The organism is Planotetraspora mira (assembly GCF_016863275.1).
Classification (GTDB): domain Bacteria; phylum Actinomycetota; class Actinomycetes; order Streptosporangiales; family Streptosporangiaceae; genus Planotetraspora; species Planotetraspora mira.
The window spans coordinates 227,340-283,793 of sequence record NZ_BOOO01000001.1 but is presented as its reverse complement, the minus strand read 5'-3'; the positions used below and the strand labels follow the sequence as shown (position 1 = coordinate 283,793).

Annotated in this window: 55 protein-coding genes and 1 riboswitch (2 of these 56 running past the window's edge); of the genes, 41 read left to right on the top strand and 14 right to left on the bottom strand. The window is 70.9% G+C overall.

All coding sequences use genetic code 11. The annotated features are described in order from the left end of the window. The 4 genes from Pmi06nite_RS01295 to thiI form a co-directional block, all read left to right on the top strand. A protein-coding gene (locus tag Pmi06nite_RS01295; RefSeq protein ID WP_203950894.1) for a 6-phosphofructokinase crosses the window boundary here: on the top strand, window positions 1-593 show its 3' portion. Its footprint begins 433 nt before the window's first position; only the last 593 of its 1,026 coding nucleotides appear in the window; the start codon falls outside the window, past its left edge; its stop codon occupies window positions 591-593. Window positions 594-985: 392 nt separating this feature from the next. Further along, window positions 986-2,269: a MacS family sensor histidine kinase gene (macS, locus tag Pmi06nite_RS01290; RefSeq protein WP_239113447.1), complete on the top strand. Its 1,284-nt coding sequence runs from the start codon at window positions 986-988 to the stop codon at window positions 2,267-2,269. Window positions 2,270-2,301: 32 nt separating this feature from the next. Further along, complete coding sequence (locus Pmi06nite_RS01285) at window positions 2,302-2,943, top strand: response regulator (protein ID WP_239113445.1); 642 nt, start codon at window positions 2,302-2,304, stop codon at window positions 2,941-2,943. Window positions 2,944-3,055: 112 nt separating this feature from the next. Then, window positions 3,056-4,258, top strand: a complete 1,203-nt coding sequence (gene thiI / locus Pmi06nite_RS01280; RefSeq protein WP_203950892.1) for a tRNA uracil 4-sulfurtransferase ThiI — start codon at window positions 3,056-3,058, stop codon at window positions 4,256-4,258. 586 nt (window positions 4,259-4,844) lie between these two features. Here thiI and aroF read toward each other — a convergent pair. Further along, window positions 4,845-5,879: a 3-deoxy-7-phosphoheptulonate synthase gene (gene aroF, locus Pmi06nite_RS01275; RefSeq protein WP_203950891.1), complete on the bottom strand. Its 1,035-nt coding sequence runs from the start codon at window positions 5,877-5,879 to the stop codon at window positions 4,845-4,847. A gap of 316 nt (window positions 5,880-6,195) precedes the next feature. Between aroF and Pmi06nite_RS01270 the strand changes: the two genes are divergently transcribed. From Pmi06nite_RS01270 to Pmi06nite_RS01260, 3 genes are all read left to right on the top strand, one after another. Next, on the top strand, window positions 6,196-6,798 hold the full coding sequence (locus Pmi06nite_RS01270; RefSeq protein ID WP_203951017.1) for a sulfite oxidase-like oxidoreductase: 603 nt from the start codon (window positions 6,196-6,198) through the stop codon (window positions 6,796-6,798). A 27-nt stretch (window positions 6,799-6,825) separates the two neighbouring features. Then, complete coding sequence (locus Pmi06nite_RS01265; protein ID WP_203950890.1) at window positions 6,826-7,944, top strand: sensor histidine kinase; 1,119 nt, start codon at window positions 6,826-6,828, stop codon at window positions 7,942-7,944. A 66-nt stretch (window positions 7,945-8,010) separates the two neighbouring features. Then, on the top strand, window positions 8,011-8,766 hold the full coding sequence (locus Pmi06nite_RS01260) for a LytR/AlgR family response regulator transcription factor (protein ID WP_203950889.1): 756 nt from the start codon (window positions 8,011-8,013) through the stop codon (window positions 8,764-8,766). 611 nt (window positions 8,767-9,377) lie between these two features. Here the strand turns inward: Pmi06nite_RS01260 and Pmi06nite_RS01255 are convergent. Continuing rightward, window positions 9,378-10,217, bottom strand: a complete 840-nt coding sequence (locus tag Pmi06nite_RS01255) for a deoxyribonuclease IV (protein ID WP_203950888.1) — start codon at window positions 10,215-10,217, stop codon at window positions 9,378-9,380. A 137-nt stretch (window positions 10,218-10,354) separates the two neighbouring features. Here Pmi06nite_RS01255 and uraD point away from each other — a divergent pair, with 137 nt between their 5' ends. From uraD to alc, 8 genes are all read left to right on the top strand, one after another. Continuing rightward, a complete protein-coding gene (gene uraD / locus Pmi06nite_RS01250; protein ID WP_203950887.1) occupies window positions 10,355-10,828 on the top strand; it encodes a 2-oxo-4-hydroxy-4-carboxy-5-ureidoimidazoline decarboxylase in 474 nt (157 codons plus the stop codon). Then, window positions 10,825-11,172, top strand: coding sequence for a hydroxyisourate hydrolase (gene uraH, locus Pmi06nite_RS01245; RefSeq protein WP_203950886.1), 348 nt, complete (start codon window positions 10,825-10,827; stop codon window positions 11,170-11,172). Before uraD ends, uraH begins: the two co-directional genes overlap by 4 nt. Window positions 11,173-11,176: 4 nt before the next feature. After that, window positions 11,177-12,037 (top strand): factor-independent urate hydroxylase, encoded by an 861-nt coding sequence (gene pucL, locus Pmi06nite_RS01240; RefSeq protein ID WP_239113478.1) that lies wholly within the window; start codon window positions 11,177-11,179, stop codon window positions 12,035-12,037. Window positions 12,038-12,041: 4 nt separating this feature from the next. Next, on the top strand, window positions 12,042-12,905 hold the full coding sequence (locus Pmi06nite_RS01235; RefSeq protein ID WP_203950885.1) for an FAD binding domain-containing protein: 864 nt from the start codon (window positions 12,042-12,044) through the stop codon (window positions 12,903-12,905). Next, window positions 12,902-13,375 carry a (2Fe-2S)-binding protein gene (locus tag Pmi06nite_RS01230; RefSeq protein ID WP_203950884.1) on the top strand — a complete coding sequence of 158 codons (474 nt, stop codon included), beginning with the start codon at window positions 12,902-12,904 and terminating at the stop codon, window positions 13,373-13,375. The genes Pmi06nite_RS01235 and Pmi06nite_RS01230 overlap by 4 nt, the downstream gene beginning before the upstream one ends. Before the next feature lie 151 nt (window positions 13,376-13,526). Next, on the top strand, window positions 13,527-14,891 hold the full coding sequence (locus Pmi06nite_RS01225) for an 8-oxoguanine deaminase (protein WP_239113444.1): 1,365 nt from the start codon (window positions 13,527-13,529) through the stop codon (window positions 14,889-14,891). Continuing rightward, complete coding sequence (allB, locus tag Pmi06nite_RS01220) at window positions 14,888-16,255, top strand: allantoinase AllB (RefSeq protein ID WP_203950883.1); 1,368 nt, start codon at window positions 14,888-14,890, stop codon at window positions 16,253-16,255. Before Pmi06nite_RS01225 ends, allB begins: the two co-directional genes overlap by 4 nt. Window position 16,256: 1 nt before the next feature. Next, window positions 16,257-17,231 (top strand): allantoicase, encoded by a 975-nt coding sequence (alc, locus tag Pmi06nite_RS01215; RefSeq protein WP_203950882.1) that lies wholly within the window; start codon window positions 16,257-16,259, stop codon window positions 17,229-17,231. A 96-nt stretch (window positions 17,232-17,327) separates the two neighbouring features. Here alc and pknB read toward each other — a convergent pair whose 3' ends face one another. The 4 genes from pknB to thiO all read right to left on the bottom strand — a co-directional run bounded on the left by pknB (window position 17,328) and on the right by thiO (window position 21,663). After that, window positions 17,328-19,271, bottom strand: coding sequence for a Stk1 family PASTA domain-containing Ser/Thr kinase (gene pknB, locus Pmi06nite_RS01210; RefSeq protein ID WP_203950881.1), 1,944 nt, complete (start codon window positions 19,269-19,271; stop codon window positions 17,328-17,330). Window positions 19,272-19,436: 165 nt separating this feature from the next. After that, window positions 19,437-20,198 carry a thiazole synthase gene (locus Pmi06nite_RS01205; protein ID WP_203951014.1) on the bottom strand — a complete coding sequence of 254 codons (762 nt, stop codon included), beginning with the start codon at window positions 20,196-20,198 and terminating at the stop codon, window positions 19,437-19,439. A gap of 20 nt (window positions 20,199-20,218) precedes the next feature. Then, complete coding sequence (gene thiS, locus Pmi06nite_RS01200) at window positions 20,219-20,419, bottom strand: sulfur carrier protein ThiS (RefSeq protein WP_203950880.1); 201 nt, start codon at window positions 20,417-20,419, stop codon at window positions 20,219-20,221. Continuing rightward, complete coding sequence (thiO, locus tag Pmi06nite_RS01195; RefSeq protein ID WP_308442476.1) at window positions 20,416-21,663, bottom strand: glycine oxidase ThiO; 1,248 nt, start codon at window positions 21,661-21,663, stop codon at window positions 20,416-20,418. The genes thiS and thiO overlap by 4 nt, the downstream gene beginning before the upstream one ends. After that, a riboswitch (TPP riboswitch) is annotated at window positions 21,652-21,763 on the bottom strand. (Overlaps the previous gene by 12 nt.) Window positions 21,764-21,891: 128 nt before the next feature. Between thiO and Pmi06nite_RS01190 the strand changes: the two genes are divergently transcribed. From Pmi06nite_RS01190 to thiE, 3 genes are read left to right on the top strand one after another with little or no spacing between them, the layout of a single operon-like run. After that, the gene (locus Pmi06nite_RS01190) at window positions 21,892-23,070 is read left to right on the top strand and encodes an NAD(P)/FAD-dependent oxidoreductase (protein WP_203950879.1); all 1,179 of its coding nucleotides are present in this window, start codon (window positions 21,892-21,894) and stop codon (window positions 23,068-23,070) included. Between the two features lie 43 nt (window positions 23,071-23,113). Next, window positions 23,114-23,488 carry an Rv2175c family DNA-binding protein gene (locus Pmi06nite_RS01185; protein ID WP_203950878.1) on the top strand — a complete coding sequence of 125 codons (375 nt, stop codon included), beginning with the start codon at window positions 23,114-23,116 and terminating at the stop codon, window positions 23,486-23,488. A gap of 28 nt (window positions 23,489-23,516) precedes the next feature. Continuing rightward, window positions 23,517-24,170 (top strand): thiamine phosphate synthase, encoded by a 654-nt coding sequence (gene thiE / locus Pmi06nite_RS01180; RefSeq protein ID WP_203950877.1) that lies wholly within the window; start codon window positions 23,517-23,519, stop codon window positions 24,168-24,170. A 35-nt stretch (window positions 24,171-24,205) separates the two neighbouring features. Here the strand turns inward: thiE and Pmi06nite_RS01175 are convergent, their stop codons facing one another. Further along, a complete protein-coding gene (locus tag Pmi06nite_RS01175) occupies window positions 24,206-25,273 on the bottom strand; it encodes a polyprenyl synthetase family protein (protein WP_203950876.1) in 1,068 nt (355 codons plus the stop codon). A 146-nt stretch (window positions 25,274-25,419) separates the two neighbouring features. Here Pmi06nite_RS01175 and metF point away from each other — a divergent pair, with 146 nt between their 5' ends. Next, window positions 25,420-26,349: a methylenetetrahydrofolate reductase [NAD(P)H] gene (gene metF, locus Pmi06nite_RS01170; protein ID WP_203950875.1), complete on the top strand. Its 930-nt coding sequence runs from the start codon at window positions 25,420-25,422 to the stop codon at window positions 26,347-26,349. 9 nt (window positions 26,350-26,358) lie between these two features. Here the strand turns inward: metF and Pmi06nite_RS01165 are convergent, their stop codons facing one another. Both Pmi06nite_RS01165 and Pmi06nite_RS01160 read right to left on the bottom strand, forming a co-directional pair. Next, window positions 26,359-26,910, bottom strand: coding sequence for a GNAT family N-acetyltransferase (locus Pmi06nite_RS01165; RefSeq protein ID WP_239113443.1), 552 nt, complete (start codon window positions 26,908-26,910; stop codon window positions 26,359-26,361). A gap of 103 nt (window positions 26,911-27,013) precedes the next feature. Beyond that, complete coding sequence (locus Pmi06nite_RS01160; RefSeq protein WP_239113440.1) at window positions 27,014-27,490, bottom strand: YbaK/EbsC family protein; 477 nt, start codon at window positions 27,488-27,490, stop codon at window positions 27,014-27,016. 129 nt (window positions 27,491-27,619) lie between these two features. Between Pmi06nite_RS01160 and Pmi06nite_RS01155 the strand changes: the two genes are divergently transcribed. Both Pmi06nite_RS01155 and Pmi06nite_RS01150 read left to right on the top strand, forming a co-directional pair. After that, a complete protein-coding gene (locus Pmi06nite_RS01155; RefSeq protein WP_203950874.1) occupies window positions 27,620-28,471 on the top strand; it encodes a L,D-transpeptidase family protein in 852 nt (283 codons plus the stop codon). A gap of 461 nt (window positions 28,472-28,932) precedes the next feature. Continuing rightward, complete coding sequence (locus tag Pmi06nite_RS01150) at window positions 28,933-29,367, top strand: SAV_6107 family HEPN domain-containing protein (protein WP_203950873.1); 435 nt, start codon at window positions 28,933-28,935, stop codon at window positions 29,365-29,367. 113 nt (window positions 29,368-29,480) lie between these two features. Here Pmi06nite_RS01150 and Pmi06nite_RS01145 read toward each other — a convergent pair whose 3' ends face one another. Both Pmi06nite_RS01145 and bldD read right to left on the bottom strand, forming a co-directional pair. Further along, window positions 29,481-30,725 carry an arginine deiminase gene (locus Pmi06nite_RS01145; RefSeq protein WP_203950872.1) on the bottom strand — a complete coding sequence of 415 codons (1,245 nt, stop codon included), beginning with the start codon at window positions 30,723-30,725 and terminating at the stop codon, window positions 29,481-29,483. A 201-nt stretch (window positions 30,726-30,926) separates the two neighbouring features. Then, the gene (bldD, locus tag Pmi06nite_RS01140) at window positions 30,927-31,421 is read right to left on the bottom strand and encodes a transcriptional regulator BldD (protein ID WP_203880615.1); all 495 of its coding nucleotides are present in this window, start codon (window positions 31,419-31,421) and stop codon (window positions 30,927-30,929) included. Window positions 31,422-31,823: 402 nt separating this feature from the next. Here bldD and pyrR point away from each other — a divergent pair, with 402 nt between their 5' ends. The 14 genes from pyrR to metK all read left to right on the top strand — a co-directional run bounded on the left by pyrR (window position 31,824) and on the right by metK (window position 46,444). Next, window positions 31,824-32,381, top strand: coding sequence for a bifunctional pyr operon transcriptional regulator/uracil phosphoribosyltransferase PyrR (gene pyrR / locus Pmi06nite_RS01135; RefSeq protein ID WP_203950871.1), 558 nt, complete (start codon window positions 31,824-31,826; stop codon window positions 32,379-32,381). After that, a complete protein-coding gene (locus Pmi06nite_RS01130; RefSeq protein WP_203950870.1) occupies window positions 32,378-33,310 on the top strand; it encodes an aspartate carbamoyltransferase catalytic subunit in 933 nt (310 codons plus the stop codon). The genes pyrR and Pmi06nite_RS01130 overlap by 4 nt, the downstream gene beginning before the upstream one ends. Before the next feature lie 37 nt (window positions 33,311-33,347). Continuing rightward, a complete protein-coding gene (locus Pmi06nite_RS01125; RefSeq protein ID WP_203950869.1) occupies window positions 33,348-34,649 on the top strand; it encodes a dihydroorotase in 1,302 nt (433 codons plus the stop codon). Beyond that, window positions 34,646-35,851 (top strand): glutamine-hydrolyzing carbamoyl-phosphate synthase small subunit, encoded by a 1,206-nt coding sequence (gene carA, locus Pmi06nite_RS01120; protein ID WP_203950868.1) that lies wholly within the window; start codon window positions 34,646-34,648, stop codon window positions 35,849-35,851. Before Pmi06nite_RS01125 ends, carA begins: the two co-directional genes overlap by 4 nt. Beyond that, a complete protein-coding gene (gene carB / locus Pmi06nite_RS01115) occupies window positions 35,844-39,122 on the top strand; it encodes a carbamoyl-phosphate synthase large subunit (protein WP_203950867.1) in 3,279 nt (1,092 codons plus the stop codon). Before carA ends, carB begins: the two co-directional genes overlap by 8 nt. Before the next feature lie 14 nt (window positions 39,123-39,136). Then, window positions 39,137-39,994 (top strand): dihydroorotate dehydrogenase electron transfer subunit, encoded by an 858-nt coding sequence (locus Pmi06nite_RS01110; RefSeq protein ID WP_239113438.1) that lies wholly within the window; start codon window positions 39,137-39,139, stop codon window positions 39,992-39,994. 21 nt (window positions 39,995-40,015) lie between these two features. After that, window positions 40,016-40,990, top strand: coding sequence for a dihydroorotate dehydrogenase (locus tag Pmi06nite_RS01105; protein WP_203951009.1), 975 nt, complete (start codon window positions 40,016-40,018; stop codon window positions 40,988-40,990). Continuing rightward, window positions 40,987-41,685 carry an orotidine-5'-phosphate decarboxylase gene (gene pyrF, locus Pmi06nite_RS01100; RefSeq protein WP_203950866.1) on the top strand — a complete coding sequence of 233 codons (699 nt, stop codon included), beginning with the start codon at window positions 40,987-40,989 and terminating at the stop codon, window positions 41,683-41,685. The genes Pmi06nite_RS01105 and pyrF overlap by 4 nt, the downstream gene beginning before the upstream one ends. Before the next feature lie 363 nt (window positions 41,686-42,048). Continuing rightward, a complete protein-coding gene (gene mihF / locus Pmi06nite_RS01095; RefSeq protein ID WP_203880608.1) occupies window positions 42,049-42,372 on the top strand; it encodes an integration host factor, actinobacterial type in 324 nt (107 codons plus the stop codon). Window positions 42,373-42,493: 121 nt separating this feature from the next. Next, window positions 42,494-43,057, top strand: coding sequence for a guanylate kinase (gmk, locus tag Pmi06nite_RS01090; protein ID WP_203950865.1), 564 nt, complete (start codon window positions 42,494-42,496; stop codon window positions 43,055-43,057). An 11-nt stretch (window positions 43,058-43,068) separates the two neighbouring features. Then, window positions 43,069-43,332 carry a DNA-directed RNA polymerase subunit omega gene (gene rpoZ, locus Pmi06nite_RS01085; RefSeq protein ID WP_203880606.1) on the top strand — a complete coding sequence of 88 codons (264 nt, stop codon included), beginning with the start codon at window positions 43,069-43,071 and terminating at the stop codon, window positions 43,330-43,332. Window positions 43,333-43,404: 72 nt separating this feature from the next. Further along, window positions 43,405-44,598 carry a bifunctional phosphopantothenoylcysteine decarboxylase/phosphopantothenate--cysteine ligase CoaBC gene (gene coaBC, locus Pmi06nite_RS01080; RefSeq protein WP_203950864.1) on the top strand — a complete coding sequence of 398 codons (1,194 nt, stop codon included), beginning with the start codon at window positions 43,405-43,407 and terminating at the stop codon, window positions 44,596-44,598. A gap of 117 nt (window positions 44,599-44,715) precedes the next feature. Continuing rightward, window positions 44,716-45,084 carry a hypothetical protein gene (locus Pmi06nite_RS01075; protein WP_203950863.1) on the top strand — a complete coding sequence of 123 codons (369 nt, stop codon included), beginning with the start codon at window positions 44,716-44,718 and terminating at the stop codon, window positions 45,082-45,084. Between the two features lie 172 nt (window positions 45,085-45,256). Next, window positions 45,257-46,444: a methionine adenosyltransferase gene (metK, locus tag Pmi06nite_RS01070; protein ID WP_203950862.1), complete on the top strand. Its 1,188-nt coding sequence runs from the start codon at window positions 45,257-45,259 to the stop codon at window positions 46,442-46,444. A gap of 109 nt (window positions 46,445-46,553) precedes the next feature. On the opposite strand, the gene Pmi06nite_RS01065 is transcribed toward metK, so the two are convergent. Next, window positions 46,554-47,225, bottom strand: coding sequence for a DUF1345 domain-containing protein (locus Pmi06nite_RS01065; protein ID WP_203950861.1), 672 nt, complete (start codon window positions 47,223-47,225; stop codon window positions 46,554-46,556). A 58-nt stretch (window positions 47,226-47,283) separates the two neighbouring features. On the opposite strand from Pmi06nite_RS01065, the gene Pmi06nite_RS01060 reads away from it, so the two are divergent. The 6 genes from Pmi06nite_RS01060 to Pmi06nite_RS01035 are packed head-to-tail and all read left to right on the top strand — an operon-like array spanning window position 47,284 to window position 55,352. Then, window positions 47,284-49,365, top strand: a complete 2,082-nt coding sequence (locus Pmi06nite_RS01060; RefSeq protein WP_203950860.1) for a primosomal protein N' — start codon at window positions 47,284-47,286, stop codon at window positions 49,363-49,365. 40 nt (window positions 49,366-49,405) lie between these two features. Further along, complete coding sequence (locus Pmi06nite_RS01055) at window positions 49,406-51,082, top strand: hypothetical protein (RefSeq protein WP_239113436.1); 1,677 nt, start codon at window positions 49,406-49,408, stop codon at window positions 51,080-51,082. 23 nt (window positions 51,083-51,105) lie between these two features. Next, window positions 51,106-52,320: a hypothetical protein gene (locus Pmi06nite_RS01050; RefSeq protein ID WP_203950859.1), complete on the top strand. Its 1,215-nt coding sequence runs from the start codon at window positions 51,106-51,108 to the stop codon at window positions 52,318-52,320. Window positions 52,321-52,361: 41 nt separating this feature from the next. Next, on the top strand, window positions 52,362-52,910 hold the full coding sequence (gene def / locus Pmi06nite_RS01045) for a peptide deformylase (RefSeq protein WP_203950858.1): 549 nt from the start codon (window positions 52,362-52,364) through the stop codon (window positions 52,908-52,910). Beyond that, on the top strand, window positions 52,910-53,839 hold the full coding sequence (fmt, locus tag Pmi06nite_RS01040; RefSeq protein WP_203950857.1) for a methionyl-tRNA formyltransferase: 930 nt from the start codon (window positions 52,910-52,912) through the stop codon (window positions 53,837-53,839). The genes def and fmt overlap by 1 nt, the downstream gene beginning before the upstream one ends. Before the next feature lie 4 nt (window positions 53,840-53,843). Then, window positions 53,844-55,352 carry an RsmB/NOP family class I SAM-dependent RNA methyltransferase gene (locus Pmi06nite_RS01035; protein ID WP_203950856.1) on the top strand — a complete coding sequence of 503 codons (1,509 nt, stop codon included), beginning with the start codon at window positions 53,844-53,846 and terminating at the stop codon, window positions 55,350-55,352. Here Pmi06nite_RS01035 and Pmi06nite_RS01030 read toward each other — a convergent pair. Further along, a complete protein-coding gene (locus Pmi06nite_RS01030) occupies window positions 55,338-56,309 on the bottom strand; it encodes a hypothetical protein (RefSeq protein ID WP_203950855.1) in 972 nt (323 codons plus the stop codon). The two genes, Pmi06nite_RS01035 and Pmi06nite_RS01030, sit on opposite strands and share 15 nt — an antisense overlap. Then, a protein-coding gene (locus tag Pmi06nite_RS01025) for a PadR family transcriptional regulator (protein WP_203950854.1) crosses the window boundary here: on the bottom strand, window positions 56,306-56,454 show its 3' portion. 229 nt of this gene lie beyond the right edge of the window; 149 of the gene's 378 nt are visible here — the last part of the coding sequence; its start codon lies beyond the right edge, outside the window; it ends in the stop codon at window positions 56,306-56,308. The genes Pmi06nite_RS01030 and Pmi06nite_RS01025 overlap by 4 nt, the downstream gene beginning before the upstream one ends.

Genomic DNA, 56,454 nt, shown 5'->3' with positions numbered 1-56,454 from the left:
TCGCGATGGAGGCCATCGACCGGCTTCACACCACGGCGGAGTCCCACCACCGCGCGCTCATCTGCGAGGTCATGGGCCGCCACGCGGGCTGGATCGCACTCCACGCCGGCATGGCCGCCGGGGCCAACGTCATCCTGATCCCGGAGAAGCCGTTCGACATCGACAAGGTCTGCTCCTACGTCGAGTCGCGCTTCAAGACCCGCTACGCGCCGATCATCGTCGTCGCCGAGGGCGCACACCCGATCGAGGGCCAGATGGCCTTGCAGGCCGGCGAGCTCGACGCCTTCGGCCACGTACGGCTCGGCGGGATCGGCGAACTGCTCGCCCAGGAGATCGAGAAGCGCACGGGCAAGGAGGCCCGCACGACCGTCCTCGGTCACATCCAGCGCGGCGGCACCCCGACGGCGTACGACCGCGTCCTGGCCACCCGCTTCGGCCTCGGCGCGATCGACGCCGTCCACGAGGGTGACTTCGGCAAGATGATCGGCCTCAAGGCCACCGACATCGTCCGGGTGAGCCTCGATGAGGCCACCTCCGCGCTGAAGACCGTACCCGCCTCCCGCTACGAGGAGGCCGAGGTCTTCTTCGGCTGATCGACCGGTTCCTTACTGACGGGCCCGTCTGGACGTGATGTCCAGGTGGGCCCGTTTCGTCATGTACCCGACGCCACCGATTCCATTGGGGGTCATCGCCCTTCTGGCCTCCGGCCGCCATTCGTCTTGTGGACGAATTCGGATATGTCATGCCGTGCTTGCTGGCGTGTCCGCCACATGGCGCGGCGGGAGAAAATCGCTCAAGCGGGAGAAACGGAAATCGGCGACGGCCGCCGTGCCGTACGGAATGGCCGTCGACCTGTGCACCACTGGAGATGCGGGCCGAATCGCCTCGCACCGGCCCTTTGCCTTCTGATACGGCTGACGCCATCGTTGGGCGACGGCCGTGCGCGCTCGGGCCTGGAGTGATTCGCCGGCGGTGAGGGAGGGACATGGGGATCGAGGGGCCGTTCTGGCGGGCGATCGCGGTCTTCAGGATCGCGTCCGTCGCGTACGCGGCCGTCCTGCTGCTCCGGGCCGGCGGTTACGAGCATCCCGTGGCCGGATGGTTCGTCGTCGCGGTGATGGCCGCCTGGACCGCCGTCACCACCGCGGCGTATCCCTCCGCCCGGGCGTGGCCGCTGCTCCTCGCCGATCTGGCCGTGACCGTCGCGTGCCTGCTCTCGACACCGTTCGTGCAGGACGAGCCCGCCGTCCTCGCCGGGGCGATGCCGATCACCGCGACGTGGGTCGCCGGTCCCGTCCTGGCCTGGGGCGTCTCCCGCGGGCGGCGGGCGGCCGCCGTCGCCGCCGCGATCATGTCCGCCGCCGACCTGTGGCTGCGCGGCGCGCACGGCATGGACCTGGCCTCCCTGCCGGTGAACGGCGCGGTCCTGCTCTTCCTGGCCGGAGTCGTCGTCGGCCACGTCGCGCAACTCGCGCGAGAGGCCGGGGAGCTCATGCGGCGGGCCGCCCAGCTCGAGGCGGCCGGCCGTGAACGCGAGCGGCTGGCCCGCGGCATTCACGACTCCGTGCTCCAGGTGCTCGCGCTCGTGCAGAAGAAGGGCGCCGAGATCGGCGGCGAGGCGGCGGAGCTCGGCAGGCTGGCCGGCGAGCAGGAGTCCGCCCTGCGAGCTCTCGTCCAGGCCCCCGCGGCCTCCGGCGGTTCTGCGGCTTCTGACAATTCTGTGGTCTTCGGCGGTCCCGTGGTCTCCGGCGATCCCGCCGGAGACGGCTCCGCCGTTCGGGACCGGCCGGCGCGCACCCGGTGGGGGCTCTTCAGAGGCGGCCCCGATGGTTCCGGGGAGGGCGGGCCGCCTGATCGGGTGGATCTTCGGGACCTCCTCCGGCCGTACGGCGACGCGCGGGTGACGGTGTCGGCCCCCGCGACTCCGCTGTTCCTGCCGGCAGGGACGGCGCGAGAGGTGGGCGCGGCCGTCGGCGCGGCGCTCGACAACGTGTCGCGTCACTGCGCGGAGGGCACGCGCGCGTGGGTGTTCGCTGAACAGGACGGAGAGGCGGTGACGGTGTCCGTACGGGACGAGGGCCCCGGCATCCCGGACGGACGCCTGGAGCAGGCGGCGGCCGACGGCCGGATGGGCGTCGCCCGGTCCATCCGCGGTCGCATCGCGGACCTCGGCGGGACGGTGACGATCACCTCCTCTCGGACGGGTACCGAGGTCGAGTTGTCGGTCCCCGCCACGCCGGCGGGCGCCGGTCGCCGGAGGCGTGTATGAATGTCCGAGATCCAGAGGAGGGGCGGCCGGTCATGCGGGTCATGGTGGTGGACGATCACCCGATGTGGCGGGACGCCGTCGCGCGCGACCTGGACGAGGCCGGCTGCGAGGTGGTGGCCACCACGGGGGAGGGCCGGCAGGCCCTCCGCATCGCGGCCGCCGTACGGCCCGATGTGGTGGTGCTGGACCTCCAATTGCCGGATCTGCCCGGAGTGGAGGTCGCCAGAGGGCTCGGCGCCTCCGCTGATCCGCCGCGCGTTCTGGTCCTGTCGGCGAGCGCCGAGCCGGAGGACGTCCTCGAAGCCGTCAAGGCCGGCGCTTCCGGATATATCGTGAAATCGGCTAGCAAGGAGGACTTCCTGGACGCGGTCCGGCGGACCGCGGAGGGTGACGCCGTCTTCACACCAGGGCTGGCAGGGCTCGTGCTGGGGGAGTACCGGAGGCTCGCCGCGCAGCCCGCGGCCCCGGCGGGGCCCGTGCTGACCGAACGGGAGACCGAGGTTCTGCGCCTGGTGGCCAAGGGTTTGTCCTACCGGCAGATCGCGGCCAGGCTCGTGTTGTCCCACCGTACGGTCCAGAACCACGTGCAGAACACGCTCAGCAAGCTTCAGCTCCACAACCGGGTCGAGCTGGTCCGCTACGCCATCGAGAAGGGCCTGACGGAACGGGACTGACACCTGGAGGCGCGGACGAGCCCCCGCCGCACGGCACTACAGTGGGGAAGTTCCCGCTGGGCCGGCGCGTTGTCGCCCGTGGCATGAAATGTCCGTCCGGAGGTTCCCACCTATGTCGATGACCACATTCGGAGAGCCCTGCGTCCTGCTCAAGTTAGGCGAGGTCGTCCTCAAGGGCAGGAACCGCGAGCTGTTCGAGATGCGGTTGCGGGCGAACATCAAGGCCGCCCTCAAGGACTACTCGGTGGACATCCGCCAGCGGCACGGCGTCATCGCGCTGTTCCTCCCCGAGGGGACCGCCTACGAGGTCGCGGCGGCGGTGGCGCAGCGGGTGTCCGAGGTGCCCGGACTGGTCCTCATCCACCTCGCGTGGCGTGTCCCCAAGGACCCCGAGATCGTCACGAAGGCGGCCATCGAGCTCGTCAGGGACACCGACGAGGTGGCCCGCAAGGCGCACTTCGCCGTCCGATCGCGGCGCCGGGACAAGCGGTTCCCGCTGCGCTCCAACGAGCTGGACCGGCTCGTCGGCGGTGCGATCAACGACACCTACGGCCTGCCGGTGAGCCTGAAGAACCCCGAGCTGACCGTGCACATCGAGGTCGACAGGGACGAGGTGTTCCTGTTCACCGGCGGCATCCCCGGCCAGGGCGGCCTTCCGGTCGGCTCCAGCGGTCGTGGCCTGGTGCTCATGTCGGGCGGCATCGACTCCCCGGTCGCCGCGTACCGCATGATGCGCCGCGGACTTCGGGTGGACTTCCTGCACTTCTCCGGCATTCCGTTCACGACGTCGGAGTCGATCTACAAGGCGTACGCGCTGGTCCGCAACCTCGACAAGTTCCAGGGCAAGTCCCGCCTGTGGGTCGTGCCGTTCGGCAAGGCCCAGCAGTCGATCAGGGCGTCGGGCCAGGACCGGCTCGCCATGATCGCGCAGCGGCGGCTCATGCTGAAGACGGCCGAGGAGGTGGCCCACCGCATCCACGCCGAGGCTCTCGTCACGGGTGACTCGCTCGGCCAGGTCTCCTCCCAGACGCTGACCAACATCACCGCGCAGGACAACGCCGTCGACCTCCCGATCCTCCGGCCGCTGATCGGGCTGGACAAGACCGAGATCATCGCGGAGGCCCGCCGGATCGGCACCCTGGAGATCTCCGAGCTTCCCGACGAGGACTGCTGCACGCTGCTGGCTCCGCGTTCGGCGGAGACCCGGGCGAAGATCGAGGACCTGAAGCTGATCGAGAAGCGTCTGGACGCAGAAGACCTGGCATCCCAGCTGGCCGACTCCATCCGCCCCTACCGCCTGGACGCCGACACCTGACCCCCTCGGGCGTGATCATGCACAGGCTCGGGATTGCCCCACTTGACCTGCCCAAACCTTTTTGGTGATCATGCACAGGTTCGGAGAAAGGCCCCCCGACCAGCAGACTTCCTCGCCGTGATCATGCACGGATTCGGCGGAACCCCGGCTGACCAGCGCATATACGCCGCGTGATCATGCACGGGTTCCTCGATGGCCGGCCTGACCTGCGTGAACTCCGTGCGTGATCATGCACGGGCTCGTCCGGGCTCTCGCGGCCCGAGCGCCCCGCGAGACGGGCTTCCGATGGTGCTGTGACATCGCGGGATCGGCGGCCCACCCTCTGTACGGCATGCGCTGTGACGCGCATGCCGTACGAACCCGGCGGTGCATGATCACGAAAGGCGTCGGCGCAGGTCGAATGGGCCAATCGCGAATCTGTGCATGATCGCGCGGCGTATATGCGCTGGTCAGCCGGGGTCCCACCGAATCCGTGCATGATCACGGCCGGAGTGACCGCAGGTCAACTGGGCTCCCATCGAACCTGTGCATGATCACGGCGGGGGGAGGCGCAGGTCGGCTGGGGGTTCGCCGAACCTGTGCATGATCACGCCCGGGTGGGGGTGGTGGCCAGGGTGCGGGACATGAGCTTGGGGAACTCCTGCATGATCATGGCCAGCTCGTCCAGGTCGCCGTCGACCAGAGCCTGCGGGCCGTCGCACAGAGCCTCTTCGGGGTGCGGGTGCACATCGATGATCACGCCGTCGGCCCCGACCGCGATGGCCGACCGGGTCAGAGGCAGCACGAGGTCCCTGCGGCCGCCGGAGTGGGACGGGTCCACGATGACCGGCAGGTGGGACATCCGCTGCACCACCGGCACCGCCGAGATGTCCAGCGTGTTGCGGGTCGCCGTCTCGTAGGTCCTGATGCCCCGCTCGCACAGCACGATGTCGAGGTTCCCCCGCTGCGCGATGTACTCGGCCGCCATCAGCCATTCCTCGATCGTGGCGGTCATGCCCCGCTTGAGCATGACCGGCTTGCCCGCGGCGCCGACGGCCTGGAGCAGCGCGAAGTTCTGGGCGTTGCGGGTCCCCACCTGCAGCATGTCCGCGTAGGAGGCGACCAGCGCCACGTCGTGGGCGTCGACCACCTCGGTGACGATCGGCAGGCCCGTCTGCTCCCGGACGTCCGCCAGGATGCGCAGGCCCTTCTCCCCGAGTCCCTGGAAGGCGTACGGCGAGGTCCGCGGCTTGAACGCGCCGCCGCGCAGCAGGGTCGCACCCGCGGCCTTGGCCATCTCGGCGGCCTCGAGGGTCTGCGTGGGAGTCTCGACCGCGCACGGGCCGGCGATGAGCGTGACGGTGTCCGGGCCGATCGGGACCCCGCGGACGGTGACAGTGGACCGTTCGGGGTGGTTGTCCCTGCTGACCAGCTTGTACGGCGTGGACACACGCACCACGTCCGCCACGCCCGGCAGCCCCCGGAGGTTCAGTGCCGCGAACTGCTCCACGTCGCCGATCAGCCCGATGATCGTGCGGCTCACTCCCCGGCTGACGAAGGCCTCGCCTCCGGCGGAGGCGACGAGCCGGACGACCGACTCGATGTCGTCCTGCGTGGCTCCGGGGGCCATGACGATGACCATGTGACGCTCCTTCTGACTCCGTACGGCGGAAAATCGGTAGAAATCGGGAAATCGATTGATTCGATCTCGGCTGAGAGACGGTGGAACCCGGTAAAACGCAGAAGGCCCCGGATCCTTTCGGACCCGGGGCCTTCGTTCGCCTTGGCTGTCAGCGCAGCACGTGGAGGCGAACGGTCCTCACGGGTCCGTCGCCATACCAAAACGAGAAGCTACGCATGTCCCGCAATATATCCCATAGGCGGAAGCCCGCGTCGCCAGGCCATGGGGCCATGGTGAGTGATCTACCCCCGGGTGACAGTATTGGGGCGTGCCGGAGATGTCTGAGGAGGAGAACCGTCTGCCCCCGGGGCAGCACATCGCTCGAGGACGTCCCGTCATCCACTACGGCCGAGTGCCGACGTTCCGGCCGCAGACCTGGCGTTTCCAGGTGTTCGGGGCGACGGCGAGCGGCCAGGTGCACGAGTTCACCTGGGACCAGTTCGCCGGGCTGCCCAGGACGTCGGTGATCGCCGACTTCCACTGCGTGACCAAGTTCTCGATCATGGGCTACGAGTGGGCCGGCGTCTCCGCTCCCGAACTCCTGGAGCGCGTCCCTCCCGCGCCGGGCGTGCGTCACGTGATGATCTGGGCCGAGTACGGCTACAGCGCCAACGTCCGCATGGACGACTTCGCGCGGGAGTCGACGCTGTTCGCCACCGAACTCGAGGACAAACAGTTGTCGCCGGAACGGGGCTATCCCCTTCGGGCCGTCGTGCCCCACCTCTATGCGTGGAAAAGCGTGAAATGGGTGCGCGGGATCGAGTACCTGACGGATGACAGGCGCGGTTTCTGGGAGGAACGCGGCTATCACAACGTCGGCGACCCCTGGACGGAGCAGCGCTACTCATATCAGGAGGAGCCGGGCGACGGCCCTCTCTGAGGCGCGCCAGCCGTTACGGTGACCGGCGTGTCTGTTCTCGCCTGGCTGGGGCTCTGCGCCGTCACCGGAGCGCTCGGGTTCATCCTCGCCCGCGGGAGGCCGTGCCGCGGCGAGCTCGCGGGGGAGCCGACCTATCTGGCCCTCCACATCGCCGGGCTGGCGGCGCCCTCACTCCGCGCGGGCCTGAACGGCAACTCCGCCCGCAAGGCCGTACGGCATCTGCGCACGTTGCTGGGGACCTCGGCGCTGGCCATCACGTCGGCGGAGCGGGTGCTCGCCCGCGACGGGGACGGCGTCCCCGACGACGACCAGGTGCTCACGGAGGTCCGGGTCGTCATGATGGGCGGCCGCCCGCACGTGGTCGCGGGGGAGCCGAGCGCCGTGCTCGTGCCGCTCACGGTCGAGGGACGGATGATCGGCACGCTGGCGGTCTACGACGCCGAGGTCAGCGCCGTCCTGGTGCGCACGGCGACGGAGGTGGGGCGCTGGGTCTCCGGGCAGTTGGAGCTGGCCGAGCTGGACACCTCACGCAGGCGCATGCTGGAGGCCGAGATGCGGGCGTTGCGGGCGCAGATCTCGCCCCACTTCGTCTACAACTCGCTGACGACGATCGCCTCGTTCGTCCGCACCGATCCGGAACGGGCCCGAGAGCTGCTGCTGGACTTCGCCGACTTCACCCGCTACGCCCTGCGCAGGGTCCGCGACTTCACCACGCTTGCCGACGAGCTGAGCTGTGTGGACCGCTACCTCCTGCTGGAGCGCGCGAGGTTCGGCGACCGCCTGCGCTTCACCGTCCAGGTCGCGCCGGAGGTGTTGCGGGTCCCCGTGCCCTTCCTGTGCCTGCAGCCCCTGGTGGAGAACGCCATCAAGCACGGCATGCCCGGAGAGGTCCGCGTGGTGATCAAGGACGCCGGCCCCGAGGCGCACATCCTGGTCGAGGACGACGGGATCGGGATGGACCCCGAGCACGTCAGGGCGATCCTCGGCGAGGACGCCACGGCGGGGATCGGACTGAGCAACGTCGACCTGCGGATGCGGCACATCTACGGCCATGACTACGGCCTCGTGGTGGACTCGGCGCCCGGTGAGGGGACGCGAATCCGGCTAAGAGTGCCCAAATGCCACTCCGCCCACGACGTGCTGTAGTCGCGATATCACGGATTGTCGCCAGATGGCTTGCGCGGGAGGCGGGCCACGGGGCACGGTGTGGCCATGCTGCGCGTTCTCGCTGTCGACGACGAGGTCCCCGCCCTGTCCGAGCTCGCCTATCTCCTGAGACAGGATGCCCGCGTCGAGCACGTCACTACGGCGTCCGACGGTGGCGCCGCACTCCAGGACATGGTCCAGATGATCGCCGCAGGGGAACGCCTCGACGGAGTGTTCCTCGACGTGCGGATGCCGGGCCTCGACGGCCTGGACCTCGCCCGGCTGATCGGCGGCTTCCCCTCTCCGCCCCGTCTCATCTTCGTCAGCGCTCATGACTGCGCGGTCCAGGCGTTCGAACTCGAGGCCGTCGACTATCTGCTGAAGCCGGTACGCCCTGAGCGGCTGGCGGAGGCCGTACGGCGGCTGTGGGCCGCTGTGGCGCCCTCCACGGGAGAGGAGGCCGTCGACGTCATCCCCGTCGAGCTGGGCGGCCGGACGAAGTTCCTGGCGCAGCAGGACGTGTCCCATGCCGAGGCGCACGGCGACTACGTGCGGCTGCACACGGCGGACTCGACCTACCTGGTCCGCATGTCGCTGGCGGCGCTCGAGCGTCGCTGGGGCGGTTCCGGTTTCATCCGGGCCCACCGCAGCACACTGGTCAACGCCCGGCACGTCAGCGAGTTGCGTTTCGACGCCGGTCGAGTGGTCCTCCAGGTCGGCTCCAAGGTGCTCCCGGTGAGCAGGCGGCACACCCGGCAGGTGCGCGAGCAACTGGTCCGTCAGTTCAGGAGCGGACCGGTGCCCACCGCCGACGTCCGCTGAGCCGTACGACGCCTTCAGGAAACGGGGCCGGGAGCCCGCGGCCGACGTCCGCCGAGCCGTCCGAGGGCGGTGCGGGAGGCGTCGGGAGGCCGTTGTGCACCAGGAGCGACCGTTCGTCGCCTCAGGAACCCCGCTCATCGCGATTCGGCTCGCCGCATGGCGCGAACTAGAGACCGCTCGTCCGAAGGCCCATCCGGCCGTGTGATTACGGCTCGTAGTCTTTCCCGCGTCGGAAGACACGCGGGGTAGTCATCGAAGTGAGCAAGTTGTCACCTTGGGGCTACCGGGCGGGCCCTACCGGGGGGGAGGGCCCGGCTCCGCGTGACGGGGGGCGTCCGCAGGAGCGGTCCGGCCATACGGGGGCGCCGGATCGCAGCGGGGTACGGCGTCCGGGGGACGCCGTGATCAGAGGTGACGGTTCAGGGGCGCCGTCACCAGAGGATGGCGGTCCGGGGGGACGTCATCCGGTGAAGGCGGCCGTCGGGGGGCGCCGTCATCACGGAGGCGGCGGTCCGGGGGGACGCCGCGAGGAGAAGGGCGGCGGGACGGCGTCTGGGGGCGCCGTCCCCCAGCGCGGGCCGGGTCAGGCGCTCCGGGAGTCGCAGGCCGGGTCAGGCGCTCCGGAGCTTCTTGAGGAGTTCGATGTCCTCCCGGTGCTTGTCGCCCTTGCCCGGCGTCTCGATGCAGAGCGAGATCCCGGCGGCGACCGGATGACGCATGAGATCGGCGAACGCCTGCGCGCCGATGTGACCGGCGCCGATGTTCTCGTGCCGGTCCTTCTTGGAGCCGCACACGTCCTTGGAGTCGTTGGCGTGGATCAGCCGGAGGCGGCCCGGGGCGATCTCGTGCAGCGCGTCGAGGGTGGCCCCCACCCCGTCGGGGGCGGCGAGGTCGTGCCCGGCCGCGAACGCGTGGCAGGTGTCCAGGCAGACGCCCACCTTGGGGTGATGATCGAGGGCCTCCAGGTAGGGGCCGAGATCCTGCACGGTGGCGCACAACATCTGGCCCTGCCCGGCCATGGGCTCGAGCAGCAGGTCGGGCCCGTCCTCGCCGACCTCGTCGAGCAGGGGCAGCAGGTGCTCGCGCACCTGGCGCATGGCGTCCTCGCGCGACTGGCTGACGGCCGAGCCGGTGTGGACGACCACGCCGCGAGCCCCGATCTGAGCCGCGCGGCGCAGCGTGTGGCGGGTCACCGCGACCGAGTTCTCCAGGGTCGCCGGAGTGGGCGAGCCGAAGTTGATCAGGTAGTTGGCGTGGACGAAGGTCTGCACGCCCGAGGCGGCCAGCTTCTCGTCCTCGGCCGGGTTGCCCACGCTGAGGGCCCAGCCCCGCGGGTTGGTCACGAAGATCTGGATCATCTCCGCACCGATCTCGGCGGCGTATTTCAGCCCGCCGGTCGCCAGGCCCCCCGTGACGAACACGTGCCCGCCGATGAGATTCGTTGAAGTCATGATGCGTCCAGCGTAATGTCGGCCCCTTTGTGACCGCTCCCTTTGTGTCAACGTACAAACCGGAGCGGGTGCGGGGACGGGCACTTGGGAGTTCCCGCTGCTGGACCTGGTCCGCCCAGAGTTGTCTACTGGCTGCCATGCGTGAAATCAGCCCGGAGGACCTGCGCTCCTGCTGCGCGTCCGCCGCCTGGGTGTCGGCGGTCGCGCGGCGGGGGCCGTACCGGGACCTCGCCGGGCTGATCGACGCGGGGGAGGCGGCGATCGCTGACCTGAGCTGGTCCGACGTGGAGGAGGCGCTGTCGGCGCATCCCCGGATCGGCGAGCGGCGGGCGGGAGACGGCAAAGAGGCCGCGTGGTCGCGGAGCGAGCAGTCGGGGACCGCGACGGCCGGCCAGGCGGTGCTCGACGCGATCCGGGAGGGCAACGCCGCCTACGAGGAGCGTTTCGGGCACGTCTACCTGGTCTGTGCGACCGGCCGCAGTGCCGAGGAGATGCTCGTGTTCCTGCGCGAACGGCTCGCGGGCGACGAGGAGTCCGAACGGAAGATCGTCCGCGAGGAGCTGACCGCGATCGTGAAGCTGAGGCTGGCGAAGCTGTGGGAGGGCCGATGAGCCTGTCCACCCATGTGCTCGACACCGTCACCGGACGGCCCGCCCCCGACCTGTTCGTACGGCTCTCGCGCCGCGCGGCGCACGGGTTCGTGCCGGTCGCCGAGGGGCGGACGGACGGCGACGGCCGCATCCGCGAGTGGTCGCCCCTCGGCCGCGAGTGGATCGCGGACGGCGACCCGCGACCCGGGACCTACCGGCTCGTGTTCGACACGGCCGCCTACCTGGGGCAGGACGCCTTCTTCCCCGAGGTCAGCATCGTCTTCACCATCCGCGACGCCGGCGAGCACCATCACGTGCCGCTGCTGCTCAGCCCGTTCGCCTACTCGACCTATCGGGGGAGCTAGCTTGATCATCTTGGGTCCCAACAGGTACGGCAAGGCCGAGACGAGGGTGGTGCGGGTCACCAGACACGGCGACGCCCACCACATCAAGGACCTCAACGTCAGCACCTCGCTGTCCGGAGACATGGCCGAGGTGCATCTCAGCGGGGACAACTCGGCTGTGCTGGCCACCGACACGCAGAAGAACACGGTCCACGCGTTCGCCAAGAAGCACGGCGTGGGCGCGATCGAGGACTTCGCCCTGCTCCTGGCCCGTCACTTCGTGGACTCCCAGCCGACCGTCCACCACGCGCGGGTCGCGATCGAGGAGTACTCCTGGGAGCGCAACGGCTCCTCCGGGCACTCCTTCGTGCGATCGGGCGGGGAGACCCGCACCTGCGTGGCCCACTACGACGGCTCCCAGGCCTGGGTCGTCTCCGGGCTGACCGGCCTGGTCGTCCTCAACACCACGAACTCGGAGTTCTGGGGCTACATCAAGGACGAGTACACGACGTTGCCGGAGACCCGCGACCGCATCCTCGCCACGGCCGTGGACGCCACCTGGCGGCACGCCGCTCCGGACGGCGGCGCCTACGACAAGTCGTACGAGAACGCCAGGCAGGCGCTCCTCGCGGCCTTCGCGGGGACCTACAGCCTCTCCCTGCAGCAGACCCTCTACGCCATGGGGTCCCGCGTGCTGAAGGACTGCCCCGAGATCTGCGAGGTACGGCTCTCGCTGCCCAACAAGCACCACTTCCTCGTGGACCTTTCGCCGTTCGACCTGGACAACGACGGAGAGGTGTACTTCGCCGCCGATCGGCCGTACGGGCTCATCGAGGGCGCCGTCCTGCGTGAGGACGCCCCCGGCGCCGGACCGGCCTGGGACTAGCGCCATGGACTTCCTGCGCCCTGTCACCTGGGAACAAGCTCTGGCGTACAAGGCCGAACGGCCGGAGGCGACGCCGATCCAGGGCGGCACCGACGTCATGGTGGAGATCAACCTCGACAAGGGGCGGCCCGCCGCCCTCCTCGACCTGAATCCCGTGGCCGAGCTGACCCGGTGGTCGGCGGAGGGGACCGAGATCCGCGTGGGATCCGGGGTGACCTACACCCGGCTGATCGCCGAACTGGGGCCGCTCCTGCCCGGTCTCGCGCAGGCGTCCCGGACCGTCGGGTCGCCGCAGATCCGCAACAGGGGCACCGTCGCGGGCAACCTCGGCGCCGCCTCACCGGCAGGGGACGCGCATCCGCCGCTACTGGCCTCCGGCGCCATCGTGGAGGCGGAATCGGTGCGCGGGACGCGGATCATCCCGATCGCCGAGTTCTACACCGGAGTGAAACGCAACGCGCTGCGGCCGGACGAGCTGATCCGCGCGGTGCGCATCCCCGCGGCGACCGGCCCGCAGTACTTCTCCAAGATCGGCACCAGGAACGCCATGGTGATCGCGGTCTGCTCCTTCGCCGTGGCCCTGCATCCCGGGGAGCGGCGCGTGGGAACGGGCATCGGGTCCGCGGCGCCCACTCCCCGGCGCGCGCCGGAGGCGGAGGAGTTCGTCGCCGCCGAGCTCGACTGGGAGGGCCGCTCGCCACTGGATCCCGAGGCCGCCCGCAGGTTCGGCGAGCTCGTCGCCGGAGCGGCCGCGCCCATCGACGACGTGCGCGGGCGGGCGGACTACCGGCTGCATTCGCTGGCCGTGATGGCTCGCCGCACGCTCGGGTGGGCATGGAACGACTACACGGGGAGGGGGCCGGCATGAGGGTGAACATCAGTGTCAACGGCGAGTCGATGGCCGCGGACGACGTATGGGAGGGCGAGAGCCTCCTCTACGTCCTCAGGGAACGGCTAGGCCTGCCGGGGGCGAAGAACGCCTGCGAGCAGGGCGAGTGCGGTTCGTGCACGGTCTACCTGGACGGAACCCCGGTCTGCGCCTGCCTGGTCGCGGCCGGCCAGGCGGAGGGCCGGGACGTGATCACGGTGGAGGGCCTGGCCTCGGGCGGGGAACTGGACGAGGTTCAGCGGTCCTTCGTGGAGGCGGGAGCCGTACAGTGCGGGTTCTGCACTCCCGGGCTGATCGTCCAGGCGCATTCGCTGATCGAGAGCACGCCCGGGGTCCCCGCGGACGCCGAGATCCGCGAGGCCCTGGCCGGCAACCTCTGCCGATGCACCGGATACGAGAAGATCCTCGACGCCGTCCGCCTGGCCGCCGCCCGCAAACACCAGCCGTGATCATGCACACCTTCGTGATCATGCCGCCCTGCCTGCGAGCCTCCCGTGCGTGATCATGCACGCGTTCGGAGAACACCCCTCCGGCCTGCCCGTTCTCCGAGCGTGATCATGCGCACCTTCGCTGCCGACCACTCTGACCTGCGAGTTTCCTGTGCGTGATCATGCAATACGGCGAGTCGTCATCGAGAACGCCCACATCGTCCCGATCGTCGGGCAGGAGATCTCCTCCGGCCACATCGTGATCGAGGACGACCGGATCACGGCCGTCGGCCCGGGCGCGGCGCCAGCCGTACCCGAGGGCGCGCAGCGCGTCGACGGATCCGGCTGCCTGGCGACCCCGGGGTTCGTCAACACCCACCACCACCTCTACCAGTGGGCCTCGCAGGGCATCACGCCCGACGGGACGCTGTTCGAGTGGCTGGTCGCCAGCTACCGGTTGTGGGGACGGATGGACGCCGAGGTGGTGTCGGGAGCGGCGACGGCCGGGCTGGCCTGGCTGGCCAGGTCGGGCTGCACGACGTCGACCGACCACCACTACGTCTTCCCCAAGGGGCGCGGCGACCTGTTCGACGCCGAGATCGAGGCGGCCCGGCAGGTGGGCGTGCGGTTCCATCCGTGCCGCGGCTCGATGGACCGCGGCCAGTCCCAGGGCGGGCTGCCGCCGGACGACCTCGTCGAGGGGGCCGACGAGGTTCTCCAGGCGACCGAGGACGCCATCCGCAAATATCATGATCCGTCGTTCGGCTCGATGCTCCGCGTCGCCGTCGCGCCCTGCTCGCCGTTCTCGGTGACCGGCGAACTGATGCTCAGGTCCGCGGAGCTCGCCCGCTCGTACGGCGTCCGCCTGCACACCCACATCGCGGAGACCGCGGACGAGGACGAGCACTGCAGAGCGCAGTTCGGCATGCTCCCGGTCGAGTACCTCGAGCAGCTCAACTGGCTCGGCCCGGACGTGTGGCTCGCCCACTGCGTCCATCTGACCGACGCCGACATCCGACGTTTCGCCCAGACCGGCACGGGCACGGCCCACTGTCCCTCGTCCAACGGACGCCTCGGCGCGGGCATCGCCCGCATCTCCGACCTGCTCCGCGAGGGCGCCCCGGTCGGCCTCGGCGTCGACGGCGCGGCCTCCAGCGAGATGACCCCGCTCGCGGGCGAGGTGCGGATGGCGATGCTCATGCAGCGCGCCCGGTACGGCCCGCGCGCGCTGACCGCCCGCCAGGCACTCGAACTGGCCACCATCGGCGGGGCCAGGTGCCTCGGCCGTGAGAAGGAGATCGGCTCCCTGGAGCCGGGCAAACTGGCCGACATCGCCCTGTGGCGGCTCGGCGGCTACCACGCGGCGATCGACGATCCCGTCGTGGCGTTCGCGTACGGTCAGACCCCGCCCCTGGCCAGGCTCCTGGTGGGCGGCCGGACGGTGGTCGAGGACGGCGAGCTGCGGACGGTCTCCGACGCCGAGGCCGCGCAGGCGGGGGCACGGGCCCACCGCCGGCTGCTGGCGGCCGCCGAGTGAGCGCCGCCGAGCGCGCCCCGGACGCCGCCGAGCACGTTCCGGATGCCAGGGCCGCGGACGAGCCGTACGACCTGGTCGTCCGGTCGCGCCGGGCCGTCACCCCCGAGGGGGAGCGCCCGCTGGCGGTGGCCGTACGAGCGGGCAGGATCGCGGCCCTCCGCCCCTATGACGAGCCGCCGCCCGCGCGGGAGACCGTCGGCCTCGGCGACCTCGCGTTGCTGCCCGGTCTGGTGGACACGCACGTCCACGTCAACGAGCCCGGGCGTACGCACTGGGAGGGGTTCGCCTCGGCCACCAGGGCGGCCGCCGCCGGAGGCGTGACGACGATCGTCGACATGCCGCTCAACTCGCTGCCGCCCACGGTCGACGTCGCCTCCCTGGAGGTCAAGCGGAAGGCGGCCCGGGGGCAGTGTCACGTCGACGTCGGCTTCTGGGGCGGGGCCGTGCCCGGCAACGTGGCGGATCTGCGGCCGTTGCACGAGGCCGGCGTCTTCGGCGTCAAGTGTTTCCTGTCTCCCTCAGGTGTCGACGAGTTCCCCGCGCTCGATCGCGACGGCCTCAGGACCGCGCTCGTGGAGCTGGCGTCGTTCGACGGGCTGCTCATCGCACACGCGGAGGATCCCGCCGCGCTGACCGAACCGACCGGCCCGACATATCCGGACTTCTTGAGGTCTCGTACTCCGGACGCCGAGCGGAGAGCCGTCGAGCAGGTCATCGAGCTCGCCGCGGAGACGGGAGCACGCGCCCACATCGTGCACGTCTCGGCCGCCGCCTGCATCGAGCCGCTGCGCCAGGCTCAGCGGGACGGCGTGCGGATCAGTGCCGAGACGTGTCCCCACTACCTCTGCCTGACCGCCGAGGAGGTCACGGGACCGGCGTACAAGTGTTGCCCGCCCGTCAGGGAGGCCGCCAACCGCGACGCCCTCTGGCAGGCACTCGCGGACGGCGTGCTGATGGGGATCGTCTCCGACCACTCGCCGTCGACGCCCGATCTCAAGGTGCCCGACTTCGCCGCGGCGTGGGGTGGCGTCTCCTCGCTCCAGCTCGGACTGCCCGTCGTGTGGACCGCCGCCCTCTCCCGGGGGTACGGCCTGCCCGACGTCGTCAGATGGATGGCCCGGGGGCCCGCGGCGCTGGCCGGCCTGCCGTACAAGGGAGACCTGCGGGTCGGCGCGGACGCCGACCTGGTGGCGTTCGACCCGGCGGCCGAGTTCACGGTCGACGTGGCGGCGCTGCACCATCGCAACCCGGTCTCGCCCTACGACGGCAGGACGCTGACGGGCGTCGTGCGGACCACATGGTCACGCGGTGTGCCGGTCGACTACGTCACGCCGACCGGAAGGTTCCTGACCCCAGGGAGATGAGATGACGGACTTCACCCGCTTGCCCGATCTTGCCCTTCGGACGTACGGCGGGGCCGTCGTCGCCGCCAACGACGAGTCGTTCGCGGAGCGTGAGGCGCTCATCCGGCCGGGCCCGCCGTCGTTCCAGCCGCACACGTTCGGAGCGAAGGGCCAGCTTTACGACGGCTGGGAGACCAGGAGGCGCCGTGAGCCGGGGCACGACTGGGCGATCGTCCGGCTCGGCCTCCCCGGTGTGATCAGGGGGATCGTGATCGACACCGCCTGGTTCAAGGGCAACTACCCGCCCCACGCGTCCGCCGAGGCGTGCACCGTGGACGGCCTGTCCACGCCGGGGGAGCTCGCCGAGCGGGCCGACTGGGTGGAGATCGTGCCGACGAGCGCGCTCAAGGGCGACACCGCCCACCTGTTCGAGGTCGCGGACCCGCGCCGTTTCACCCATGTGCGGTTGAACATCTTCCCCGACGGGGGCGTGGCCAGGCTGCGCGTGCACGGGGAGGTCGTGCCCGACCCCACGTTCCTGAGTGGGCTCACCGTTGATCTCGCGGCACTGGAGAACGGGGGTCTCGTGATCGCCTGCTCCGACGAGTTCTACTCCTCGCCCAACAACGTCATCGCGCCGGGACTGTCCAGGAACCAGGCCGAGGGATGGGAGACCGCCCGGCGCAGGGACGGCGGCAACGACTGGCTGGTCGTGGCGCTCGCGGGCGCAGGCACCGTGGCCGTGGCCGAACTCGACACGACGAACCTCGTCTTCAACGCGCCCGGCTGGGCCTCGCTCAGCGGGATCGACGCGGGGGAGGCGGCGCTGGACGACGGGGAGGCGTGGTTCCCGCTGCTTGCCCGGACGCGGCTGCAGCCGGACACCCGGCATCGCTTCCGCCTCGACAGCGACCGCAGGATGACCCACGCCCGGCTCGACATCTACCCCGACGGCGGCCTCGGACGACTCCGCCTGCTCGGCTCGCTCGCCCCCTGACCTGGCCGCGGTCCGCCCTGGCGCCTCACCGAAGCCGAAGCCGAAACCGACGCCGACTTCGGAGCAGGGCCAGGGGCAGGACCGCGGGACAGGGTGTCAGTGCCAGATCATGATCGTGGTGCCGGCCGGTTGCTGACCGAGAGGCTGCTCGCCCACCACCCGCTGGGTGCCGACGAGGTTGCGGGTCTTCACCTTGAAGCCCGCCGCCTTCAGCTCGTTCTGGGCGTCCTGCACGTTCTTGAACCGCACATCAGGCACGTTGACCAGGTTGGCCTGCTGGTCGCCGTTGTTCTCCCACGGCCAGTGGAAGCCCTGATCGGGGCCTCGGGAGACTGTCAGGCGGACGTTCGCTCCGGCCACGGTCTCCGAGCCGCCCGCCGGATCCTGGGCGATGACGGTCCCCGGCGCGGTGTCGTCCGCGGTCTCGTCGATCTGGACGTTGAAGCCCTTCTCGCGGAGGAACTGCTCGGCCTGGTCGCGCATCATCTGCGTGACGTCCGGCATGAGCAGGCCCGCGCTGACCACGAGGTTGACGGTCGAGTTCTTCCTGACGCGCTTACCCACGTCGGGGCTCGTCTTGACGATGAGGCCGCGGGCCACGGTGTCGCTCGCGGTCTTGCTCACGCGCCCGACGTTCAGGCCGGCCTGCCCGATCGCCTCGCGGGCGTCCGCCTCGCTGAGACCCTGGACCTTCGGCACCGGCACGGTCTCCGGGCCGGCCGACGGGATGAGCGTGATCCGTGCGCCCTTGTCCACCTCGGTCCCGGCCACGGGGTCGGACTCGAGCACCAGGTCCTTTTCCACGTGGTCGTCGAAGCGCGCCTTCCCGACCGTGACGACGAAGCCCTGCTGCTCGGCCGCATGCTTGGCGACCGTGATGTTCTGGTTGAGCAGGTCGGGCACCTTCGTGTAGCGCCCCTGCGAGAACCACCAGCCGGTGAGCGCCACGCCGGCGACCATCAGCAGGGCGAGGCCGGCGATGAACCAGGTCGACCGCCTCTTCAGCACGTTGCGGCGGGGACCGTCCGGCGGCGCGGTCATCAGATCGGTCCGCGGCTGGATCATCGTGTGGTTGGGCGGTGCCGGCGTGTGGTGCCCGGGGGCGAGGTACTGCCCCGTGCTGTACGGCTCGGCCGGCATGGCCGCCGTGGAGAGGGAGACGGGAGCGGCGTGCTGACCCGCCTTGGGCGTCTTGGGCAGAACGCGGTGCACCTCGACGGCGGCGACCAGCATCGCCGTGGCGTCGGAGGGACGCCTGGCGGGATCGCGATCGGTGGCCGCCGCGACCAGGGCGTCGAGTTGCGGCGCGATGTCGCCGACGACGGCGGACGGGACGGGGACGCTGTCGTGGACGTGCCGGTAGGCGACCGACATCGGTGTGTCGCCCTCGTACGGCTGCCGCCCGGTCAGCAACTCGAACAACATGATGCCGACGGCGTAGACGTCGCTGCGGGAGTCCGCGAGACCGGCCGTGACCTGCTCGGGCGACATGTAGCCGATCGTGCCGATCATGATGCCGGTCTTGGTCTGGTTCGTCGCCTCGACGGCGCGCGCAAGGCCGAAGTCGACGACCTTCACGCGGCCGTCGTCGGTGAGCAGGACGTTCTCCGGCTTGACGTCCCGGTGGACGAGGCCGGCCTGGTGGGCCGCGCCGAGCGCGGCCAGCACCGGGATGACGATCTCCAGCGCTTCGCGCGCGGGTAGGCGGCCTCGCTTGCGCAGGACGTCGCGCAGCGTCCGGCCGGGCACGTACTCCATCGAGAGATAGACGTGCTTGCCGTCGGTGCCCTGGTCGAAGACCTGCACGATGTTGGGGTGGCTGAGGCTGGCCACGGACCTGGCCTCGCCGATGAACCGCCGCACGAACTGGGGGTCCTCGGCAAGCGTGTGGTGCATCACCTTGACGGCGACCGTACGATCGAGCCGGACGTCCAGAGCAAGATAGACGGAGGCCATTCCACCCCGGGCGATCCGGGACTCGACGCGGTAGCGCCCGTCGAGCACATGCCCCACGATCGGGTCGGTTAGCGTCGTGTCCACGCGCCCGAGTTTAAGGGTGATTTGCCACTCGCCGGGCTCGGGAATCCCAAACTGAGACCTTTTCCGCCGTCAATTCGACGCCGATGGAAAGGTCACTTGCTGCGATAACCGTAATTTACGGCGGCCTTGACCCCTGGTGATGGGCCGGAGGCACGCCGGCCGGGTTCAGGCCGTCCGAGAGGGCGACGACGCCTCCGCGTACCGCCGCATGGGGATGCGTCCCGCGATGCGGGCCGCCCGCCCGGCCGTGACGGCGTGACGCATGGCGGCGGCCATCAGGCCGGGCCGTTGTGCCCTGGTCACGGCGCTCGCGAGAAGCACGGCGTCGCAGCCGAGTTCCATCGCCAGCGCGGCGTCGCTCGCCGTGCCGATGCCCGCGTCGAGGATCACCGGGACTCCGGCGGACTCCACGATCAGCTCGATGTTGTGCGGGTTGCGGATGCCGAGCCCCGAGCCGATCGGGGCGCCGAGCGGCATCACCGCGGCGCACCCGGCCTGCTCCAGCCTGCGGGCCAGCGCCGGGTCGTCGCCGATGTAGGGGAGCACGACGAACCCGTCCGCGACCAGCCGTTCTGCCGCGTCGAAGGTCTCGATGGGGTCGGGCAGCAGGGTCCGCTCGTCGGCGATGACCTCGAGCTTGACCCAGTTCGTCTCCAGGGCCTCCCTGGCCAGCCGCGCGGTGAGGACGGCCTCCCCGGCGGTGAAGCATCCCGCCGTGTTGGGCAGCACCTTGATGCCCTTCCTGCGCAGCACGTCGAGCACCGACCCCCGCGCCGCCGGGTCGAGCCGGCGCATCGCCACCGTGGTGATCTCGGTGCCCGACTCCTCCAACGCCTCCTCGAGGACGTCGAGCGAGGGGGCGCCGCCGGTCCCCATGATCAGCCGGGAGGCGAACTTCTCCCCGCCCAGGGCCAGCACGTCGTCCATGCCCACTTCCGCTTCCACGCTCATCCTCCCTGCACCGCCGTGAGCACCTCGACCAGATCGCTCTCCGACAGCGGCGTCGACTCCCACGCGCTCCTGCTCACGACCTCGCCGTTCACCGCCACCGCGACGCCGGACGTCATCGGCGTCAGGGTCCGTACGGCCTCGCCCACCGTCGCCCCGCCCGGCAGTTCGACGGCGCCCCCATTGATCGTTATCTTCATCGGCTGAATCTCCCTGGATCGCACGACTCCACCACCTGCGGGACCGGATCCCCGGTGAGGAACGCCGCGATGGCGTCGGCGGTGATCGGGGCGAGCAGGACGCCCGCCCGGTGGTGCCCGGTCGCGGCCAGCAGGTCCGGCGGCCGGGGCGATCGCGGTGCGGCAGGCCCGGCCGACGCTGCCGGCTCGCCAGGCCCGCGTGATCCCGTCCCCCGCAGCGGGCCGATGAGGGGCAGATTGTCGGGGGTTCCCGGGCGGAAGCCGACGGTCGTCTCGGACAACTCCAGCTCCGTGACGCCGGGCACCAGTTCGCGGGCGTCGCGGAGCAGTTCGTAGACCCCGCCCGCGGTGACCCTCCCGTCGAAGCCCATCTCCTCCATCGTCGCGCCGAGAGTGATCTCCCCGTCGCCCCGCGGGACGAGGTAGGCCGGAGCGCCGTGGACCAGCCCTCGCACGCAGCGCGTGAGGAAGCCCTCGGGGCCGCGCAGCCGCAGGATCTGGCCCTTGATCGGCCGGATCGGCAGGCCGGGCACGAGAGAGGGCGACCACGGGCCGGCCGCGACGACGACGCTCGTGGCTCCGATGACCTGGCCGGATGCCAGCCGTACGCCGACGACGCGGTCGCCGTCGAAGGCGAGACCGCCGGCCTGCTCCGTGACGACCGTGCCCCCGGCCTTGGCCAGCGCGGCCAGCAGCGCGGAGACCACCCGGCGCGGGTTGACCCAGGCGTCGTCCCGGGCGAGCAGGCCCCCTCGCACCGAGGGCGAGAGCATCGGCTCCAGGGCGCGGCAGCCCCGCCCGGTCAGGCGCTCGACCCGGAGGCCGAGGGACTCCTCGAACGACGCGAGGTCGTCCAGGTAGGCCATGTCGTCGGTGCCGTAGGCCACGTCGAGGGTGCCGTCGGTCCGGTAGTCGAGGTCCTCGCCGCTCTCGCCTTCGAGGTCGTCGCGGAACGCGGGCCACATGGCGAGGGATGCCAGGCCCAGGCGCAGCAGCGGCTGCTCGGTGTAGGTCACCTCGCTGACGGGCGCGAGCATCCCGGCGGAGGCGTGGGTGGCGCCGCTCCCCGGGCTCGGGTCGACGACGACGACGGACAACCCCCGCCGTGCCGTACGCCAGGCGACGGACAGGCCCGCCACGCCGGCGCCGACGACGGCGACGTCGTAATACGGGGAACCGTCAGACAAGCCGTCCGGGACGACGGAGGGACCGGGCTCGGCGGCGGTTCGTCGCAGATCAGGCACTGCGCTCCCTTCGCCGGCATTACCCGGATCAGGTCGATTGCGGTCGAGAGCCTCACGCTCTCCTCTCAGCCCGGCCTGCCGGGCTCCCGCGCGTCTTACGCCCCTAGCCTAGCCCTGATCGGGAGGGATGCGCACAAGGCAGTCATTACGCATTGTGCGCAGTACTTAGTCAATTCGTTATCCACTCTCCATTGGCGGGTGGCCGTGTCGGCAATCTATGGTCAGGTCGTGGATCACGTCGTGGTTGTGGGGGCCGGTCTCGCCGGCGTGCGAAGTGTCGAGGCGCTGCGTGCCCACGGGTTCGCTGGGCGGATCACGCTGGTCGGCGAGGAACCGCATCGCCCCTATGACAGGCCGCCGCTGTCCAAGGCGGTGCTGCTCGGCCAGACCGACTCCACGGTCGTCGACTCCGATCTCGAGGCCCTCGACGTCCGGCTGTGCCTGGGCATCGCCGCCAAGGGCCTGCGTGACGGAGTGGTGGAGACCACGGAGGGCGAGCTCGACTACGACGGCCTCGTCATCGCCACAGGCGCCTCGCCCGTACGGCTGCGGGGCGAGGGGTGTCAGCACGTCCTGCGCACCATCGACGACGCACTGGCCCTGCGGGCGCATCTCGTCCCGGGCGCCAGGATCGTGGTGATCGGCGCGGGCTGGATCGGCGCCGAGGTCGCGACCGCCGCCGCCAAGGCCGGCTGCGTGGTCACCGTGATCGAGGCGGGTGAGGCGCCGCTGTCCGCCGCGCTGGGCGCCGTCGCCGGTGGTCACACGATCCCCTGGTACGGCAAGGCGGGCGTCGAGTTGTGGCTGGGCGCGATGGTCGGCAGCGTGGACCCGGACGGGGTGACCCTGATGTCGGGCGCCAGGATCGAGGCGGACGTCATCCTCACCTGTGTCGGCGTGCGCCCCGCCGTCGACTGGCTGAAGGGCTCCGCCGTGGCCGTCGAGGACGGCGTGGTCGTCGACGAGCACCTGCGGACGTCGCTCGCCAACGTGGTCGCCGTCGGCGACTGCGCCAACTGGTGGTCGCGCAGGTTCGGACGCCGTATGCGGGTCGAGCACTGGGACACGGCTCTCGGCGCCCCCGACACCGCGGCGGCGACGCTGCTCGGCGAGGTCGCGGTCTACGACCCGGTTCCGTATTTCTGGTCGGAGCAGTTCGGCCACATGGTGCAGTTCGCCGGGCACCGGGGGACGGCGGAGCGCCTGCTGCTGCGGGGGGATCCCCTCGTGGACGAGAAATGGGCGGTATGCTGGCTCGCCGCCGAAGATCGGCTGGCAGCCATCCTCACCGTCGACCGGCCGCGGGACCTCGTGCAGGGGCGCCGCGTAGTCGAGGGCGGCCAGCGGCTCGACGTCACCCGGTTGATCGATCCGGCAGTGACTCTCCGCGACTGTATTATGGCGTAATCGAGGTGTTTCCTGGAAGGTCGGCTGTGGTAATGGTGGTTTCGTGACGCTTACTGTTGCGCAGATCGACGTGGAGACCGACCGACTGGTGGGGGAGTGGCTCCCCCTTTCCGAGGTCGCGGAGAGGCTGAGGCTGTCCATCGGACGAGCCAAGCAGCTGCTGAAGGACAAGAAGCTCGTCGGCGCCCGCAGGGGCGGCGGTGAGCCGCACATCCCGGCCGTGTTCATCGCGGACGGGGATGTCCTCAAGGGGCTTCCCGGCACGCTGACCGTGCTGTCCGACGCGGGCTACGGCGACGTGGAGGCGATCCGGTGGCTGTTCACACCGGACCCGTCACTTCCCGGTTCGCCGATCGACGCGGTCCTCGCGGGACGGCACACCGAGGTCAAGCGGAGGGCCCAGGCACTGGGATTCTGATCCCGGCGGCCCGTGGCATTGTGGTCGGGTGACCGACACCCGGCGAGAGCGACTCGCGCATGCCAGGCTCTATCTCTGCACCGACGCCAGGAAGGACCGCGGCGATCTCGAGGACTTCCTCGACGCGGCCCTGGCGGGCGGAGTGGACATCGTCCAGTTGCGGGACAAGGGCCTGGAGGCGCGTGAAGAGCTCGAACTGCTCGAGGTCTTCCGTGCTGCCTGCGACAGGCATGGGGCGCTCCTGGCGGTGAACGACCGGGCGGACATCGCCCACGCGGCCCGCCCGGACATCCTTCACCTGGGCCAGGACGACCTGCCCGTCGCGCTCGCGCGGGAGATCCTCGGGTCCGGCATCCTGATCGGCCGGTCCACGCACTCGGCGGACGAGGCCTCGGCCGCGGCGGTGCAGCCCGGCGTCGACTACTTCTGCTGCGGCCCCATCTGGCCGACCCCGACCAAGCCCGGACGGCACGCGCCCGGCCCCGCCCTGCTCAAGCACGCCGCCGATCTCGGTGCCGGCCGGCCGTGGTTCGGCATCGGAGGGATCGGGCTCGACACCATCGACGAGGTCATGTCCTACGGCGTGCGCCGCGCCGTCGTCGTGAGGGCGATCACCGAGGCCGACGACCCCCGGGAGGCCGCGGCCGCGCTGCGGGCGCGGCTCGCCTCGATTCCGCTCTGACCACGCGAAGCTTCTCGGCGCGCTCCGGTTCGTGCTCAGGTCCGCCGGGACGTGGCCGCCACGGCGAGCGCGGCGAGGGCCGCACGCGCGCTCTCGTCGATGGGGGCCTGCTCCAGCGCGTGCAGGGCGTCGTCGAGGAACCGCTTGATCATCTCCTCGCACGCCGACAGCGCGCCGGTGTCCAGGATCACGGAGCGGAGCCGCTCGACCCCGTCCGCGTCCAGCAGGGGATCCCCGAGCAGGGTGCGCACGATCTCCGCCTGAGCGGGCGACGCCACCGAGAGGGTCCGCGCGATGAGGATGGTCCGCTTGCCCTCGCGCAGGTCGTCTCCCGCGGGCTTCCCGGTCTCCGCAGGATCGCCGAAGACGCCGAGGATGTCGTCGCGGAGCTGGAACGCGATGCCGACCTGCTGGCCGTACTGGACGCAGAGCTTGTCGATCCACGGGTGCTGGGCCCGGGCCGCGAGCACGAGGCCCAGCCGGAGCGGCTGCTCGACGGAGTACTTGCCGCTCTTGTAGAGGGCGACGCGCAGCGCCCCGTCGAGGGTGCTCTCTCCCTGGGCCTGCTCCAGCAGGTCGAGGTACTGCCCCGACATGAGCTCGGTCAGCATGTGCTCATGGACCGGCTGCGCCGCGGCGAGCGCCTCCGGCCCCAGACCGCTGTTGCGCCACATCTCGCCGGCCCAGATGAGGAGCAGGTTGCCCAGCAGGACGGCGGCGCCCTCCCCGAACTGCTCCGCGGACCCGTACCAGCCGGCCTGCCTGTGCATCTGCTCGAACTTGCGATGAACGGCCGGCATGCCGCGGCGGACGTCGCTGGAGTCCATCACGTCGTCGTGGATGAGCGCGCTCGCCTGCAGGAGTTCGAGCGAGGCGGCGGCGGCGTGGAGCGCGGGGTCGTCCCCGCCTCCGGCGGCACGCCAGCCCCAGTAGCAGAAGGCCGGCCGCAATCGCTTCCCGCCCGCGAGGAAATCCTCCGCCGTGCTCAGCAGGACGGCCAGCTGAGGGTCGGTGAACAGAGGACGCTGCCGGTCGACGAACATGCGGAGAGATCGGTCCACCTCCGGGCGAATGAGGTCGAACGGAGCGGCGGAAGCGGTCATGCTTTGAGGGTAACCGCGGTTGATCCAACGTCCTATCTGGAGATACCCCTGTTGCCCCTGTTTTGTGATTAGTCTCGCACCGTCTGTGCCCGCTGGGCGGGGTGAGAGCGTCTGCCCCGGTTGACTCGACGTGTAACGTTGGGGCCATGGCTCTCGGTCTTCCGTCACGGCTTCCTGAACGAGTTCCGACGGTTCGCGAGCTGCTGGCCGCGGGCGAACGATCGTTCTCGTTCGAGTTCCTCCCGCCGAAGACCGATGAGGGTGAGCGCCAGCTGTGGCGGGCGATCCGTGAGCTGGAGGCGTTGCGTCCCACGTTCGTCTCGGTGACCTACGGCGCCGGGGGATCCACCCGTGACCGCACGGTGGACATCGTCGAGCGCCTCGCGCACGAGACGACGCTCACCCCGGTCGCCCACTTCACGGCGGTCGATCACTCGATCCGCGAGCTGCGGCACCTGGTCGGCCGGTTCGCCGACGCCGGCGTCCGCAACATCCTCGCCGTGCGGGGCGACCCGCGCGGAGCCGACCCCCTGAGTGAGTGGATCAAGCACCCCGAGGGCGTGCAGTACGCCGAGGACCTGGTCCGGCTGATCCGTCAGGCGGGCGAGTTCTGCGTCGGGGTCGCGGCCTTCCCCTACAAGCATCCGCGGTCGGCCACGATCGAGTCCGACACCGAGTTCTTCGTCCAGAAGTGCCGCGCCGGAGCGGACTACGCGATCACGCAGATGTTCTTCAAGGCCGACGACTACCTGCGCCTGCGCGACCGGGTCGCGGCCAGGGGCTGCGACACGCCGATCATCCCGGGCATCATGCCCGTCACCCAGATGAGCACCATCGCGCGCTCGGAGCAGTTGTCGGGTGCGCCGTTCCCGCCGGAGGTGGCCGCGCGGTTCGAGGCGGTCGCCGACGATCCCGCGGCGGTGCGCCGGCTGGGCATCGAGCACGCCGCCGAGCTGTGCCGGACCCTCCTCGACGAGGGCGCGCCCGGCATCCACTTCATCACCTTCAACCGGTCCAGCGCCACGCGCGAGGTGTTCGAGGCGCTGGCCCCTGCCACCGCGACCGTGCGCCGCTGAGCTGCGGGGTCACCCCACCGGCGGAGACAGCGGCAGGGCCGTGCCGGCGATGGCGTAGTCCTCGTAGCCGCCGGGGAAGACGAACTCCGTCATGAGATCGACGAAGCCGATGTCACGGTAGAGGTGGCGGGCGGCCGTCGGCGCGTCGTGGGTGGACAGCACGGCCGTGCGCTCGCGCCGGCCCTCACAGAGCCCGTGGAGCATCTGGCGGCCGATGCCCTTGCCCTGGTGGTCGGGGTGGACGTGGACCTCCGCGATCTCCAGGGCGTCCCCGAACCAGTTCTCCGCGATCGGGGCGCCCGCCCGGTCCCGCAGGGCGCGGCGGACGACGTCGTGCCACCACTGCCCGGGAGTGCCGTGAAAGCCGTAGGCGAACCCGACGATCTCCGGCGCCTCGGCGAGCATGCACACGAAGTCGGGATAGGTCGCGTGGTTGCGCATGATGGCGAGGCGGCCGGGGAGCTGATCCGGCGGCGGGCGCATGGCCGCGGCGTAGATCGTCAGCACCGTGTCGAGTGCCGCGATGAACCGGTCGGGCCCGACGCGTCGCAGTTGGATCACTTTCCGGACCCTAGCAAAGACCGCGTGCCCCGCCCGCCGACGGGAAGCCGCCGGCGGACCTTTCCCGGGTTCTCACGGACCGTCCGTGCCGTCCACCCGGGCCTCACCCGACCTCTGCGGCCGTGCCTCCGGTGATCTTCAGGAGCTCGCCGTACGTCGTGGCGAAGACCGTGTGCGGATGACCCGCCGCGGCCCAGACGGTCTCGTGCTCGTCGAGCCAGGTGTCGACCAGGGTTCGGACCGGCGCCGGATGCCCGACGGGGGCGACGCCGCCGATCGGCTGGCCGGTGTGCTCCCGGACGAACTCCGGGGTGGCCCGCCGCACCTTCCGCGCACCCACGAGGCCGGCGACCAGGTCGGTGTTCACCCGGTGGGCCCCGCTGGTGAGCACGAGCAGGGGAGCGTCGTCCGCGTTGAAGATCAGGCTGTTCGCGATCGCCCCGATCTCACAGCCGAGCTGGGCCGCCGCCGTCGCGGCCGTCGGCGCGCTGTCCGTGAGGACCACGATCTCGCTCTCGATGCCGTGTGAGCGGAGGGCTTCGGCCACCCGGACGGCGTTGGGATGCAACTTTTCTGGCACCCGGACACTCTAAACACGGTGAGTGGGCATAAGCGATCCGTTGTCGCGACTTGATCCCGCGATGGGACGGGCCCACCATACCCACAGGATCCCTTGATCCAATTTGGCCTAAACGAGAGGTTGGACGCGATGGGGGGACGACGGAAGTTGGCCGCCGCCGCGCTGGTCACGGTGGGGGCCGTGACGCTGATGGCGAGTGGTCTGTCCGAGGCCGCACAGGCGCGGACGGGCACGACGCGGATCACCGCCGCACAGGTGGCGACCGTGGGGGCGACGAGCGCCTCGCAGCTGGGAACGGCTCTCCAGGAGAGCATGGTGACGTCGGCGCCGGCCTTCACGGCGCCGTCGAAGACGCTCAAGTACGGTGCGAAGGGCGCTGCGGTCAAGACGCTGCAGACGAGGCTCAAGCAGCTCGGCTACGTCCCGGGGAAGGTCGACGGCGTCTACGGCTCGGGCACGCGCGCCGCCGTCTGGGCCTTCCAGAAGGTCCAGGGCATCAAGCCGACCAGCACGGTGGCGTCGAAGACGTGGAACGCGCTGGAGAAGCCGAAGGCGCCCAAGGTCCTGGTCCCCAAGGGCAAGCCGACCAGGGTCGAGATCAACCTCACCAAGCAGATCATGGTGCTGTACCGCGGGGGCAAGCGGAAGCTGATCTCGCACATCTCGTCCGGCAGCGGGATCCCGTACACCGAGTGGGTGGTGTGGAACGGCAAGCGGCAGAAGTTCTCCGGGAACGCCAGGACGCCCACGGGCAACTACAAGACGACGTGGCGCGTGAAGGGCTGGCACACGTCCTATCTGGGATCGCTGTACAACCCGATCTTCTTCAACGGCGGCATCGCGCTGCATGGCGCGACGTCGGTTCCGCTGTACCCCGCGTCCCACGGTTGCGTCCGGCTCCCCATGCCGGTCGCGCAGATCCTGCCCGGTCTGCTCGGTAAGGGCGTGCCCGTCCACGTCCGCGGCAAGTTCGTCCGCTGAGAGCGTCCCGGTCCCACGCCGGGGGGTGGGCCGGGAGGGCGGCACAGCAGGTCTGAGGCCTCGCGCGAACATCTCGCGCGGGGCCTTCGCCGTTGCGGGAGGGCGGCCGGGGGGGGGACCCGCCCGGCCGACGGGAATCGAATACTTGTTCGCTCTCATCCTTGACACGCGCTGGTGTCGAATCTATGTTCGATGTAGTGGGCGTGAGACTCGCGGCTCGCGCCCACCCCGTTGGACCCGTGCCATCGTCGTCGGCGGAGACGAACACGGCACGGCCCGCGGCGTGGGCCGGACGGGGAGAGGGGAAGCTCCTCGTCCGGCCGGCCTCGGGAGTGCCGGCGGTGCTCGGGAATTCCATGTCGTCGTCGGAGATTGCTGACCTCGGCGGAATTGTCGGTGGGATCTGTAACTGTGATCTCACCGACGATCACCGTCGGCTGCCACGACTCGAGGAGGCGGGCATGACTGGACAGATCGAAGAGCGGAGCGGGCCCAGGGTCTCGCAGACCGTCCTGGCGCATCTCGGTGACGCCAGGACGTGCCTGGCGGATGCCACCATGGGGCGCACGCCCGCCGACAGGTACGTCTCGGCTCACCTCGCGGCCCTGCGAGCGGCCGCGGCCATCCTCGCGGCTCGGCCCCGGCCGATGGACGGGCGCAAGCGGCGGCTGCGCAGCGCCTGGGAACTGCTGCCGGAGGCGGAGCCCAAGCTCGCGGACTGGGCCGCGTTCTTCGCGGTCAGTGCCACCAAGCGGGCGGCGGCCGAGGCCGGCCTGGTCCGGGTCGTGACGCCCAGGGATGCGGAGGAGCTCATCGCCGAGGCCGACAGATTCGTCGGCGAGGTCGAGGCGATCCTGGGGGTTCCCGGCCAGTCGGCCCTGCCGATGGCCGGCTAGGAGTCGCAGCAGGACCCGAGAGCTCAGGCGCTCGCACAGCGTCGCAGCAGGACCTGAGGGCTCAGGCGCTCACACGATGTCGCGACAGGGTCCGAGGGCTCAGGTCCAGCGGCTCAGACGGCGTCGCGTTCCAGCGGACAGCTCATGCAGCGAGGGCCGCCCCGTCCGCGGCCGAGTTCGCTGCCCCGGATCGTGATGACCTCGATCCCGTTCCTGCGCAGGTAGTTGTTGGTCGTGGTGTTGCGCTCATAGGCCATGACGACGCCGGGCTCCAGCGCCAGCACGTTGCACCCGTCGTCCCACTGCTCCCGCTCGGCGGAGCGCACATCCTGCGACGGGGTCAGGATCTTGATGTCGTCCAGGTCGAGCGCCCGTGCGATGGCCCGGTGCATCTCCTCAGGAGCATGATCGGTGACCTTGAGCTCCTTCTCGTTGTCGCCCGGCTCGATCGTGTACGACGGGAGCATGCCGAGTCCGGCGTACTTGGTGAACACGCCCACGTCCACGTTGGTCATCACCGTGTCGAGATGCATGAAGGCCCTGGCCTTCGGCATGTCCAGCGCCACGATCCTCGTCGCGGAGCCGGCGGCGAACAGGTTCGTGGCCAGCATCTCGACCGCCTGGGGCTGCGTGCGCTCGCTCATCCCGACCAGCACGACGCCGCGGCCGAGCACCAGGACGTCGCCGCCCTCGATGGTCGCGGGGGCGGCCCGGGTGCCGTGATACCAGACGTGGAAGCCGCCCTCTTCCGGCCGGTCGTAGCCGGAGGCGAACGTCGGATGCCACCGGTAGACGGCCTCGTAGTTCACCGTCTCCCGCCTGCGCGCCTTCTTCCGCATGGCGTTGATGGACACCCCGTCGTACACCCAGCACGAGGTGTCGCGGGTGAACATGTGATTGGGCAGCGGAGGCAGGACGAAGTCGTCGGCTTTCAGGGTGTGGAAGGCGATCGACTTGGGGTCGCAGCCCTGCTCCATGATCTCGCGCTTGGTGATCCCGCCGGTCAGGAACGGCGCGAGCGTGGCCGCGTCGAGGCCGTCGAGCGTGTTCCTGATCGCGTCGGCGGCGAGGGGGCCGAACCAGCGCTCGTCGACGGTGCCGTCGAGGACGTGCTTCCTGGCCTCGGGAACGGCGACGGTCTCCTCGATGAGGTCGCCGAGCAGATGGACCCGGACGCCGCGGGCCGCGAGGGCCTCACGCCACTCGTGGTGCTCCTCCAGTGCGCGCTGCACCCAGAGCACGTCGTCGAAGAGCAGATCGTCCTTGTTGGAGGGGGTGAGCCGCTTCAGCGCGAGCTCGGGGATGTGCACCAGGACCTGGCGGAGCTTCCCGACCTCCGAGCCGACATGAAAGGTCATATCCCTTCACATCCTCGTCCACCAGGAGAGTCTCCGCAACAGGAGGTGCAGGGATGTTCCTGTGCGACGGACGGTGTCACCTGCGACTACGCCAAGCGCAGGAGAGCCCGTCGCGTCCGGGACCGAGACGGCCCGGACGATCGACTTCGCGTGACGAACCCGGACGGGCCGCCTCCCCGAACGGGAGACGACGTGGCCGGATCAGAAGGACTCGACGGCGCGCCGGGCCTCCGCGTCGAGCACGCCCCAGCTGATGAACTCCTCGGTCAGCTCGACCGGCGACTTGTCGTAGATGACGGCGAGCGAGCGCAGATCCTCCTGGCGGATCGACAGCACCTTGCCGTTGTAGTCACCACGCTGGCTCTGGATGGTCGCGGCGTATCGGGCCAGCGGCCCGGCCTTCTCCTTGGGCAGCTGCGAGAGCCGCTCCAGGTCGATGACAAGCTTCGGCGCGGGTGCGAGCGGGCTGGGCGCGGCCCCTCCGGGGAGCAACTCGGAAACCGGGACCCCGTAGAAGTCGGCAAGCTCGGCAAGCTTCTGCACCGTCACCGCACGGTCGCCACGCTCGTAGGAACCCACGACGACGGCCTTCCACCGGCCGCGCGACTTCTCCTCGACCCCGTGCAGGGACAGGCCCTGTTGGGTGCGGATGGCGCGGAGTCGTGCGCCCAGGGACTTGGCGTAGTCAGACGGCATTGGATGGCCCCCGGCTTTCTATGTCTGTTCTCACTTGATTCTGCTTCCTCGGTCCGAGCGTTCCGAACACCGGGGTTGCACTGAGTCAGGCACCATCGGTGACCATTGCGTCGGGTTTTACCCAGGAAGGTCGCGAGTTGTGGTTACGGACAGTGACGGTAAAGCCGTCACTGTCAAAGGTCAAGCTGATTGGAAAAAAGAGCGCCAAACAGTGCTCTGGCCGAAATCCCCGACACGTGCCGCAGCCTGGGAGTTTCGGACCACTCCACCGTAGGCGACCGAGCCGTGCGTTCCGTACATCGTCCCTGGCGAGAGGCGGTCTGAAGCCGCCCTGGTAGCCTGAACCCGCCAAACACCCTTTTAAGGCCCGTCCTGTGAGGCGGGAAAGGTGGTGACTTTTTGATGTCCGACGTCCAGAACCAGGCGCACGCCGTGCTGGAGGGTCCCGACATCCATCGGGCTCTCACCCGCATCGCGCACGAGATCCTCGAGCGCACCAAGGGCGCCGAAAGCGTCGTCCTCCTGGGAATCCCCACCCGCGGGGCCACGCTGGCGCGCCGGCTCGCCGAGCGGATCGCCCAGTTCGAAGGGCTGAAGGTCCCCGTCGGTTCCATCGACATCACGATGTACCGCGACGACCTGCGCCTGCGGCCCGCCCGCCCGCTGGGCCGTACCGAACTGCCCCCGGACGGGGTCGACGGCAGGACCGTCGTGCTCGTCGACGACGTCCTGTTCTCCGGCCGGACGGTCCGCGCCGCGCTCGACGCGCTCAACGACGTGGGCCGCCCCCGGGCCGTCCAGCTCGCGACGCTCGTCGACCGGGGCCACCGCGAACTGCCCATCCGCGCCGACTACGTGGGCAAGAACCTGCCGACCTCCAAGGCGGAGAAGGTCAAGGTCTACCTGGAGGAGACCGACGGCCGCGACGCCGTCCTGCTCATCAAGGAGGAGGCCCGATGAGGCACCTGATCTCGGCGGGCGAACTCTCCCGCGACGACGCGCTCGTCATCCTCGACACCGCGGAGGAGCTGGCGAGGGTCTCCGATCGGTCGATCAAGAAGCTGCCGACGCTGCGCGGCCGCACGGTGGTCAACCTCTTCTACGAGGACTCCACCCGCACCCGGATCTCGTTCGAGGCGGCGGCCAAGCGCCTGTCGGCCGATGTGATCAACTTCTCGGCCAAGGGGTCGAGCGTGTCCAAGGGCGAGTCGCTCAAGGACACCGCGCTCACCCTGGAGGCCATGGGCGCCGACGCCGTGGTCATCAGGCACGGCGCCTCCGGCGCGCCGCACCGGCTCGCGACGTGGGTTCACGGCAGCGTGGTCAACGCCGGCGACGGCACCCACGAGCACCCGACCCAGGCGCTCCTCGACGCCTACAGCATGCGGCGGAGGCTGGGCCGGCTGGAAGGGCTCAAGGTCGCCGTGGTGGGCGACGTCCTGCACAGCAGGGTCGCCAGGTCCAACGTGCTGCTCCTGCACACGCTCGGTGCCGAGGTGACCCTCGTCGCGCCGCCCACGCTGCTGCCGGTGTCGGTCGAGACCTGGCCCTGCCAGGTGTCCTACGACCTCGACGCCGTGCTGCCGAAGTCGGACGTCGTGATGATGCTGCGCGTCCAGCTGGAGCGGATGAACGCCTCCTACTTCCCCTCCGCGAGGGAGTACAGCCGCCGTTACGGCCTGGACCGCGACCGGTTCGCGCGGCTGCACGACGACGCCATCGTCATGCACCCCGGTCCGATGAACCGGGGGATGGAGATCTCCGCCGAGGTCGCCGACTCGCCGCGGTCGACCATCGTGGAGCAGGTCGGCAACGGCGTGACCGTCCGCATGGCCGTTCTCTACCTGCTGCTGGGCGGCTCGGAGCCCGCGATCGGGGGCACCGCGTGAGCACCGTGAACACGCCGGGCGACATCGAGGGAGACCTGTGAACACCATCCTCATCAAGGGCGCCGCGATCCTCGGCGGCGGCCCGGCCGACATCCTCGTGAAGGACGGCGTGATCGCGGAGATCGGCGACCTCGCCGGAGCGGCCGCGACACTGACCGTCGACGCCGCCGGCCTGATCGCGCTGCCGGGACTGGTCGACCTGCACACCCACCTGCGCGAGCCGGGCAGGGAGGACGCCGAGACCGTCGAGACCGGCACCCAGGCCGCGGCCCGGGGCGGCTACACCGCCGTCCACGCCATGGCCAACACCTCGCCGGTCGCCGACACGGCCGGCGTGGTCGAGCAGGTCTGGCGGCTCGGCCAGGAGCACGGGCACTGCGACGTCCAGCCGGTCGGCGCGGTGACCTCGGGCCTGGAGGGCAGGCAGCTCGCCGAGCTGGGGGCGATGGCCGACTCGGCCGCCCGCGTCCGCGTCTTCTCCGACGACGGCAAGTGCGTCTCCGACGCCGTGCTGATGCGCCGTGCGCTCGAATACGTCAAGGCGTTCGACGGGGTCGTGGCCCAGCACGCCCAGGAGCCCCGGCTCACGGAGGGCGCCCAGCTCAACGAGGGCGAGGTCTCCGGCAGGCTCGGCCTGAGCGGCTGGCCGGCGGTCGCCGAGGAGGCGATCATCGCGCGCGACTGCCTCCTGGCCGCGCACGTCGGCTCCCGGCTGCACGTGTGCCACGTCTCGACCGCCGGGTCCGTGGAGATCATCCGCTGGGCCAAGTCGAAGGGCTGGGACGTCACCGCCGAGGTCACCCCGCACCACCTCCTGCTCACCGATTCCTGCGCGGAGTCCTCGCCGGTCGGGCCGTACAACCCGATCTACAAGGTGAACCCGCCGCTGCGGACGGAGGAGGACGTGCGGGCGCTGCGCGAGGCGCTGGCCGACGGCACGATCGACTGCGTCGCCACCGATCACGCCCCGCACCCGGTCGAGGACAAGGAGACCGAGTGGAGCGTGGCCGCCATGGGGATGATCGGCCTCGAGACCGCTCTGTCGGTCGTCCAGGAGGCCATGGTCGAGACCGGCCTGCTCGACTGGGCGGGCGTCGCCGACCGCATGTCGGCGCGTCCGGCGCGGATCGGCCGTCTGGCCGGTCACGGCCACCCGATCGAGGCCGGGGCCCCCGCCAACATCACCCTGTACGACCCCTCGCCGCGGGCCCTCGTCGACCCGTCCGCGATGGCCTCCCGCAGCCGGAACACGCCGTATGAGGGCATGACGCTGCCGGGCCGGGTCGTGGCCACGTTCCTGCGCGGCCGTCCGACCGTTCTCGAAGGGAAGCTCGTATGACCGCTCTGCTCGTGCTCGAGGACGGGCGCGTCTTCGAGGGAACGCCCTACGGAGCCGTGGGGGAGACGTTCGGGGAGATGGTCTTCAACACCGGCATGACCGGTTACCAGGAGACTCTGACCGACCCGTCGTACCACCGGCAGATCGTCGCCATGACGGCACCCCACATCGGCAACACCGGCGTGAACGAGGACGACCCCGAGTCCGGGAGGGTCTGGGTGGCCGGGTACGTCGTGCGCGAGCCGTCCAGGATCCCGTCGAACTGGCGGTCCACCCGGACGCTCGACGACTACCTGCGCGACCAGGGCGTCGTCGGCATCGCCATGCGGGGCACCCGGGCACTCACCCGCCACCTGCGCGAGCGCGGCGCCATGCGCGCGGGCGTCTTCTCCGGGCCGGCCCTCGCACCGGTCGCCGAACTGGTGGAGCGTGTACGGCTCTCGCCGGGCATGGAAGGGGCCGACCTGGCGAAGGAGGTCAGCACTCCCGAGCCGTACATCGTCGAGGCGCGCGGGCCCCGCCGCTTCAAGGTGGCCGCGGTCGACCTCGGCATCAAGGCGATGACGCCCCAGCGGATGGCCGAGCGCGGTTGTGAGGTGCATGTGCTGCCCGCGAGTGCGACGGCGGCCGACATCCTCGCGCTCGAACCCGACGGGGTCTTCTTCTCCAACGGGCCCGGCGACCCCGCTACCGCGGACCACGCCGTCGAGGCGCTGCGCGGCGTGCTGGACGAGGGGGTGCCGTTCTTCGGCATCTGCTTCGGCAACCAGATCCTCGGCCGCGCGCTCGACCTCGGCACCTACAAGCTGCGCTACGGACATCGGGGAGTGAACCAGCCGGTGCAGGACCGCCGCACCGGCAAGGTGGAGATCTCCGCGCACAACCACGGCTTCGCCGTCCGGGCGCCGCTCGACGGGCCCTTCGCGACGCCGTACGGCAGGGCGGAGGTGAGCCACGTCAACCTCAACGACGAGTGCGTCGAGGGGTTGCGGCTGCTCGACCGGCCGGCGTTCAGCGTCCAGTACCACCCCGAGGCCGCGGCGGGCCCGCATGACGCGGCGTACTTGTTCGACGAGTTCTGCGAGCTGATGGAGCGCAGGAGGGAGCGAGCGAGCGGCGCTGCGGGGGTCCTCGATCCTGCGAGCGAGCGATCGGGCGCGACCGGGAACACAGCGGATGAGATTGGAGCCCAGGGTGCCTAAGCGCACGGACATCAGGTCGATCATGGTGATCGGCTCCGGGCCGATCGTCATCGGGCAGGCGTGCGAGTTCGACTACTCCGGCACCCAGGCGTGCCGCGTCCTGCGCGCCGAGGGCTTCCGCGTGATCCTGGTCAACAGCAACCCGGCCACGATCATGACGGACCCGGAGTTCGCCGACGCCACCTACGTCGAGCCGATCACGCCGGACATCGTCGAGAAGATCATCGCCAAGGAGCGTCCCGACGCGCTGCTGCCGACGCTGGGCGGCCAGACCGCCCTGAACACGGCGGTCGCGCTGCACGAGGCGGGCGTGCTGGAGAACTACGGCGTCGAGTTGATCGGCGCCAACTTCGACGCCATCCAGGCGGGGGAGAACCGCGAGCGGTTCAAGGAGATCGTCGCCAAGGTCGCGGCCGAGCAGGCCCTGAACGCCGAGTCCGCCCGCAGCGTCGTCTGCCACACCATGGACGAATGCCTCCGCGGCGCGCAGGAGCTGGGCTACCCGGTCGTCGTGCGGCCTTCCTTCACCATGGGCGGGGTCGGCTCGGGATTCGCCCACGACGAGTCCGACCTGCGCCGCATCGCGGGCGCCGGGCTGGACGCGTCCCCGACCACCGAGGTGCTCCTCGAGGAGTCCATCCTCGGCTGGAAGGAGTACGAACTCGAGGTCATGCGCGACCGCAACGACAACGTCGTGATCGTGTGCTCGATCGAGAACATCGACCCGATGGGCGTCCACACGGGCGACAGCGTGACCGTGGCCCCCGCGCTGACGCTCACCGACCGTGAGTACCAGAACATGCGAGACGTCGCGATCGCGGTCATCCGCGAGGTCGGCGTCGACACCGGCGGCTGCAACATCCAGTTCGCGGTCGACCCGGACTCCGGGCGCATGATCGTCATCGAGATGAACCCGCGGGTGTCCCGGTCGTCGGCCCTCGCGTCGAAGGCAACGGGCTTCCCGATCGCCAAGATCGCGGCCAAGCTGGCCATCGGCTACACCCTCGACGAGGTCCCCAACGACATCACCAAGGAGACGCCGGCGTCATTCGAGCCCTCCCTGGACTACATCGTCGTCAAGGTGCCGCGGTTCGCCTTCGAGAAGTTCGCGGGGGCCGACCAGACCCTGACGACGCACATGAAGTCCGTCGGAGAGGTCATGGCCATCGGCCGGTCGTTCCCCGAGGCGCTCCAGAAGGCGCTGAGGTCGATGGAGAAGAAGGAATCGTCCTTCAGCTGGGCGGGGGAGCCGGGCGATCTGTCTGAGCTGCTGAGCGCCTGCCGTACACCGCATGACGGGCGGCTGCGCACGATGCAGCAGGCCATCCGTGCCGGGGCGAGTCCCGAGCAGCTCTTCGAGGCGACGAGGATCGACCCCTGGTTCGTCGACCAGCTCTACGCGATCGACGAGGTGGCACGCTCGATCGACGGCCTCGACGAGAAGAGCCTCGCCACGGCCAAGCGGCACGGCTTCAGCGACGCCCAGATCGCCGAGATCCTCGGCGCCGAAGAGGGCGCCGTCCGCGCCTCGCGGCACGCGCTCGGCCTCAGGCCCGTGTACAACACGGTGGACACCTGCGCCGCCGAGTTCGCGGCGCGCACGCCCTACCTCTACTCCACCTACGACGAGGAGACCGAGGTCCCGTACGGCGACCGGCCCAAGGTCATCATCCTCGGCAGCGGGCCCAACCGGATCGGGCAGGGCATCGAGTTCGACTACGCGTGCGTCCACGCCTCGTTCGAGCTGGCCAGGGCCGGCTACGAGACCGTCATGGTCAACTGCAACCCCGAGACCGTCTCGACCGACTACGACACCTCCGACCGGCTCTACTTCGAGCCGCTCACGCTGGAGGACGTGCTGGAGGTCGTCCACGCGGAGCAGGAGACGGGGCCGGTCGTCGGCGTCATCGTCCAGCTCGGCGGGCAGACCCCGCTGGGCCTCGCCCAGGCGCTGAAGGACGCCGGGGTGCCGGTGGTCGGCACCTCGCCGGAGTCCATCCACCTGGCGGAGGAGCGCGGCGCGTTCGGGCAGGTGCTGGCCGAGGCCGGGCTGCCCGCGCCCAAGTTCGGCACCGCGCGGACCGTGGCCGAGGCCCAGGCCGTCGCGGCGGAGATCGGCTACCCCGTGCTGGTCCGGCCGTCGTACGTCCTGGGCGGGGCGGGCATGGCGATCGTCTACGACGACGACACCCTGCGGACCTACATGTCCAAGGCGTCGACCGACCACCCGGTGCTCATCGACAGGTTCCTCGACGACGCCATCGAGATCGACGTGGACGCCCTGTTCGACGGCGAGGAGCTCTACCTGGGCGGCGTCATGGAGCACATCGAGGAGGCCGGGATCCACTCCGGCGACTCGGCGTGCGCCCTGCCGCCGATCACGCTGGGCGGCTTCGACATCAAGCGGATCCGCGCCGCGACGGAGGCCATCGCGAGGGGTGTCGGCGTCCGCGGGCTGCTCAACGTGCAGTACGCCATGGCGGCCGGGGTCCTCTACGTCCTGGAGGCCAACCCGCGGGCCAGCCGTACGGTGCCGTTCGTGTCCAAGGCCACGGCGGTGCCGCTGGCGAAGGCCGCGGCGCGGGTCATGCTGGGGGCGACGGTCGCGGAACTCCGGGCGGAGGGCATGCTGCCCCCCACCGGCGACGGCGGCACGCTGCCCCTCGACGCGCCCATCGCGGTCAAGGAGGCGGTGCTGCCGTTCAACCGCTTCCGCGGCGTGGACACGGTGCTGGGCCCGGAGATGCGCTCCACCGGAGAGGTGATGGGCATCGACGAGTTCTTCGGCACGGCCTTCGCCAAGTCGCAGGCGGCGGCCTACGGCCCGCTGCCGACCAAGGGGCGAGCCTTCGTATCCGTGGCGAACAAGGACAAACGGGCCGTCATCTTCCCCGTGAAGGCGCTCGCCGATCTCGGTTTCGAGATCCTGGCCACGGAGGGTACGGCAGAGGTGCTGCGCCGTAACGGCGTACGTGCCAAGATCGTGCGCAAGCAGAGCGACGGGACCGGTCCTGACGGCGAGCCGACGATCGTGCGGCGGATCCACGACGGCGAGGTGGATCTCATCGTCAACACGCCGTTCGGCAGCCCGGGCCAGTCCGGCCCGCGGCTCGACGGCTACGAGATCCGCACCGCCGCGGTGCTGCGCGGCATCGCCTGCGTCACGACGGTGCAGGGGCTCGCCGCGGCGGTTCAGGGCATCCAGCACATCGTCAGGGGCGACGTGGGCGTACGGTCACTCCAGGAACACGCGCGGAGGCTCAAAGAGTAGGGGAGGGGCAGCGGGTGGCGGCTAGTCCGGTGCAGGTGACGGGCACGGTGCTGACGACGCGCCGGGTGGACGCCTACCATGCGCTCACGGTCGTCGCGCCGGGCGTCGCCGACCGGACCCGTCCCGGCCACTTCGTCGGCGTCGCGGTGGGAGGCCCGAGTACGTCGATGCTGACTCGGCGGGCCTTCGCCATCCACGATGTCAAGCCGGACTACGGTGGCACGGTGGAGCTGGTCTTCACCGTGCGCGGTCCCGGTACGGCCTGGCTGGCCGACCTGCGCGCACGGGACACCCTCGATCTGGTCGGACCGCTCGGACGGCCGTTCCCGCTTCCGCGCGACCCCTGCACCTGCGTCCTGGTGGGCGGCGAGTACGGCTCGGCCTCGCTCTTCGCACTGGGCGACGCGTTGCAGCAGCGCGGCTGCCGGATCGACTTCGTGCTGGGCGCGCCGAGCGCCGACCGGGTCTTCGGCGCGCTCAGAGCCCGCCGGATGGGGGAGACCACCACGCTGACCACCGAGGACGGCTCGCTCGGCATGCGCGGCAAGGTCACCGACGTGCTCGCGGGCGTGATCGCCGACGCCAGGGCCGACGTGGTCTACGCGTGCGGCCCGATGGCGATGTTGCAGGGGGTGACGGCGGTCGGGGTCGAGTTCGACATCCCGGTCCAGGTCGCGGTCGAGGAGGCCATGGCCTGCGGCATCGGCGTGTGCATGACCTGCGTGCTGCCCGTGATCGGCGACGACGGGGTGACCCGCATGGTCAGGGCGTGCACCGACGGGCCGGTGTTCCGGGGGGAACGCGTCCGCTTCGAGGACGTCGGGACCATCCCGTTCGACGCTCTGGGCGCGCCGGGGGGACGGCATGCCTGAGCATGGCTGGGGTGAGCGGCGATAGGGGCTGACCTCCGAAGCTACATCGCCCACGTCGAGCTGCCCAACCCGGTCCTGACCGCCTCCGGATGCGGAGGCACGGGCCGGGAGTTGGCGCAGTTCTTCGACGTCACGCGGCTCGGCGCGTTCGTCACCCGCTCGATCACGATGGCGCCGCGGGCCGGCCGCCCGACGCCGCGGATGGCGGAGACGCCGTCGGGCCTGCTGAACGCCGTGGGCCTTCAGGGGCCCGGTGTCGAGGCCTTCCTGACGCAGGAGTTGCCGTGGCTCGCCGAGCGGGGCGCGCGCACCGTCGTGTCCATCGGCGGCGGCACCGTGGCCGAGTACACCGCGCTCGCGCGCCGTCTCGCCGACGCGCCGGGCGTGACGGCCGTCGAGGTCAACCTGTCGTGCCCGAACGTCGAGGACCGTGGCAGGGTGTTCGCCCGCGACGGGTCGTCGGCGGCGGAGGTGGTGGCCTCCGTCCGGGCGGCGACGCGGTACGACGTCCCGGTGATCGCCAAGCTCACCTCCGACGTGGCGGACATCGTGGCCGTCGCGCGCTCGTGCGTCGACGGCGGCGCGGACGCCCTCGCCATGATCAACACGCCGGTCGGCATGAGCGTCGACGTGGACACCATGCGCCCGTCCCTGGCGGCGGGCACAGGAGGCCTGTCGGGCCCCGCCATCCGGCCCCTGGCGGTGCGGTGCGTCTGGCAGGTCCATGCGGCGCTGCCCGGGGTGCCCATCATCGGCATGGGCGGCGTGACGACCGGCAGGGACGCGCTGGAGTTCGTCCTGGCGGGGGCTTGTGCGGTCGCTGTGGGCTCTGCCCTGTTCCATGACCCGTACGCCTGCCCCCGCATCCAGAGAGAGCTTGAGGAGCTTCTCACGGAGCGCGGTTTCGACCGCCTGGCGGACGCCGTCGGCCTTGCCCACCACCCCCCGGGGTCAGGACCCCGGGGCAGAACCGATCTGGAAGAGAGTTCCCTGTGACGACGCCCGCTCCCATAGCCGTCGCGCTGGACGCGCCCGACCTGGAGACCGCCGCCCGCTGGGCGGGCCTGGTGACGCCCCACGTGTCGACCGTGAAGGTGGGGCTCGAGCTCTACCTTCGCTACGGCCCCGACGTGATCGCCTCGGTGCGCGGGGCGAGCGGCGTCCAGGTCTTCCTCGATCTCAAGCTGCACGACATCCCGAACACGGTGGCGGCAGCCGCTCGCGCGGTCGGACGGCTGAAGCCGGCCATCCTGACCGTGCACGCGTCGGGTGGCTCCGCGATGATCCGGGCCGCCGTAGAGGCGGCGCCGAACACCCAGATCGCGGCCGTGACACTTCTCACGTCGCTCTCCGAGGCCGATCTCGCCCGGATCGGCATCGAGGGAGCCCCGGTCGACGCCGCGCGCCGGCTGGCCGCGATCGCGGTCGGCGCGGGCGCCCAGGCCCTCGTCTGCTCGCCGCGCGAGGTCGCCGCCGTGCGTGCGGAGGTGGGGCCGGACATCATGCTCATCACCCCGGGTGTGCGGCCTGCCGGTGCCGACACTCAGGATCAGGCAAGAGTAGCGACTCCCGAGGACGCCCTGAGCCAGGGGGCCGATCTTCTCGTCATCGGCCGGCCGATCACCGGCTCGGCGGACCCCGGAGCGGCCGCCGCGGGCATCGCCGCGGCGCTGCGGCGCGTGAGTCACTGAGACCCCGTGGCCCGGCCCCGGACGCGTGCTCCGGGGCCCGCACGGCGCCCGATTTGTGTGATTTGTGGCACCGCCGACGCGTCGCGGACGCCCCTCTCCGGCGTCCCCGGGCGTACGGCCGAGCGGGTCTCGCGAGGGCCTCGAGAGCGCCGTTTCGCGGGCCGATCGCGTCTTCCGAGGGTCGCTCGGTTACAGGGCTGATGAGGCGGTTTTCATAGACAAAGCGTGATATTTACATTACCAAAAGTAGTAGAATCAATTTTGTGGGCACGGAAACAGCCCTTGACGTTGCCGGATGGGGCATAGACCAGCTAGTTTCCCCTCCCGTCCGAGTACATCGACAGAAATTCGAGGTGACCCGGCGTGGCTCTTCCTCCCCTGACCCCCGAGCAGCGCGCCGCAGCTCTTGAGAAGGCTGCCAAGGCACGCAAGGAGCGTGCCGAGGTCAAGAACCGGCTCAAGCACGGCGGGGTTTCTCTGGCTGAGGTGCTGAAGGATGGGCAGACCGACGACGTCATCGGCAAGATGAAGGTCTCGGCTCTGCTGGAGTCGCTCCCTGGCGTCGGCAAGGTCCGCGCCAAGCAGCTCATGGAGCGCCTTGGTATCGCCGAATCCCGCCGTGTGCGGGGTCTCGGCGCCAACCAGCGCGCTTCCCTGGAGCGCGAGTTCGGCGGCGCCGAGAGCTGATCTCGGTTTCGACGAACGCGTATCACGGGGGTACGGAGTGACCGGCACGTCTTGGTCCGCTGAGAATCGGGCCCACGAGGCAGCGGCTTTCAGCGGATCCGAGACAAGTGGCGGTGGCTCCATGCTCCAGAACCGGCGCCTGACGGTCCTGTCCGGTCCGTCGGGTGTCGGGAAGTCCACGGTCGTCGCCGAGCTCCGGCGGTCACACCCTGAGGTGTGGCTGTCGGTCTCGGTGACCACCCGTAAGCCCCGTCCCGGCGAGAAGCACGGAGTCGAGTACTACTTCGCCGACGACGACGAGTTCGACCGGCTCATCGAGTCCGGGGAGCTCCTGGAATGGGCCGAGTTCGCCGGCAACAGGTACGGGACGCCGCGCACCCCCGTCATGGAGAGGCTCGCGGCAGGCGTGCCGACGTTGCTCGAGATCGACCTCCAGGGCGCGCGTCAGGTCCGGTGCAGCATGCCGGAGGCCCAGCTCGTCTTCCTGGCCCCGCCGACGTGGGAAGAGCTGGAGCGCCGCCTGCGCGGACGCGGCACCGAGCCGCCCGACGTGGTGGCCCGCCGGCTGGACGCCGGCCTGGTGGAGATGGCGGCCGAGAAGGAGTTCGACCTCACACTCGTCAACACATCCGTCAAGGATGTGTGCCACCGGCTGATAGCCTTGATGAGAAGTTCATCTAGCTAGAGGAATCAAACGTGGCAAGCAGCGCCGCATATGCCGAAGGCATCACCAACCCGTCGATCGACTCGCTGCTCGACATCGTCGACAGCAAGTACAGCCTGGTGATCATGGGCGCGAAGCGGGCGCGCCAGATCAACGCGTACTACTCGCAGCTCGGCGAGGGCCTGCTCGAGTACGTCGGGCCCCTCGTGGAGACCCACGCGCAGGAGAAGCCGCTGTCCATCGCGCTCCGCGAGGTCAGCGACGGTCTGCTCACCTCCGAGCCCATCGAGGGCTGAGTTGCTCGCGGCGCTCGTCCCGCTCACGCGGTCCCGGGCGCCCCTGAGCAGGCGCAGCCCTGTGACATCCGTATGAGCTCGATCGTTCTGGGCGTCAGCGCCGGCATCGCGGTCTACAAATCCTGCGAGCTGCTGCGCCTGTTCACGGAGTCCGGCCACGACGTGCGCGTCGTGCCCACCCGTGACGCCCTGAGGTTCGTCGGCGAGCCCACCTGGGCCGCGCTGTCCGGCAACCCGGTGTCGACCGAGGTGTGGGAGTCGGTCCACGAGGTGCCGCACGTCCGCATCGGGCAGAGCGCCGATCTCGTGGTGGTCGCCCCCGCCACGGCGGACGTCCTCGCCCGCGCCGCCAACGGCCTGGCGAACGATCTGCTGACCAACACGCTTCTGACCGCCCGCTGCCCGGTGGTCTTCGCTCCCGCCATGCACACCGAGATGTGGGAGCACCCCGCGACCCGGGCGAACGTCGCCACCCTGCGTGAGCGCGGCGCGATCGTGATCGAACCCGCCGTCGGCAGGCTCACCGGAGCCGACACCGGTCCCGGGCGGCTGCCCGATCCCGTGGAGATCTTCGAGGTCTGCCGGCGAGTGGTGTCCGGCCGCGGCCTCGACCTGGCCGGCCGGCACGTCGTCGTCTCCGCCGGAGGCACCCGCGAGGCCGTCGACCCCGTCCGCTTCATCGGCAACCGCTCGTCCGGGCTTCAGGGGTACGCGCTCGCCCGCACGGCCGTCGCGCGTGGAGCCGAGGTCACTCTCGTGTCGGCCAACGTCGGGCTGCCGGACCCGGCGGGAGCCAAGGTGGTGCGGGTCGACTCCGCCCGGCGGCTCCGCGAGGCCGTCCTGTCGGCCGCCGGCCACGCCGACGCCGTCGTGATGGCCGCCGCGGTGGCCGACTTCCGGCCCGTACGGCAGAGCGAATCGAAGATCAAGAAGTCCTCGGGCGAGCCCGAGCCCATCCACCTGACGAAGAACCCGGACGTGCTGGCGGAACTCGGCGAGATCCGCAGGACCGCGGCCTTTCCCCGGGTGCTCGTGGGCTTCGCCGCCGAGACCGACGACGTCCTCGCGAACGGGCGGGCCAAGCTGGAGCGCAAGGGCTGCGATCTGCTCGTGGTCAACCAGGTGGGGGAGAATCTCGCGTTCGGCACGCCCGACAACGCCGCCGTCGTCCTGTCCGCGGACGGCGGGTCCGTGGAGATTCCCAGGGGTCCCAAAGAGGATCTCGCGGACGTAGTCTGGGATCTGGTGGTGGCGCGCCTCTCCTGACAGGCCCCCGGCAGGATCCGGCCCGTTTCACGGGGTGGTTCCGTTCGCCGTCACGGGAGTCGTCCCGGCCTGCCGCGACCAGCCGTTACATGGTGGTGGCGCGAGGGAGCGATGGCCATGCCGGTGTCCGCCTCGATCAGGGAGCGCTGTCGCAGCTATCTGCGCCCCGGCGACGACATCCGCTACGTGTTCCCGGTCCTGTCGCTCGGCCCGCCGCTCACCGCCTCGTTCCTCGTCGTCGTGACGGATCTGTCGGTGACGTTGCTGTCCACCACGATGTTCGGCCGCGACGAGCCGTCGGGGGTGTGGGCGACCTACCCGCGCCGCACCAGGCTGGGGCCGATCGTCTCCCGCGGAGGGCCGACGATCGAGTTCGGGGGGATGATGTTCGAGGTCGACGACGAGTACACCGCGGTCGTCGCGGCGGCGGACACCGAGGCCTTCACCCCCGGTGACCTGCCACGGGACCCGTTGCCCGAGCTCTGAGATCATGGTGGGCCCGCAACGCGGGCCGCGCCGCGGCGCCCGGAATCTGGACGGTTTCGCGGCGTCGTGCCCCGTAAGGCTAGACTCGCCTCTGCATTGGAGCGGCCGCGGTAGGGCTTCTACCGCCGGCCGATTCCGAACGTCAGCAGCCGCTGCATGAGGAGCCACAGAGTTGTCCCGTCGCCTGTTCACCTCCGAGTCGGTTACCGAGGGCCACCCGGACAAGATCGCCGACCAGATCAGTGACGCGATTCTCGACGCCATGCTCAAGGACGACCCCAAGAGCCGGGTCGCCGTCGAGACGCTGATCACCACCGGCCAGGTCCACGTCGCCGGCGAGGTGACGACGGAGACCTACATCGACATCCCCGCCCTGATCCGCGAGAAGATCCTCGAGATCGGTTACGACGCGTCCCACAAGGGCTTCGACGGCGCCTCCTGCGGCGTCTCGGTGTCCATCGGCGCGCAGTCGCCCGACATCGCCCAGGGCGTCGACGACGCCTACGAGCACCGCGAGGGCGAGGGTCTCGACGACTTCGACCGCCAGGGTGCGGGCGACCAGGGCCTGATGTTCGGCTACGCGTGCCGTGAGACGCCCGAGCTCATGCCGCTGCCGATCACGCTCGCCCACAAGATGGCCCGGCGCCTGTCCGAGGTCCGCAAGAACGGCACCGTGCCCTACCTGCGCCCGGACGGCAAGACCCAGGTCACGATCGAGTACGACGGCGACCGTCCCGTCCGCCTGGACACCGTGGTCGTCTCCACTCAGCACGCGCCGGAGATCGACCTCCGGGAGATGCTGACCCCGGACATCCGCGAGCACGTCGTGGAGCCGGTCCTCGCCGAGCTGGACATCGAGACCGAGGGCTACCGCCTCCTGGTCAACCCGACCGGCCGTTTCGAGATCGGCGGCCCGATGGGCGACGCCGGCCTCACCGGTCGCAAGATCATCATCGACACCTACGGCGGCATGGCCCGTCACGGTGGCGGCGCCTTCTCCGGCAAGGACCCGTCGAAGGTGGACCGCTCGGCCGCCTACGCCATGCGGTGGGTCGCCAAGAACGTCGTCGCGGCCGAGCTCGCCGACCGCTGCGAGGTCCAGGTGGCGTACGCCATCGGCAAGGCCAAGCCGGTGGGTCTGTTCATCGAGACGTTCGGCACCGAGAAGGTCTCGGTCGAGACGATCCAGGAGGCCGTCCTCCAGGTGTTCGACCTGCGCCCGGCCGCGATCATCCGCGCGCTCGACCTGCTCCGCCCGATCTACGCAGAGACCGCCGCCTACGGTCACTTCGGCCGGGAGGGCGTCTCCTGGGAGTCGACCGACCGCGCGGAGGCCCTCCGCAAGGCCGCCGGCCTCTGACAGCCGGAACGCGGTCCGCCGTCTGACGGCGGCCCGCACCGGCGCACCGACAGCGCGGAAACGGCGCCCGCTTCACGCGGGCGCCGTTTCGCGTCTACGCTCGCCTGTCCTACGCGAGGACGTTGATGGCCCTGGCGATCACCAGGGCCACCACGATCAGCGACGTCGCCGACTGGACCAGCATCACCATCTTGGCCCAGCGGGACAGCGGCATCACGTCCGTCGGGCTGAACGCGGTGGCGTTCGTGAACGCCAGATAGAGGTAGTCGGCGAAGGTGGGCCGCCAGTCCGGCGGCGCCACGTCGCGCTCGCTCATCTGGGGGAAGAGGAAATCGGGATACGGGGAGCGTGCCTTGGACCGGGCGACCGGCCCGCCCCGGTCGAGCTCCCAGTACCACAGCGCGAAGAGCAGGACGTTGATGACCCACACGCCGGCGCCCGTCGTGAGCAGGTTGACGGCGTCGTGCTCCCGGCCGCCGATCAACCTGGTGACCTCACGCGCGATGATCCAGGCGTTGTACGCGCTGATGACGCCGATCAACGTGATGTCGGCGACGCGAAGAAGGCGACTCTCCCGCGTGAAGGCCACGGGGTTGGCGATGATGAGGCCGACGAGCAGAGCCGACTCCAGCGCGGGCATGAGCCAGTGCGGACTGATGTTGACCGTGCCCGGAAGCAGGACGTGAATGACGATCACCGCGATGACCGCGCCCGCGGCCGTCCAACGGCCCTCCGCCTCCGTCTCGCGCAGCCAGACCGGAAGCCTGTTCTCGCTGTTCATGCCACCGCCAGCCCGTAGCCGTGCGTCTTGCCCCGGCCGGGTCTGGTAGGACGTAGACGTGACCGAGCCGACCAGCGAACCCTACCCCCAGGAGGCGCTCCTTCCTGATCCCCGTAGGCCCTCCCGGCGTACCCGGGCGAAGGGTGCGAAGGAGGCCGCGGAGGAACTGCCGGTCGCGCAGATCGTGATCGACTCCCCGCTGCCTCATCTGGACCGGCCCTTCGACTACCTCGTGCCGGCGGAGCTGGCGGCGGACGCCGTGCCGGGCTGCCGGGTGCGGGTGCGCTTCTCCGGCCAGCTGACCGACGGCTTCCTCCTCGAACGGCTGGAGCACAGTGACCACAAGGGCAGGCTGTCGTTCCTGGAGCGCGTGATCTCTCCGGAGCCCGTCCTCACGGCCGAGATCGCAGGCCTCGCGAGAGCGGTCGCCGACCGCTACGCCGGGACGATGTCCGACGTCCTGCGCCTGGCCGTCCCGCCCCGCCACGCCCGGGTGGAGACGGAGCCGCGCGCCGAGGCCCCGGCCGGGGGAGCGGGCTCCGAAGGGATCGACGCCCACCAGCAGGCCGGTGAGAGGGCCTGGGCGGCCTATCCGGCGGGACACTCGTTCCTGACCGCTCTCGCCGCTGGACGGGCGCCTCGCGCCGTCTGGTCGGCACTCCCGGGGACGGGCGCGGAAGGCCCGGCGTGGCCGGCGGCCGTGGCCGCCGCCGTGCGCGTCACGCTGGCGAGCGGGCGCGGGGTCGTGGTGGTCGTCCCGGACGGCAAGGACGTCGCGGTGGCCGAGCGTGCGCTGGCCGGCACCCCGCACGTCGCGATCACCGCGGACCTCGGCCCGGCCGAACGTTACCGGCGCTGGCTGAAGCTGCTGCGCGGACAGGCCCGGGCCGTGGTCGGCACCCGTGCCGCCGCCTTCGCCCCCGTCGCCGATCTCGGGCTCGTCGTCATCTGGGACGACGGCGACGACGTCCACGCCGAACGGCTGACGCCGTACCCGCACGCCCGTGAGGTGCTGGCGCTGCGCGCGCACCGCGCGGAGGCCGGCATGCTGATCGGCGGCTACGCGCGGACGGCCGAGGCCACCCAGCTCGTCGCCACGGGATGGGCGGCGCCGCTGACGCCGCGACGCGAGGAGGTCAGGGCGCGGGCGCCCAGGGTCCGGCCCACGGGGGACGACGCCGAACTGTCCCGCGACGAGGCCGCGCGCGCGGCCCGGCTGCCGAACCTCGCGTGGCGGACCCTCAAACAGGGGCTGGAGAGCGGCCCGGTGCTCGTCCAGGTGCCCCGGCGGGGATACCTGCCCGCGCTCGCCTGCCGCCAGTGCCGCGCCCCCGCCCGCTGCCGGGCGATCACCGGCACCGCGCAGGACGGGCCGGTGTGCGCGGGTCCGCTCGCGCTCCGCAGCGGCCATGCCATGCCGTACTGCCGATGGTGCGGGCGGGTGGCGGGCGACTGGCGGTGCCCCAACTGCGGCGGCGGCCACGTGCGCGCCGTCGTGGTCGGCGCCCGGCGCACCGCCGAGGAACTGGGCCGGGCGTTCCCCTCGGTCACCGTCAGGACCTCGGGCCGCGACGGCGTCCTCGCCACGGTCGGCGCGGCTCCGGCGCTGGTCGTCGCCACTCCGGGGGCCGAGCCGATGCCCGTGGACGGATACGCGGCGGCCGTGCTGCTGGACGGCTGGGCTCTGCTGGGCCGGCCCGACCTGCGCGCGGGGGAGGAGGCGCTGCGGCGGTGGATGAACGCCGCGGCGCTGACGCGGCCGGGAGCGGACGTCGTCGTGCTCGCCGACTCCGGGGTGCCGGCCGTGCAGGCGCTCTTGCGGTGGGACCCGGTCACCTTCGCCGAGCGCGAGCTGGCCGACCGGGCAGAGCTGGGATTCCCGCCCGCGGTGCGGATGGCCACGCTCACCGGCCCCGCCGCGGCTGTCAGGGAGATGCTGGCCGACACCGCGCTGCCCGGCGGCGCGCAGATCCTGGGGCCGGTGCCGGTCGACGGCGGCCTGGAGAGGGCCATGATCAGGATTTCGCGTGACGGCGGGTCGAAGCTGGCCAGAGCACTCAAGGGGGCCAGCGGCGTGCGGTCGGCGCGCAAAGCGGCGGACGTGGTCCGTGTGAACGTCGATCCGCTGGACCTGATCTGACCGATTCGCGATGCTGACAGTAACCCGTTAGCGTCTCCCTGTGTCGATCGAATGGGTGAACCTGGCCGTCGAGGGCCTTCGCGCGTGGGGGCACGAGAAGGGCGTCGAGGTCGACGTCGACGAGGTGCGGCTGCTGTGCGACTACGCCAGCGACTACCTGGAGGTCAACGAGCTCGGCGATTTCCGCGCGGGCACGTTCGAGGAGCTCCTGCTGGAGATCTATCCCCGTAAGGTCATCGCCCCGCCGGAGAGCGCACCGGAGACCGTGGCGGCGGCGCGGACGCTGGTCGACTTCCTGCTCGACACCGGCGAGATCGGCATCAAGACGGCCGCCCGGATGCGCACCACGATCGACGCGATCGAGCCCGAGATGCCCCGCGCCCTCGCCGACACCACCAAGTTCGGCATGGCCAAGAGCATCTTCAGCGCGATAGGCGCGGACTCCCTCGACCTGGCCGACGGAGGGACGGACCCGTCGCAGGACGGGCTCGACGAGACGGCCGGAGAAGGGTTCGACCGCCCAGGGTACGCGCCGCTGCCCCCGGTACGGCTGGCGTCCCCCCAGGAGGTCGCGAGAGCCGTACGGGAGGTGCCGCTGCTGCGGGACGCCCACCGCGTGGCGGCCTGGATGGCCGGTGAGGCGTGCACCACGACCGTGCGCAAGGAACTTCGGGTCAAGGACGCGCGGCGGCTCACGGCGGAGCTGGGCGTCGGCAGGCCGGCCCTCGCCTGGCGGCTGGCGCTCGGCCTGGGGCTGGCCCGGCTGGAGGGCACCGCCGTCCTCGCCAGGGAGGGGCTCGGGCCGCTCGACGCCGTGCCCGACGACGAGCTCCTCACCCTGTGGGCGGGCGCAGTGGACTTCGTGGTCGAGGCGTCGACGGACATCACCGGCGTGGAGATCGTCGACAAGGAGATCTACTCCATCCACGACCTGCTCTACCGGCTGCAGGCGCCGGTCCCGCTCGAGGCGATCCGCGACTACCTCCAGGAGGTCGCGGCCGACCGCCCGATCGACCAGTTGGAGAAGGCGTTCCACGACCTCGCACACGCGGGAACGGTCCAGTACGACGAGGACGGCCTCGCCCTGACCGGCCACGGCCTGTGGGGTCTTCGCACGCGATACGAGGCGATGGGCGTGTCCGCGCCCATCGCGGCGGACCTGGCGGAGGGGGACGCGAGCGGCCTCATCGCCGGTCTGATCACCGACGGCCTCCCCGCCGAGGTGGCGGAGCGCGACATCGTCGCCTGGCTGTCCAGGCGTACGCCACAGGAGGCGGCCGCCGAGTTGCTCGGCGCGGTCGCGGGCGCGCCCGCCGAGGTCCGCGGCATCGCCGTCACGATCGTCGACAGGCTGGGGGAGGAGGCCGCAGGCGTGGTGCGGGCCCACCTCGAGGACGCGGAGTTGCGGCCGCACGCGGTCCACTGGTTGTCCACGCGCGGGCTCGACGCCCCGGCGCTGACCCAGGACGAGGTGCTGTGGCTCAGCGTCGACATGCTCGCGCTTGCTCTTCCCGCGGCGGAGGCCGATCCCGAGGGCTTCGCGGAGAACATCGCTCTGTCAGGTCCTCCCGCTCATCTGATCGACGACATGTGGCACGTGGACCACCCCGACGTCGTCGAGGTCCTCGAGCTGCTCGGCAACACGCTTCCTGACAAGGCGGCAGCGAAGTCTGCCCGAAAGGCGGCGTTCAAGGCACGTTCGCGGGGCATCCGGTAACGCGTGTGGAGTAAGTTGCTGGAATGGCCGACAGCGACGTGCTCACCTTTCCGCCGGTCGAGCTCGCCCCCGATGCGGAGCTGGCTCACGCGGTGCGGGCGATCCCCCTGGTGCGGGACGCCGCACGCCTGGCCGGATGGACGGGTGTCCGGGAGGTCACCGAGCACGGCCTGCTGACCACCGACGACGCGCGCGCCGCCGTCGCCGAGCTGGATCTGGCCGCCAAGCGGCTCCACCTGCTGTGGGTCGTCGCGGTGAACGGACGCCTCATCGAGATCACCCGTGCGGGAGCCCGTCCCGGCCCCGGCGTCGCCGACCCCATGGAGTTCTGGGACGGCGTGGTGATGGACGTGCTCGACCGCACGGAGGAGGGCCTCACCGGCTCGAGCGTCGTCGACGAGCACCTCACGGAGATCCTGGCGACGATCTACTCGGTGCGGGACGGAATGCCGGTCGCGGCGCTCGCCACCGGCATCCTCCAGGCGCACGAGGTCGGATGCGAGGCGCGCCAGACGGAGCTCAAGCGGCTGCGGATGACGCTGCCCGGCGAGCTGGCCGAGGCCATGAAACTGCTGGAGTACTGCGGGCTGATCGAGGTGACCGGCGATCTCGTCAGGCTCACCCAGCCCGGCGTGTGGGCCGTGCGCCGCGACCTGCTCAGGGAAGGCCACGACGCGCCTTCCCTGCACGAGGTCGCCGGGTTCGCCGAGCTGACCGCCGCCGAGCTGATCGACTCGATGCTCCAGGGCAAGGCGTCGGCCAGCGCCGCCACGCTCTGGCTGGAGCAGCGGGTGCCCGAGGACGCCGCGCGCGAGCTGATCAAGATCGCGGCCTCCGGAAACGCCGCCCAGCGGGGCACCGCGGGGACCATCCTGGAGGAGCTGGGCCCGGAGGCGGAGCCCGCCGTCCGCGAGGCGCTCGACGAGCCCATGATGTCGCGGTACGCCGCGGCCTGGCTCGGCGTGCGGGACCTCGACGCGCCGGCGCTGGGGGAGGGGGACGGCGCCTGGGTGGCCGTGGACACCCTCGCCGCCCTGCTCTACATCACGGCCCCGGTCGACTCGATGACGCAGTACGACATCCTGGGCGAGGACCTGCTGACGCTGATGCCGGCGATGGGCAGGAGCGACCATCCCGACGCGCTCGCCGTCCTGGAGATGCTCAGCGGCCACCATCCCGACCCCGTGATCGCCAAGGTGGCGAGGAAGACGGCGATGAAGGCACGCTCGCGCCCGTAAACTGTGGTGATCCCACAGAACGACGCGAATGGAGCCCACCGTTGGCCATCCAGCCGATCCGCCTGTTCGGCGACCCGGTGCTGCGCACTCCGGCGGAGCCGGTGGTCGACTTCGACAAGGAGCTGCGCAAGCTCGTCAAGGACCTCACCGACACGATGATGGACGCGCCCGGAGCCGGTCTGGCCGCGCCGCAGATCGGCGTCGGGCTGCGGGTCTTCACCTACTACGTCGACGAGCAGCTGGGACATCTGATCAACCCCGACCTCGACCTGTCCGAGGAGCTCGACGAGGAGGGCGAGGAGGGGTGCCTGTCGTTCCCCGGCCTGGCCTTCCCCACGCCGCGCGCCATCCGGGCCGTCGCCAGGGGGTTCGACATGCACGGCGAGCCGATCACGCTCGAGGGCACCGACCTCATGGCACGGTGCTTCCAGCACGAGACCGACCACCTGGACGGCGTGCTGTTCATCGACAGGATGGACGCCAAGCAGCGCAAGCTGGCCATGAAGGCCGTACGGGAGGCCGAGTGGAGCGGCCTTTCCGCACCCGCCGTGAAGCTTTCTCCGCACGCGACGCACGGGAGGGCCCTGTAGTGCGCCTGGTCTTCGCCGGCACTCCGGACACCGCGCTCCCGTCCCTCCGCGCCCTGCTGGACTCGCCCCGCCACGAGGTGGTCGCCGTCGTGACCCGCCCGGACGCGCAGTCGGGCCGGGGGCGGCAGGTCCACCCCAGCCCGGTGGCCCAGCTCGCCGAGGAGTCGGGCATCGAGGTGCTCAAGCCGGCGAAGGCCGGAGACCCGGGCTTCCTCGACCGCCTGCGGGCGATAAATCCGGATTGCTGTCCGGTCGTCGCCTATGGAGCCCTGCTTCCACAGTCCGCGCTGGACATCCCGCCCCATGGGTGGATCAATCTGCACTTCTCGCTGCTGCCCGCCTGGCGGGGAGCGGCACCGGTCCAGCATGCCGTCCTGCACGGTGACGAGATCACGGGCGCGTCGACGTTCCGGATCGTGAAGGAACTCGACGCCGGCCCCGTCTTCGGCGTGGTGACCGAAGAGATCCGGCCGGACGACACCAGCGGCGACCTGCTCGCGCGGCTCGCGGAGTCGGGTGCCGGGCTGCTCGTGGCGACGCTCGACGGCGTCGAGGACGGCGTCCTAGAGGCACGGCCCCAACCCGCCGACGGCGTGAGCATCGCACCCAAGATCGGCGTGGACGACGGGCGGGTGGACTGGGCGGCTCCGGCCATGCGGGTGGACCGGCTCGTCCGCGCCTGCACGCCGGCCCCCGGCGCGTGGACGGAGTTCCGCGGCCAGCGCGTCAAGCTCGGTCCCGTACGGCTCGCGCCCGAGGCCGACAAGCTCGAGCCCGGGGAGATGGCGGCGTCCAAGAAGGCCGTGCTCGTCGGGACGGGCAGTCACCCGATCGAGCTGGGCGAGGTGCAGCCGCAGGGCAAGCGCCTCATGACGTCGGCCGAATGGGCGCGCGGTGTCCGCGTCACCGGCCAGGACCGGCTGGGCTGAGCCGATGAGCAGCCAGACAGGCGGCGGAGGGGCCGCCAGGGACGCGCAGGGAGTCCACGGCGCGTCAGGAGGCTCGACCGGAGGTTCCCAAGGCCGTGGGGGCTCTCAGGGGCGTGGAGGCTCGCAGGGGCGCGGCGGAGGCCAGGGTCGCGGCGGAAGCGGCCCGGGAGGCCGTCGCCGTCCCCAGCGCCCGACGAGGGACGAGGCCCGCAACGCCGCCTATGACCTCATGAGGGCCGTCGACGAGCGCGACGCGTACGCCAACCTGCTCATGCCCTCGCTGCTCCGGCAGCGGCGGCTCAGCGGGCGTGACGCCGCGCTCGCCACCGAGCTGGCCTACGGCACGTTGCGGGGCCTCGGCACCTACGACGAGATCATCGCCGCGTGCAGCGACCGTCCCCCCGAGCAGGTGGACCCGCCGCTGCTCGACGCCATACGGCTCGGCGTCCACCAGCTCCTCAAGACGCGCATCCCTCCGCACGCCGCCGTGAGCGCCACGATCGACCTCGTGCGGCTCCGGGTCGGCACGGGCCCGTCCCGATACGCCAACGCCGTGCTGCGGAAGGTCGCCGGGCGGACGCTCGAGGAGTGGCTCGCGATCGTCGCCCCGCCGCGTGAGGAGGACCCCGTCGGCAACCTCGCGGTCTCCCACAGCCATCCGCGCTGGATCGTCAGCGCGCTTCGCGACGCGCTGGGAGGCGACTTCGACGAGACGGCCGCCCTCCTGGCGGCCGACAACGACCGGCCGCGCGTGGCCCTGGTGGCCCGGCCCGGGCGCTGTTCCATCGAGGAGCTCGTCGAGGCGGGAGGCGAGCGCGCCAGGTACTCGCCGTACGGCGTCTACCTGCCCGAGGGGGATCCCGGTTCGCTGCGGGCCGTGGGAGAGGCCCGCGCGGCGGTTCAGGACGAGGCGAGCCAGCTCGTGGCCCTCGCGCTCACGCGGGTGCCGCTCGACGCCGACGGCCGCTGGCTCGACATGTGCGCGGGGCCGGGCGGCAAGGCCGGTCTGCTGGACGCGCTCGCCGTACAGGGCGGGGGGCACCTGCTCGCCGCGGACGCGCAGTATCACCGCGCCCGCCTGGTGTGGAACACCACCAAGGACGCCGAGGTGGTGGTCGCCGACGGAACCGAGCCGCCCTGGCGCGCCGGAGCCTTCGACAGGGTCATGCTCGACGCCCCCTGCACCGGGCTCGGAGCCCTGCGCAGGCGGCCGGAGGCCCGCTGGCGGCGCGACCCCCGGAGCATCCCCGAGTTGACGGCCCTGCAGCGCCGCCTGCTCGATTCCGCGCTGGAGGCCGTACGGCCCGGCGGCGTGGTCGCCTATGTCACGTGCTCCCCGCACCTCGCCGAGACGCGGGCGGTCGTGGACGACGTCAGGGACCGGGTGGAGATGCTGGACGCGAGGGAGTTCCTGCCCGAGGTCCCGGACCTGGGAGACGGGCCGTACGCGCAGTTCTGGCCGCACCGGCACGGCACCGACGCGATGTTCCTGGCGCTGCTACGCCGCAGGTGAGGCGTCCTCCTCTGGCCGCCTCGAGCCGCCGCCGGTGCCGGGCAGAACGGCCGGCGGGGCGAAGCGGGTCAGCCACAGGGCTGCGCCGAGGATCGCCATTGCGAGCGCGACGACGATCGACTCCAGCCATATCCCGGAGACGAACTCCCGGATGACGAGGGGTGACATCACTACCAACACCCTGCGGCCGGTCCGGGAGCGCACCGCGAGCACCACCACGATCGCCGCGACGATCATCAATGGAAGCGGCGCGAAATGCATCTTCTGGAGCACCAGCGTCGCCACGAACGCGGAGGTCCAGACGAGCAGCCGCCGGGTGCCCAGAGGGGCGGGGCCGGGAGACGGCGCGAGGGTCAGCATCGCGGCGACCAGGACGACCGGCAGCAGGCGTGGCGCCGCATCCCAGAGGTCCCCGGCCCCCAGGTAGGAGAGCGCGCCGGGGGCGAACCGGAAACGTGCGGTGGTCTCGTACCACGCGTCCATCACCACCCACACCCACGCGCACACCGCCGCAGCCTTCTTCCGGCCGAGCCAGGCGAGCACGACGATCAGCGCGTACGGCAGGACCAATGCGAGATATCGCAGGACGAACGCGATGCCCACAGGCTCCGGCGGCATCACGGTCCACCGAACGCCCGGCAGCAGGGCATCGACGAGATCGATGATGGCCACGAGGGTCCGGTGCAGCGGGTTGAGCAGGAGCACGATCGACCCGATGAGCGCCGCGATGTTGAAGGCGGCGAGCCACAGTCTGCCCGACTCTCCGACGAGCGCCCTGCGGAGCCGGATGGCCAGGGCGCCGCGGGCCAGGTCGACGGTCTCGCGCACGGCGGGCCGCCTCTGGTCCGCGGCGGATCCGGCGAGCAGGACGGCGAGCATCTCGTCAGCGTGCTCGGCGCGGTGCTCCTTCGGATACCAGGCCAGCAGCCTGCGGTAATGCTGTTCCAGAGAGGTCATGAGGCGCCCCCCGCGACGGCCGCCGTACGGAAGAACGCGCCCAGCGTTCCAGGCTCGGTGGTCATGCGCGGCCTGCGGCTGAGGCGGGAGGCCGCGGTCTCCACGTTCCGGCGCAGTCGCTCGGTCTCGACGGCAAGACGGGCCG

Bases quoted from the DNA above. Each gene is read 5' to 3' on its own strand.
- gmk (WP_203950865.1), top strand. From the start codon at position 42,494: ATGCTCCAGAACCGGCGCCTGACGGTCCTGTCCGGTCCGTCGGGTGTC.
- pyrR (WP_203950871.1), top strand. From the start codon at position 31,824: ATGTCCGACGTCCAGAACCAGGCGCACGCCGTGCTGGAGGGTCCCGAC.
- Pmi06nite_RS01130 (WP_203950870.1), top strand. From the start codon at position 32,378: ATGAGGCACCTGATCTCGGCGGGCGAACTCTCCCGCGACGACGCGCTC.
- Pmi06nite_RS01035 (WP_203950856.1), top strand. From the start codon at position 53,844: ATGAGCAGCCAGACAGGCGGCGGAGGGGCCGCCAGGGACGCGCAGGGA.
- Pmi06nite_RS01205 (WP_203951014.1), bottom strand. From the start codon at position 20,198: ATGGACGACGTGCTGGCCCTGGGCGGGGAGAAGTTCGCCTCCCGGCTG.
- coaBC (WP_203950864.1), top strand. From the start codon at position 43,405: ATGAGCTCGATCGTTCTGGGCGTCAGCGCCGGCATCGCGGTCTACAAA.
- Pmi06nite_RS01030 (WP_203950855.1), bottom strand. From the start codon at position 56,309: ATGACCTCTCTGGAACAGCATTACCGCAGGCTGCTGGCCTGGTATCCG.
- uraD (WP_203950887.1), top strand. From the start codon at position 10,355: ATGCGTGAAATCAGCCCGGAGGACCTGCGCTCCTGCTGCGCGTCCGCC.
- Pmi06nite_RS01235 (WP_203950885.1), top strand. From the start codon at position 12,042: ATGGACTTCCTGCGCCCTGTCACCTGGGAACAAGCTCTGGCGTACAAG.
- uraH (WP_203950886.1), top strand. From the start codon at position 10,825: ATGAGCCTGTCCACCCATGTGCTCGACACCGTCACCGGACGGCCCGCC.
- Pmi06nite_RS01175 (WP_203950876.1), bottom strand. From the start codon at position 25,273: ATGACCGCTTCCGCCGCTCCGTTCGACCTCATTCGCCCGGAGGTGGAC.
- alc (WP_203950882.1), top strand. From the start codon at position 16,257: ATGACGGACTTCACCCGCTTGCCCGATCTTGCCCTTCGGACGTACGGC.
- Pmi06nite_RS01270 (WP_203951017.1), top strand. From the start codon at position 6,196: ATGTCTGAGGAGGAGAACCGTCTGCCCCCGGGGCAGCACATCGCTCGA.
- aroF (WP_203950891.1), bottom strand. From the start codon at position 5,879: ATGGTCATCGTCATGGCCCCCGGAGCCACGCAGGACGACATCGAGTCG.
- carA (WP_203950868.1), top strand. From the start codon at position 34,646: ATGACCGCTCTGCTCGTGCTCGAGGACGGGCGCGTCTTCGAGGGAACG.
- bldD (WP_203880615.1), bottom strand. From the start codon at position 31,421: ATGCCGTCTGACTACGCCAAGTCCCTGGGCGCACGACTCCGCGCCATC.
- Pmi06nite_RS01255 (WP_203950888.1), bottom strand. From the start codon at position 10,217: ATGACTTCAACGAATCTCATCGGCGGGCACGTGTTCGTCACGGGGGGC.
- Pmi06nite_RS01230 (WP_203950884.1), top strand. From the start codon at position 12,902: ATGAGGGTGAACATCAGTGTCAACGGCGAGTCGATGGCCGCGGACGAC.
- Pmi06nite_RS01285 (WP_239113445.1), top strand. From the start codon at position 2,302: ATGCGGGTCATGGTGGTGGACGATCACCCGATGTGGCGGGACGCCGTC.
- Pmi06nite_RS01065 (WP_203950861.1), bottom strand. From the start codon at position 47,225: ATGAACAGCGAGAACAGGCTTCCGGTCTGGCTGCGCGAGACGGAGGCG.
- Pmi06nite_RS01145 (WP_203950872.1), bottom strand. From the start codon at position 30,725: ATGACCTTTCATGTCGGCTCGGAGGTCGGGAAGCTCCGCCAGGTCCTG.
- thiS (WP_203950880.1), bottom strand. From the start codon at position 20,419: ATGAAGATAACGATCAATGGGGGCGCCGTCGAACTGCCGGGCGGGGCG.
- thiI (WP_203950892.1), top strand. From the start codon at position 3,056: ATGTCGATGACCACATTCGGAGAGCCCTGCGTCCTGCTCAAGTTAGGC.
- Pmi06nite_RS01075 (WP_203950863.1), top strand. From the start codon at position 44,716: ATGCCGGTGTCCGCCTCGATCAGGGAGCGCTGTCGCAGCTATCTGCGC.
- macS (WP_239113447.1), top strand. From the start codon at position 986: ATGGGGATCGAGGGGCCGTTCTGGCGGGCGATCGCGGTCTTCAGGATC.
- Pmi06nite_RS01260 (WP_203950889.1), top strand. From the start codon at position 8,011: ATGCTGCGCGTTCTCGCTGTCGACGACGAGGTCCCCGCCCTGTCCGAG.
- Pmi06nite_RS01050 (WP_203950859.1), top strand. From the start codon at position 51,106: ATGGCCGACAGCGACGTGCTCACCTTTCCGCCGGTCGAGCTCGCCCCC.
- Pmi06nite_RS01150 (WP_203950873.1), top strand. From the start codon at position 28,933: ATGACTGGACAGATCGAAGAGCGGAGCGGGCCCAGGGTCTCGCAGACC.
- Pmi06nite_RS01155 (WP_203950874.1), top strand. From the start codon at position 27,620: ATGGGGGGACGACGGAAGTTGGCCGCCGCCGCGCTGGTCACGGTGGGG.
- metF (WP_203950875.1), top strand. From the start codon at position 25,420: ATGGCTCTCGGTCTTCCGTCACGGCTTCCTGAACGAGTTCCGACGGTT.